Here is a 56,383-nt window from a genome sequence, read left to right as displayed (position 1 = left end):
CGTGGCAGCGGTGACCCCGGGTTCGGTCATGTTCACCCCGGCCTGGACCAGTTTGTCGATCAGGGGTGCCAGCTCGGCGAGTTCGGCCACGATGACCGGCGACTTCTCCGGGCCGATGCCGTCCACCTGCTGGATCGCCTCGGCGTCGGCGGCACGGATGGCGTCCATGGAGGCGAAGTGCCGGGCGATGCGGCGGCTCATCGAGCGGCCGGTGCCGCGCACGCCCAGCGCGCAGAACACGCGGCTCAGCGGCCGGGTCTTGGCCTGCTCCAGAGCGGCCAGCAGCTTGTCGGTGGAGACCTCGCCCATGCGCTCCAGGCCCAGGATCTGCTCGCGGGTCAGGAAGAACAGGTCGGCGAAGTCGGTGATGAGCCCGGCGTCGAGCAGCTGCTGGATGCGGGTGTCGGCCAGGGTTTCGATGTCGAGCTGGTCGCGCCCGGCGGCGTACTGGATGGAGGCGATCGCGCGGCAGGCGCGGCCCCGGACGCAGCGCCAGCGCTCCTGGCTGGCGTCGATGGCGTCGCCGCAGGACGGGCAGACGTCGGGGATGGCGATGGGCGTCTCGTCGCCGGTGCGCAGATGGACCACCGGGGCCTCCACGCGCGGGATGACGTCGCCCGCCTTGTAGACGACGACCGAGTCGCCGAGCATCAGGCCGCGCCGGGCGATGTCGGCGGCGTTGTGGAGGGTGGCGTAGGTGACGATCGAGCCGTCCAGCTCGACCGGCTCCAGCACGGCGCGGGGCGCGATGATGCCGGTGCGGCCGGTGTTCCACTCCACGGCCAGCAGCTTGGTGATCTTCTCGGTGGCGGGCAGCTTGTAGGCCGTCGCCCAGCGGGGCGCGCGGGAGCTGAACCCGGCGTCGGCCTGGTCGGCGGCCAGGTCGCACTTGACCACGATGCCGTCGATGCCGAACGGCAGCTCGGGCCGGGCCGCGGCGATCTGGCCGACCCGCTCCTGGACCTCCTCGACGGTGTGGGCCACGATGCCCGCGACCGCGGTGACCGCCGTGGTCTGCACGCCCTGACCGGCCACCCATTCCATGACCTGGCTGTGGGGCAGCTCGCGCAGCCGCGTGGCCAGCTCGGTGGTGTCGTCGGGGGTGGGCAGCGCGGCGTAGCCGAAGAAGGTCAGCTCGCAGACGTAGGGGCGGTCCTGGGCGCGCAGGGTGCCCGCGGCGGCGCTGCGCGGGTTGGCGAAGGTGGTGCCGTCGTGCGCCTGGCGCTTGGCGCACGCCTGCTCGAACTGGGCGGCGGTCATCATGACCTCGCCGCGCAGCTCGACCGTCACCGGGTCGGTCAGCCTGGCGGGCAGGCCGACGATGGTGCCGATGGCGTGGCTGACGTCTTCGCCGGCCGTGCCGTCACCCCGGGTGATCAACTGCACCAGGCGGCCACGCCGGTAGCGGGCGGCGATGGCCAGGCCGTCGAGCTTGGGCTCCACGCTCCACTCCGTCACCGGGCGGCCGATGCGACGCTCCACCGAGGCGGCCCACTCGGCCAGTTGCTCGGGGCCGAAGACGTTGTCGAGGCTGAGCATGGGCACCAGGTGCGGGACGTCGCCGACCACCGCGCCGCCAGCGACCTTGCCCGTGGGCGAGTCGGGCAGCACCTCCCCGGGGTGGTCGTCCTCATAGGCGGCGATGCCGCGCACGAGCCGGTCGTAGGCGTCGTCGTCGAGCGTGGAGGTGCCGTCGGCGTAGTACGCGGCGGCGGCGTCGACCGCCAGCTGGACGGCTTCCGCGTAGGCGGCGTGGTCGGCCGGGACGGTCATGGGAGGTGCGTCGCTCATAGGGTCATCATGCCTGGTGCCACTGACATTTCCCGGCCGTCAGACCCGGCGCTCGACGTGCAGGAGGTACTCCTTCCTGTGCAGTGGATTGTGGTCGGTCCTGGCCCGCTCGGGCGGCGTGCCGGTGACCGGCTGATAGCGGGCGAACGCGCTCTCCAGCACGCCCTCGCCACGGGTCAGCGCCGGCAGGAGCTGCTGCAGCTCGTGCACCGCGGCCGCGGGGATCTCTCCCTCGATCACGCCGTCCGCCTGCGTCCTGGGTACGGCTCGCAGCCGCGCCAGCAGGGGCAGGACCGGCCCGAGCGCGTCGGGCGGGATCTCCAGCCAGAAGCGGTGCAACGGCTCGCACACCCGGGTCCCGGCCTGGGCCAGCGCGCTCATCAGCACCAGCGGCGTCAGGTAGCGGAAGTCGTAGCCCGTGCTCGACATGCTCTTGTCGAAGATCGCGTGGGCGTGGCTCTGCCGCGGCGAGTATCCCGAATGCGTCATCGTGACCACGCAGTCGACGACCTGCCACCCGCGCAGCCCCTGCCGCAGCGTCTCGTGCACGGTGTCCTCGACCGCCTTGAAGAACGCGTACGGCATGGCCCCCAGCGAGACCCCGAGCCGGAACTCCACCCCGCTGTCCTCGGGCGCCGGATCCACCCGCAGCCCGACCGTGGCCAGGAACGGGTTGGGATCCTTGCCGTTGAACTCGACCGCCCGCCCGGTGCCGATCGGGCGTTCCACGTGGATGGTGGTGGTCTCCTCGAAGGTGACCTCCAGCCCGAAGTCGCCGGCCAGGGTGGCCTGAATGACCTCCTTCTGCACCTCGCCGTAGAGCGAGAGGTAGATCTCCTGGCGCAGGTCGTCCTGGCGCAGGTTGATCAGCGGATCCTGCTCGGCGAGCTGCGCCAGCGCCGCGCGGAGCGCGCCCTTGGCGGACGGGCGGGCCGGGACCACGACCGTCTCCAGCGTGGGCGGGGCGAAGTGGCGCCCGTTCGCGCCGGGGTCGTCGGGGCCGATACGGTCGCCGATCTTGAACCCGTCCAGGCCCCACAGCTTCCCGATCTGCCCGGCGCGCACCTCCTTCGCCGGTACGGCGGCGCCGCTGTCGAACACGCGCACGGCGGTGACCTTCTGCTCGGCGAGCTTGTCCCGGGTGCGGACGGTCCCGGAGAACAGGCGGGCATAGGCGATCTTCTCCCCGGCCGGCCCGCGTTCGACCTTGAACACGGTGCCGGAGACCGGGGCGTCGGCCGCGCCTGTAGCCGGTGGGAGCAGTTCGCGGATGCCGTCGGCCAGCTCGGGGACGCCGGCGCCGGTAATGGCCGAGCCGAAGAAGACCGGGTGCACGAGCGCCCGGCCGGTCTGCCCGGCCAGCTCGCGGCGGAGCCGGGACTCCGGGATCCGGTCGGCCACGTAGGCGGCCAGCAGGTCGTCGTCGTTGTCGGCCAGCACGTCGGCGCCGCCGTACACACGCTGGACGCTCGCCCTCGGGGTGCCGAGGTCGCGGACGGTGGCCAGCGGGATCGCGGCGGGGGTGAGGCGGGCGGCGATCTGGGCCAGGACGCCGTCGTAGGTGGCGCCGCGGCGGTCGATCTTGTTGACGAACAGGAGCGTGGGGATGCGCAGGCGCTGGAGGGTGCGCATGAGCACGCGGGTCTGGGCCTGCACGCCCTCGACGGCCGAGATGACCAGGACGGCGCCGTCGAGCACGCTGAGGACGCGTTCCACCTCGGCGATGAAGTCGGGGTGGCCCGGGGTGTCGATCAGGTTGACGGTGGTGTCGCCGATCGCGAAGGAGACGACGGCGGACTTGATCGTGATGCCGCGGCGTCGTTCGAGCTCGAGCGAGTCGGTCTGGGTGTTGCCGTCGTCGACGCTGCCGATTTCGTCGATGACCCCGGCGGCGTGGAGGAGCCGCTCGGTGAGGCTGGTCTTACCGGCGTCTACATGCGCCAAGATCCCCAAGTTCAGCATTCTCACGTAGCGTCATGTCCCTAGAAGAGGTGATTTTTACCTTTTGCGGAAACATGAACGCTCGGCGCATTTCGGGGCTCCTTTGGTTGGCGGCCGTCCACGAGTAGAGCAGACGGCCGCCCGGGGGCTCAACGCAATTAACCGCCCGCCCGCATGCCGTCCAGGGCCTTGGCCAGGTCACGCGCGGACAGCCAGAGCTTGTACATGATCGCCACCTCGAACACCAGCAGCATCCCCGCCGCCGCGAGCGTGACCGGCGCCACCAGGCCCAGGAGCGGACCCACGATGAACACCGCCATCTGGAACTCGATGCCGCTCACCAGATGCGTGCGCACCCGGTGCTCGCGCAGCCAGTCGCGGACGGCCACCAGGAGAAGTGGGTCCGGAATCCGCGCTGCAGGTCGACCAGTTCCTCCGGCTCCAGGTCGTGCTCCTCCCCGGCCGCCTCGTCGATCTGCCGCCGCATCTGGCGGCGGACTTTGGCCACCTGGAAGGCATCGACGTATCGCAACATGTCCAGAAAAACCACGACGATGCCGAGAATGAGGAAGAAGTCGTGACCGGTCAGCCGGTACTGCCCCCACATGAGCGCGACCGCGCAGGCCAGCACCCGGATCCGGTCGAAGACGTAGTCCAGCCAGCCGCCGAAGACCGTTCCCGTGCCCTTCAGCCGGGCGATCTTGCCGTCCACGCAGTCCAGGACGAAGCTCAGGTGATACAGCACCGCCCCCGCCACCAGCTCGCCCATCAGGAAACAGGCGGCCGACCCCAGCCCGAGCACGAACGCCGCCCAGGTCACCTGGTTCGGCGTGATCGAGGTACGGCCGGCCGCCACCACCAGCCGCCCGGCCACCGGATCGACCAGGAACACCGTCCACCAGGCGTCACGCGGTTTGTACGTGAGCCGCTTGACCTCATCCAGCGTGAATGCCATCGCCTGCCCGCGCCCCCTCCAGGTCGGGTTCCTCATCCGTCCAGCCGATCTGCTGATAGGCGGTGAAGGTGCTCACCTCCACGCTCCGGCCGTCGGCCAGCCGCCCGACGCCCTTGGTCTCGTTCGCCAGCGGGAAGCCGCTGTCCGGATCGATCACGAACCGGCCGTTGCCCACCTGGCCCTCCGGCTTGTTGACCTGGTAACTGAGCCCCTGTCCGGTACGGCCCAGCGGATCGGTCACCTCGCCCTCCGCCGTCATGCCCGGCAGCGAGGCCATCACCTGATAGGCCGAGGCACGCACCTCCGCCGAGACCGGCAGCCCGGAAAGGATCTCCATGCAGCCCTTGCGCAGCCGCGAGACCCGTTCCCTGTCGCTCACGTCGCCGATCTTGTGCTCCAGATAGGAACGCAGCGCCGCCGCGCCCGCCGGGATGCGATCCACCTCCTCCCAGTTGACCGGCCCCTTCGGCGGGCCGCCGACCCTGGCGCCCGCCGCCGACTGCACGGTCTCGCCCGCGCCGATGAAGCCCATGCCCGTCACGTCGGCCGGGTAGCGCCAGCTCACCGGCTCACCCGCCATCTGCCAGGCCAGCTTGTCCGCCTCCGCCGCCGGACGGGCGCCGAGATACTGGTTGAACGACCAGCCTCGCTTGTCCGGCGACCTGCTCAGCCAGGTCTCGCTGGCCGAGTCGCGGCGCAGCACGTACCCGCGATCCGGGCTGACGATCAACTTGCCGGTGACCGTACGCGCGCGCCAGTAGTCACCCGCCGACGGCGTGCGCGCCATCGCGGTCGCGGCGGCCAGCAGGATCTGCCGGGCGGTCGGCGCGTTGGAGGCGGTCGCGGCCGGATCCGGGGAGAGCACCAGGGAGCCCGAGGGCGTGAGAACCGCGACCCCGAGCGCCGTGGCCAGCGTGGCGGCCACCAGCCCGTAGCGGAACGGCGCCGTCCAGCCACCCGGACGGTGCTTGCGAGGCGGCCTGCCCCAGGCGGCCGCCAGCAGGCGGGCCCGGCCCCCGTCGGTGACCTCACGGCTCGGGCCCGGCGTGGAGAGCAGATCGCGCACCGCGGTCAGATCATCATCCATCGGACCCTCCGATCATGGGATTGCTCCCGCCCAGCGCCGCGCGCAGCTTCTTGCGGGCCCGGTTGAGGCGGGATCCGACTGTGCCGAAAGGGATGTCGAGCACCTGGGCGACCTCCTCATAGCTGAGATCGGCCAGCGCGATCAGCAGCAGGACGTCGCGGTCGCCCTCGGACAGCCGCTCCAGAGCCGACGCGAGCCGCCCCTGTGCGCTCGCGGCGGTCACGCGCGCCGTCACCCTGTCCTCGTGGCCGTGATCGGCCCGGTCGTCGACGGGAGTCCGCTGGAAGGCGGCTAACCTGCGCGTCTCGCTGCGGCGATGCTGCGCCACCAGGTTGGTGGCGATGCCGTACAACCAGGGACGCACGGCGCCGCGGCCGGGATCGAACGTGCGCCGCTTCCTGAAGGCGACGAGGAACGTCTCGGCGGCGAGGTCGTCGGCGGCCTGGGTGCCGAGGCGGCCGGCGAGATAGCGGTGGATCTCGTCGAAGTACCGGTCGTAGAGCACCGCGAACACGTCCGGGAGCCGCAGCGACTGCTCGACGAGTGTCGCGTCGCCGACGGTCACGGGCACGTCCGGGGGAGCGGCCATTCGCATGGTGTCCCTTCTGTGGGTTACACCTGTTTATCCGCCGCTGCCCCGGATCGCCTTCACGCTTTTTTCTCCGGTGGTTTATGAGTGCCGGGCGGCGTTGGCGTGGATCGCGTCCCGGATGTACGCCGTCAGGCCCTCGGCCAGCGGCTCGTAGTTGGCCGAGAACCGCGGGTCGGCCACGTACATGTCACCCAGCCCGCGGTGAATCTCGAAGCTGCAGTCATAACACCACCGCGTGATGTGCTGCCGATGCTCCTCCGCCAGATCCATGGCACGCACGCCGTCAGCGGGGGCGCCCTCGCGGAACGCCGCCGCCAGCGCCTCCGCCACCGCCTTGCCCTCTTCGGCGAAGCGCACCCAGTCGGCCTTCGTCATCCCGGCCATACGCTGGTTGGCCTGCTTGAACGCCTCGGTGCCGCCCCAGCGCTCCTCCGCCTCCTCCGCGTGGTCCTCGGGCCGGAAATCCCCGAACACCTCGAACCTCTCCTCGGGCGTCAGATTGATGCCCATCGTCCGTGCCTCCATCTCCTTCTCGATCGCGACCGTCATCATCCTGAGCCGGTCGATCCGCTGGATGAGCATCTGGTGCTGACGGCGCAGATGCGTCATCGCGTCCGCCCCCGGCTCATCGAGGATCACCGCGATCTCCTCCAGGGGAAAGCCGAGCTCGCGGTAGAACAGGACCTGCTGGAGCCGGTCCATGTCGGCCTCGGTGTACCGCCGATAGCCGGCCGACGTCCGCTCACCCGGGCAGAGCAGCCCGATCTCGTCATAGTGGTGCAACGTCCGCACCGTGACTCCGGCGAACCTCGCCACCTGACCAACCGAGTAGCTCATGCCTGCAGTTTGCGGCCTCCCGTTACGTGAGGGTCAAACGTCGTCGCCGTCGCGCAGGGAATGGATCATGCTCCGCAGGATCCGGAACGCCTGCGACTGCTCGGTCTCCGTCATGCCGGCCAGCATTCTGACCTCGACGGACCGGACCGCCACGGTCGCCTTCGCCAGGCTCCGCCGGCCGCGCGGCGTGAGCCGCGTGGGCAGCGCCTTCCCGACGGGCGCCGTCGCTGGCCTGGTCACGTAGCCGTCTCGTTCCAGGGCCTGGAGCAGCACGTTCATCGTCTGCCTGGTCACGAACGCGCCGCGCGCGAGCTCGGAGTTCGACAGACCCGGCCGTTGAGCCAGCAGCTCGAGGCAGGAGTAGTGCGTCACGCTCATCCCGAGTGGCCGCAGCACCTCCTCCATGGCTACGCGCAGGGCGCTCGACGCCTCTTTCAGCAGGTAGCCCAGTGACGTGTCCAGGTCGACGCCGTTTTGACTCATGTCAGAAGTCTGACATACATTGACCTGTGTCAGAAAGCTGACACGAAGATAAGGAGCATCACCATGCCCGCCACCGGCCCCGACTTCATCTCGCTCCAGGTGCGCGACCTCACCGCTTCGCAGGCGTTCTACGAGCAGTACCTCGGCCTCGTCCGCTCACAGGCCGGCCCCCCGCACGCCGTCGTCTTCGAGACGAAGCCGATCGCGTTCGCACTCCGCGACGTCATTCCCGGCACCGACCTCGCATCCGTCGCTCAGCCCGGCCTCGGTGTCGCGATCTGGCTCCACGCCACCGACGTCCAGGCCATCCACGACGCCCTGGTCGCCGACGGTCACACCATCGTCTCCGCACCGATCGACGGCCCCTTCGGCCGGACCTTCGCCTTCGCCGACCCCGACGGCTACCACGTCACTCTCCACGACCGCGCCTGACAGGCCGAGACCGCCGCCGCTCCGCTGTTGTGACGTGCGCCTTTCACCGCGACTCGAAGCCATGTCAGAGCCATGTCAGGCTCGTGTAGGCCCGCGGGGCCACAGTTCTCGGCATGGAAACAGCAGCACACCCCCCGGCCGGCACCCGAGGCTTCGTCGCGAAGCTCCTCGCCGACCGTCACTCCGTCCCGCTCTCCCTCGCCCTGCACCTGGTGCCCGGCGCGGTCATCGTCGCCGTGTACGCGTTCGTCGCCGCCCCCTTCACCCGGGCGATCAACTACCCGAGCTTCCTGGCCTGGGCCATCGCCCTCGCGCTCGTGCTCTTCCCCCTCCAGTTCTTCCTGCTGTGGCTGGGCAAGAAGCAGACCGGCCGGTACACGATGAAGGGCGTCGTCCACTACCGCGCCAAGCCGCTCTCACGCGGCAGGGTCTTCTGGCTCGGGGCCGCGTGCCTGGTGTGGATGACCGTGGTCTCGCTCTCGCTGACCCCGCTGGACAACCTCGTCTACGACTGGTTCTTCACCTGGGTGAACTACCAGGGCGCCGGCCCCGAAGGCACCGCCTACCTCCAGGGCTACCCGCACGAGCTCGTGCTCACCACGCTGCTCATCTGCGCCCCGTTCACCGGCTTCACCCTGCCCCTGCTCGAGGAGTACTACTTCCGCGGCTTCCTGCTGCCCCGCCTTCCGCAGCTCGGCAAGTGGGCCCCGTTCTTCAACACCTTCTTCTTCTCCGTGTACCACTTCTGGGCTCCGTGGACGGTCCTGTCGAAGCTCGTCTTCCTCTACCCGGGCGTCTGGCTCGCCTGGAAGAAGCAGGACATCCGCCTCTCGATCGCCATGCACCCCGGCTCGGCGCTGCTGATGACCGTGGTCGGCGTCATCGCCCTCGCCACCGGCGCCTACTCGATGTGACCTCACCCCGGCATCAACCGGCGCTGCGGTACAGGTCCCGCCTCTCACCCAGCCGCTCGAGACCGGCCGACTGGTAGGTGGCCACGGCGCCGACGTTGAAGCTCGGGGTGCACACGACCACGCTGGACGAGCCCATCTCCTGGAGCACGCGCGCCGCGGCGACCGTCACCGCCCGCCCGTAACCGTGACCACGATGGGCCGGGTGCACCCCCATCGGCTCGATCAGCCCCATCCTGCCTTCACCCGCCGACCACACCCCCACGGTCGCCACCGCCTCGCCCCGCTCATCGCGGACGGCCAGGCACCGCGCGTCGGCGAACGCCGGGCCCGAGGCCATCGCGTGCCAGCGCTCCTCGCTGAACGTCGACCCATCGAACGACGCCCGCTGGACCGAGGCCCACTCGTGCGCCCGTTCCGGCCCGATCACCTCGACGCGAACGCCGGGATCCGGCACAGGCACGCCGAGGTCACGCCGGAGGACCGTCCACGGCTCGCCGACCTCCCAGCCGCCCCTGAACAGCACGTCCTGAACCAGCGCGCCCACCGGCGCCTCGACATACACCTTGCCCCCGGGCAGCACACCACGCTCGTCCGCCGACACGTCCTCGGCCACCTGCTGCGCCAGCGCCTCGTCCCGCAACGCCTCCGGCGCGACCGCCAGCCGCAGCAGGTCCTCGCCATCCAGCAGCCCGACCGCCAGAACCTCCCCGGCCCGGCTCCAGGTCCGCGTGGCCTCCGCCGTCTTCTCCGCCCCGAACCGCCAGAACCACCCGACGTCCCCCGGGTGCAGTTGCACGGGCGCTTCGCCGTACTGCCACTCCCGCAACACCCGCAGCACGTCACCGAGCCCGTCGACCCCGGGCCTGCCCATCTCGATCGCCATCCCCCGATCACACACCGCCCCACCGCCCCACCGCACCCGAATTTCCGGCCGGCAGGCATCAAAGCCCGCTACCGGCCCGGCGCGCTCTGATACTCATCGGACCGCCCTGCGTCACCTGCTGAGTCCGGATCCGGCGATCGGAGCAGGTTCTCGAAAAGGGTGTCCACCAGGTCGCGGGGAATGCTCGCGCCGGTCAAGGCGCGGTAGACGAGCGGGCCGACGAGGGCGTCCATGGTGGCGTCGGGGTCGAGGACGGGTGAGATCTCGCCGGCGTCGACGGCGCGGGTGAGCATGTCGCGTTCGCGGTCACGGCGGGGGTCCAGGTAGCGCTCGTGAAGGGCGGCAGCCGTGCCGGGATCGTGTTGTGCCTGGGCGAGGAGTGCGAGCAGGACCTTGCCGGCGGGGTCTTGGGTGAGGAAGCGGGCGAAGCTGCGTAGGTAGCCGCGGAGGTCCTCCGCCGCGGACTGCTCCGCGGGGGCAGGAAGGCTCTTGGCGCTGTCGGCGATGAGCGTGTCGAGGAGGATCTCGACCTTCGACGGCCACCAGCGGTAGATCGTCTGCTTGGCCACCCCTGCGCGGCGCGCGATCGCCTCGATGGTCAGCGCGCCGAAGCCGTGCTCGGCGAGCAGATCGTCGGCGGCGTGGAGGACGGCCAGGCGGGCGGCCTCGTCGCGGCGGTTGCCGGAGCGCGCTCTGCGGGGCTGAGAGTTCGCGGTGGGCATGCAACACCGAGCCCGGCTACGAGCTCTACAAGGCCAGCAAGGCCGCGCTCAACCAGCTCATGCGCAGTTACGCCACCCGTCATGCCGGCGACGGGCAGACCAAGCTGCTCATCGACCCCGGCCACAACCGGACCCAGTTGGGTGGGCCCGATGCGCCCCTCAGCCCCCAGGAGAGTGTCCCGGCCGTCGTGGACGTCCTCGAAGCGCAGGCCGGCGCCCCCGGGCTGCGGTTCCTGGACCTGCACGGCGAGACCGTCCCCTGGTAGGGCCTACAGCTGCCGCAGCAGCCGCATGGCCGCCTCCTCGATGCGCGACAGGGCGTGGAGGAGGACTCCGGCCTGCTCGAGGTAGTCCACCTCCCCGGTCTCCCCGGCCTTCGCGATCAAGGAGGACACGTCCGTCCACAGGACCGCGGCCTCGCCGTACATCCTGTGACCCGCGCGGAGGTTCTCGTCGTCGATCAGCTCGGCGCACTCGCCCAGAAAGTCGCGATACAGGGTGCGGAAGAGCGCGCCGCCGGTGCCGCCCCTCTCCATGACGAGGGCGGCCTGCTGCAGGTCCTCGCGCGGGTCGGCGGTACGGCGCAGCCAGGCGGGCACCTGGTTGCCGGCCTTCTCGATGCCCCGGTGGCCCAGGTTCGCGATGGGGGCGGCGAGGAAGGCGTCGGCGCACTCCCTGATGGCGGGGATGAGCTGGTCCTGCCAGGTGAGCGGGTGGGCCGGCAGGGCGAGGGTGAAGGACCGGTTCCTGGCGGTCATCGGGCCGCGTTCGGCCCGTGCCAGGGCGAGGCTGGCCCGGCTGGTGCGTACCGCCCCTCCCTGCTGGTCGGTGTCCACCAGGTAGGCGTCGTTGTCGTCGTAGCCGTACATCGCGACGACATGACCGCCGAAGTGGACCTTGGAGGTGAAGTACTCCAGGTGGTAGCAGTCGAGCTGAAGCCCGACCGGGCGGCCGGCGTCGACGGCGGCGGCCGCGTTCTGCCACGCCTTGCGCTGCGACGTGGTCTCGGCGGCCGCCAGCGTCAGCCCCAGCCTGGCGGCCAGGTTCCTGGTGAGGTCGAACGGCTTGACCCGGCCCCCGAGGAACGGGAAGGGCATGCCCTTGCTGTCCCAATAGACGAAGGACAGGCCCGCGCCCAGCCCGAACAGCATCGGCTCGGACAGGTCAAGTCCCTCGTGCCGCAGCAGCACCCCCAGCGCCGTCGTCTCGCAGTGCTGCGTGCCGCGGGCCTCGATGTCCTTCACGATGGTCATGCGTCGCTCTCCTCATGCTCACGCGGCGAACGGTCCCCGACAGCATGAGGTCTCCCCCCGTGGGAGAGTCCAGCCACCGGGTCAGGGCTGGTAGCCGATGTGGTGCAGGAGGGTTCGCAGGCGGTGTTCGATCTGGGCGGCCGTCACCTCCTCCTGCTGCAGGAGGACGGCGGCGATCGCGCTGGCCAGGATGTCCTGGATGACGCCGGGGTCGGTGTCAGGGGGGAAGTGGCCGGCGGCGACGGCCTGCCGGGCGGTGGCGGTCAGGGCGTCCAGGCGCGGGCGGAGGTAACGCTTGGTGTAGGCGGCCACCAGGTGCGGGTAGTCCACCGAGGCGCCCACGACCCTGGCCATCAGGGCGCGGAAGCGGGGGCGGCTGAGGAGGTCGGCGATGTTGGCGACCAGTTCGTCGATCGAGTGGCCGGCCGGGTCCGCGTCCGTGTCGGGGTTGCGGGCGTGTTCCAGCGCGGCCATCAGCAGGTCCTCTTTGGCCTTCCAGCGACGGTAGACGGTCAGCTTCGCCACGCCTGCGCGCTGGGCGACCGCCTCGATGCTGGTGCCCGCCGCGCCGCGCTCGATGAGCAGGTCCAACGCCGCATTCATGATCGCTGCGTCGTTCTCCGGGTCGCGTGGGCGGCCGTGGCGTTCTGCGCGGGCCACAGCACCTGGTTCAGCCATGCCGTCAGTTTGTCGGGTGCCGGACGGCCACGCCAACCGATGTGCCCGTCGGGGCGGATCAGGATCACGTCGCGGGTGGCCGGGGGTTCCGCCGAGGTCAGGGCGATGACCAGTCCGGAGCCCAGTTGCGCGGCGGCCGCGTCGGCGTGCCGTACGGCGGTGTCCGGATCGGCGGCGAGCACCACCCAGCGCCCGAGGATCGCGGCGTGGAGCGTGGTGCGGCCGCCGTCTGGACGGCGGCAGGCCAGGTCGGGCATCCGGTCGCCGGGGCGCAGGCCGGGCAGCCATCGGTGCGATCCCGGCGCCAGCGGGCCGCCTCGGTAGGTGATGCCGAGCTGGGAGGCGGCCAGCCACAGCCGGCGCTGTACGGCGGGCAGCCGGAAGACCGGCAGGACGACCAGGTCGCGGACGAGTCGTTTCCAGGGCGTGTGCGGCAGCATGATGTCCACGGCGGTACTGGTGGCGCGCAGGACGTTGCGGGCCAGCGGGCGTCGTTCGCCTTCGTAGGTGTCGAGCAGTTCCTGCCCGGCGCGGCCGTGGGCGACCAGCACGAGCTTCCAGGCGAGGTTCTCGGCGTCGCCGAGTCCGGTGTTCTGTCCCTGGCCGCCGGTCGGGCTCTGGATGTGCGCCGCGTCGCCCGCCAGCAGGATCCGGCCGCGGCGGTAGGTGTCGGCGAGCCGGCGGTGGATCCGGAACTCCGAGGCCCACCGGACGTCGCCGACGGTGTCGAGGCCGATGCCGCTGCGCCGGGAGAACTCGTCCAGGACCCGTTCGGTGATCTCGCTGTCGGACAGCCGGTCGGGCAGGCCGGCGGGTGGCTCGGTGAAGACGCGCCATGTGTTGTCCGGCAGCGCGGTGACCGAGAGCATGTTCCCCGCCTCCATCCAGGTGGTGCTGCCGTTCCTGTCGAACGGCCACGAAGCCTGGACGTCGATCATCAGCAGGCGTTCGAGGAGTTTGCGGCCGGGGAAGCCGATTCCGGCGAGCTTGCGCGCCATGCTGTGCGCGCCGTCGCAGCCCACCAGCCACTGGGCCGCGATGTGCTCCTCGGCGCCGTCGGGGGTCCGGACGGTGGCCTTGACGCGGGTGGCGTCCTGCTGGACGGCCTCCAGCCGTTTGCCCCACTCGATGGTGCCGCCCACCTCGGCCAGCCGTACCCGCAGGGCGCCCTCGACCTCGGCCTGGGAGATGAGCAGTGTCTGTTTGGGCTGGTCGGCGACAGCCTGTCCAACGTGGAAGCGCAGGACGGTGCGTGGGCCCTCGTTGTAGGACATGTTGAGCGAGGTCTGGGAGCGCTCCGGGAGGTCGCCGAGCGCGCCGATGCGTTCCAGCACTTCCACGCCGCGCGGCTGCAGGCCGAGGGCGCGGGAGGTGGTGGCGGGGGCGGGGGCGGCGTCGATGACGCGGATGGGGACGTCGTGCAGGGCCAGGTGGATGGCCAGCGCGAGGCCGGTGGGCCCGGCGCCCGCGATGAGGACGGTGTCAGTCACTTAGTAAACGATACCGTACCGATTACTAAATGGAAGAGGGTCTGATGTTGGTCAAGGCGCAGCGGGGCGCATGGCGGGCGGGCGGGCGGCGCCCCAGGATGCTGGGGTCCATGACGACCTTGCGAAGGAGCACGATGCGCTACCTGGCCCTGATCCCCGCCGCCGCCCTGGCGGGGCTGTTCATGATCACCCCCGCCCACGCCGCGCCGGCGCCGCCCGACGAGCGCCAGACCCAGTCGATGCCCGGCGACCTGCTCTCCAGCCTGACCCGCGGGCTGCCGATCGGCGGGCTGCCGGTTAGCTGAGAACCCTCCAACGGGACCGGTGCGCCGGTCCCGTTGACAAGATTCCCAACCAATCGCATGCTTGCTCTCACGACGGCCCTGGCGCGAGGCCCCTGAACTCGTGGAGGGTTGTATCCCCATGTCCCAGCACCCCACCCGCCGCGCCCTCTTACGCGGCACCGCCGCCGCCACCGGCCTGGTGATCTTCGGCGCGACCGAAGGAGCGGCCGAAGCCCGGGCGGCGGTCACCCAGGAATACGACGTCATCGTCATCGGCGCGGGCGCCGCCGGCATGGTGGCCGCGCTGACCGCCGCGAAGCGGGGCCTGAGCACGCTGGTCGTGGAGAAGGCCGCCACGTTCGGCGGCTCGGCGGCCCGGTCGGGGGCGGGGATCTGGGTTCCCGGCAACGAGACGATCCTGGCCGCGGGCGTCCCCGACACCCCGGCCAAGGCCGCCGCGTACCTGTCCGCCGTCGTCTCCCCCAGCGGCGTCCCCGCGGCCAAGCAAACCGCCTTCCTCGCCGCCGGTCCCGCGATGATCTCCTTCGTCGTACGGCACAGCCCCCTGCGTTTCCGCTGGATGGAGGGGTACTCCGACTACTATCCCGAGCTCCCCGGCGGCCTGCCCAACGGCCGCTCCATCGAGCCTGACCTGTTCGACGGCAACCTCCTGGGCCCGGAACTGGCCAACCTGACCCCCGCCTACATCCCGGTCCCGGCCGGTGAGGTCATCTTCAGCGCCGACTACAAGTGGCTCAACCTGGCCCTGGTCAACGCCAAGGGCGCGGCCGTGGCGCTGGAGGGCGCGGCCCGGTGGGTGGCGGCCAAGGCGCGCGGCATCGAGCCGCTCACCATGGGCCAGGCGCTGGCCGGCGCCCTGAGAGTGGGCCTGGCGCAGGCCGGGGTGCCCGTCTGGCTGAACACCCCGCTGACCGACCTGCGGGTGGAGGCCGGTCGCGTCACCGGCGCCCTGGTCACCAGGAACGGCACGCAGACCCTGCTCAGAGCCAGGCGCGGCGTCATCCTGGCCTCGGGCGGGTTCGAGCACAACGGCGCCATGCGCACCCAGTACCAGGAGCAGCCCATCGGCACCGACTGGACCGTGGGCGCCGACTCCAACACCGGCGACGGCCACCGAGCCGGCCTCCAGGTGGGGGCCGCGGTCGAGTTCATGGACGACGCCTGGTGGGGCCCGGCCATCCCGCTGCCCGGCGAGCCGTACTTCTGCCTGGCCGAGCGCACGCTGCCCGGCAGCCTGATCGTCAACCAGGCGGGGCGGCGCTTCGTCAACGAGGCGGCGCCGTACAGCGACGTGGTGCACGTGATGTACGCGCAGGACGCGATCCCGGCGTGGCTGGTGATCGACCAGAACTACCGCAACCGGTACCTGTTCAAGGACATCCCGCCCACGCTGGACTTCCCCGGCTCCTGGTATCAGGCGGGCGCCGTGGTGAAGTCGTGGACGTGGAACGGGCTGGCGGCCAAGATGGGCGTGCCCGCCGCGGCGTTCAGCTCGACGTTGCTGCGGTTCAACACCTTCGCCTTCAACGGCCGTGACCTCGACTTCCGCCGCGGCGACAGCGCCTACGACCACTACTTCACCGATCCGGCCGTGGTGCCGAACTCCTGCCTGGCGCCGCTGCTGCTGCCGCCGTTCTACGCGTTGAAGATCGTCCCCGGCGACCTGGGGACCAAGGGCGGCCTGGCCACGGACGTCCACGCGCGGGTCCTGAGCACGAGCGGCGCGGTGATCCCCGGTCTGTACGCCGCGGGCAACGCCTCCTCCCCGCTCATGGGCCGCAGCTACGCCGGCGCCGGATCCACCCTGGGCCCGGCCATGACGTTCGGCCACATCGCCGCCAACCACGTGTAACGGCTTCACGCGGAAGAGGGTTGACAGCCCGCGCCGGCAGCCGCCACCTTGGCCCGGACGGATCTTGCGTGAAGGCGAGGCGGCGTTGGTTGTCAGCGGGCTTCTTCTCGGTGTTCTCCTCCTGGCCGCGGGCGCCGTATGGGCGCGCCGGAGCTACGTCGTGGTCACGGTCCAGGGCGAGAGCATGACGCCGACGCTGGCCGACGGCGACCGGGTCCTGGTGCGCAGGCGGCGGCCCGGGCAGGTGAGCCGGGGCGACGTGGTCGTGCTGGAACCACCGCGGGAGCCGGGGCGCTGGAACGTCAAACGGGTGGTCGCGCTGCCCGGCGACCCGGTGCCCGACGGCCTGCGCGAGACGGGCACGGTGCCGGACGGGGCGCTGGTCGTCCTGGGCGACAACCCCGGCGGCAGCGCCGACTCCCGCCAGCGCGGGTTCTTCCCGGCGGACCAGCTGCTCGGCGTCGCGCTGCGCCGGCTGGGCGGCCAGGCGTTATAGGTGAGGTTCCGGCTTCTCGGGCCGCTGCTGGTCGAGGTCGACGACGTACCGGTGCCGATCACGGCGCCGAAGCAGCGGACCGTGCTGGCGATGCTGCTGGCCCGGGCCGGGCACGTGGTGCCGGTCCGCGCGCTGGTGGCCGAGGTGTGGGACGAGCGGCCGCCCCACTCCGCCGTGGCGAACCTGCGCACCTACCTGATGCAGCTGCGTAAGCTCACCCGGACCGAGCTGGTCACCACCGAGGCCGGATACATGCTGCGGGTGGCGCCGGAGGAGTTCGACCTGGCCCGGTTCGAGGAGCTGTCCGCGCGCGGGCGGCAGGCGCTGGCCCGGCACGATCCGGCCGCCGCCCAGGACTCCTACGCCCGGGCGCTGGAGTTGTGGCGGGGCCCGGCGGCCGAGGACGTGCCGCTGGGACCGACGCTGCGCGAGGTGGTGGCCCGGCTCACCGGCCAGTACCTCAGCACGGTCGAGGAGCACACCGAGATCCTGCTCAAGATGGGCGCGCACCTGACCGTGCTCGGGCGCCTGCGCGAGCTGCTCGCCGCGCATCCCCTCAGGGAGCGCATGTACGGCCAGCTCATGGTGGCCCTGTACCGCGCGGGCGACGTGGCGGGGGCGCTGGAGGTGTTCGGTACGGCCCGGCGGGTGCTGTCGGAGGAGCTCGGCCTGGATCCCGGGCCCGAGCTGCGCCGGTTGCACCAGGCCGTCCTGTCGCGGGAGCGCGACATCGAGCCGGCGGCGCCCGAGGGGCGGACCCGGCCGCGCCAGCTGCCCAGGGAGCCGTCGGTCTTCGTCGGCCGGTCGGGCGAACTGGCCACGATGCTCGGCGCGCTGCGCGGCTGCGCCGTACCTCCGCTGGTGGCGCTGAACGGGCCCGGCGGGGTGGGCAAGTCCACGCTGGCGCTGCGGGTGGCGCACGCGGTGGCCGGGCAGTTCCCGGACGGTCAGCTCTATGTCGATCTGCAGGGGTCGAGCCCGGGGCTGGCGCCGTTGTGGCCCGCCGAGGTGCTCGGGCGGTTCCTGCGGGCGCTCGGGGTGAGCGAGGTGCCCGCGGCGCCGGCCGAGGCGGCCGCGGCCTACCAGTCGGCGCTGGCGGAGCGGCGGGTGCTGGTCGTGCTCGACAACGCCGTGGACGCGGCCCAGGTCGCGCCGCTGATCCCGGCGAGCGCCGGGTGCGCGACGCTGATCACCGCCCGGGCGGCGCCGACCACGCTGGACGCGGCGCACGTCGCCGTGGGGGTGCTGGACGAGGCGGAGTCGGTGCGGATGCTGGCGCTGCTGGCCGGTGAGGCGCGCATCGAGGCCGAGACGGACGCCTCCGCCGAGATCGCGCGGCTGTGCGGCTACCACCCGCTGGCCCTGCGCATCGCCGGGGCCCGCCTGGCCGCGCGGGCCTCCTGGTCGCTGCCGCGCTACGCCCAGCGGCTGCGCGCCCGGCGCCTGGACGAGCTGCAGGTGGCCGATCTGGCCGTCCGGTCCTGTTTCGCGACCGGCTACGAGGCGCTGAGCGCTGCCGCGGCGCGGGCGTTCCGGCTGTTCGGGGTGCTGGACGTGGCCGAGCTCGGGGTCGAGGCGGCCGTCGCGCTGCTCGGGGCCGAGCCGGAGGCGGGTGAGGCGGCGCTGGACGAGCTGGCCGAGGCCCGCCTGCTGGAGCCCGTCGGGGACAGCAGGTTCCGGATGCACGACCTGCTCAGGGTGTTCGCCGGTGAGCTGGCCGTACGCGATGATCCCCCCGACGAGCGGGAGCGGGCCGTACGGCGGGCGTTGGCGTGGTACCTCGGCATGTGCCGCAAGGTCCACTTGACCGTGGAGCCGCACCTTCACGCGGGAGAAGGCGCCTTCGACGATCCCGCGGAAGCGGTCGAGTGGTTCGAGACCGAGGCGCCCGCGCTGGTCGCGGCTGCCGCGCAGGCGGCGGCAGGTGAGCCCCGCTTCGTGATCGACCTGCTGCCGCTGGTCAAGGCGCTGGCGACGAAGACCGGCCGGTGGCGGGAGCTGGAGAGCATCGCCCGGCTGGCCGCCGAGGCGGCCGGGCGGCTGGGGGACGGGGCCGGGGAGGCTGCCGCGCTGACCACGCTCGGGGTCGTGGAGTGGCGGGCCGGCCGGATCGACGCGGCCCGCGCCTGCTTCGACCGCGCCCTCGGCCTGCGCCGCGAGCTCGGCGACCGGGAGGCGGAAGGGCTGGCGCTGCACACCCTGGGCTGGTTCGGCATGCGCACCGGCGACCTGGACGAGGCGTTCGAGCACATCGCCGCCGGGCTGAAGCTGCTGGAGGAGCACGGCTCGAGCCGGGTCGGCATGGTCCTGCATAACCTCGGCGAGGTCCTGCTGCGGCTCGGCCGCCGGGCGGAGGCGGCCGGCTGTTTCGAGCGCTGCCTGACGCTGCGCCGGGCCAACGGCGACCTGTTCGGCGAGAGCATCACGCTGGCCGCGCTCGGCCGCGCCTACACCTTGCTCGATCGCCGGGAGGAGGCGCTGGCGGCGTTCGCGACGGCGCTGGCCCGCTGCCGCGACACCGGCAACCGGGAGGACGAGTGGGAGGTGCTGCTCAGCCGCTCCGAGATCCACCTGCGCAACGGCGCGCGGGCCGCTGCGGCCGCCGACCTCGGCCGGGCGCTGGAGCTGACCGCGCGGCTCGGCGAGCAGTACGGCACCGCCGCAGCCACCCGTCAGCTGGCCCGGGCGCTCGGCGGCGAAGAGGAGGCCCGCCGGGCGGCGGCGTTGTTCGCGGCGCCGGGGCTGCGGCCCGATCCGGTGCTGGAGGCGCTGCTCACGGCCCGGTTGTAGGCCGGCTGTATGCGCCGCTGTATGACCCGGTCCTAGCGTTTCGGCTGCCCCCCAAACACTCATTAGGGAGTGACTCTTCATGAACCTCCTGGGACAGCTAGGCGACCGCCTGCTCGAGAAGTTCGTGCCGAAGGCCACCGCGCAGGCCGACAGCTCCTACTGGATGCACTGCTGGTGCTACGGCCAGACGCGCTACATGAAGCTCTGCCACATCGTCGGCGGCACGCACGGCTGCACGGTCGGCTGCGAGCCGCGCGGACGCTGCTGACCGGTCACCGATCGTGCCGTGTGGATCGCCGTCGCGTCGGCGATCCACACGGCATCGGGGAAACCATGCTCTACGTGACGATCGCCTGCCAGGCGCTGCTGGCCGGCGTCTTCGTGATCGCCGTCGCCGGCAAGGTGCGCGGGCGGGCGGCCTTCGGCGAGTACGTCGCCTCGATCGCCGCCCTCGGGTTCGTCCCGTGGGTGCGGCCCGCCGCCTATGCGCTGCTGGGGGCCGAGATCCTCGTGGCCGTCTCCCTGGCCACGCCCGCCGGCCTCGGCGCGGCGCTCCTGCTGCTGGCCGTCCTGACCACCGGCATCCTGCTCGGGCTGCGCCGGGGGCGGCGGGTGCCGTGCCGGTGCTTCGGCGCCACCGCCGCGCCGCTCGGCGTGACCCACGTGGTGCGCAACCTCGTCCTGGCGGGGGCCGCCGGTGCCGGGCTCGCCTCCGGCGCGTTCGCCGGGTCCGCCGCCGCCGACCCGGCGGGCGTGGCCGTCGCGCTGGTGGCCGCCGCCGCGGGCGTGCTGGTCGTGGTGCGCCTCGATGACCTGGTGAGCCTGTTCAAGTGAAGTGTCCCGATGAAGGTGTCCCCATGAAGGTGTCCCGATGTCTGTCCTGATCGCCGCCGTCGTGCTGGTCGGCGTGCTCCTCCTGTTCGATCTGGTGCTCACCTTCGCGGTGCTGCGCCGCCTCCGGGAACACACCGCCGAGCTGGCGCGGCTGTCCGGTGCGACGCCGCCGCCCTACGACCCCGCCGTCCTGGTCGGGCGCGCCCTGCCCGCCGACGGCACGGAATGGCCCGGCCTGGTGGCCTTCTTCCACGCCGACTGCGACGCCTGCCACGTGCACGCCCCCGCCTTCGCCGCCACGGCCCGCGGCCTGGACGCCATGGCGGTCGTCTGCGGGGACGGGCCCAAGCGCGACCGGCTGGCCGAGGCGTGTGACGGCCTGCCGTACGTCGTCACGGGCGAACGCGCCGCGGCGCTGGAGAAGGCGGTGGGGGTCGAGGCGTTCCCGACCTTCCTGCGGGTGGGCCCGGACGGCACCGTCGTCGCGGCGCACCTGGAGCTCACCGCGCCGGCGCCGGCGGGGTGAACGGGCTGCGCGGCACCGGCGCGGCGGCGGCGCTGTGCTGGCGCGCCGGCCCCGGCCTGGCAGGGATCTACCTGGCCGTCACCATAGTCAGCGGCCTGCTGCCGACGGGAACCGTGTGGTTGACCAAGGTTCTCGTCGATGAGCTGGCCGCCGGCCGTCCGGACCGGATCCTGCCTCCGGCCGGCGGCCTCATCTTCGTCGGACTGGCCGCGGGGGCGCTGCCCCACGTGACCGGCTACCTGCGGGCCGAGTCGGACCGGCGGATGGACCGGCTGCTGCAGGATCGGCTGTACACGGCGGTGAACGGGTTCCAGGGGCTGGCCCGGTTCGAGAACCCGGCCTTTCTCGACAAGCTGCGCATGGCCGCCCAGGCGTCCGGCGGCATGCTGGCGCCGGTCACCTCGGGGCTGTTCGACATCGTGCGCAACGTGATCACGCTGACCGGGCTCCTGGCCGCCCTGGCGCTGCTCAGCCCGGTCATGGCCGGGGTGGTGGCACTGGCCGCGCTGCCCGCGCTGATCGCCCGGATGTCGCTGGAGAAGCGGCGGCTGGCGCTGGTCACCGGGCAGTCGGCGGCGGTGCGGCGGCAGATCTTCTACTCCTCCCTGCTCACGGACGTGCGGGCGGCCAAGGAGGTGCGCCTGTTCGGCCTGGGCCGCTTCCTCAAGGACCGCATGCTCGGGGAGTTGTCCGGTGTGCACGCCGGTCAGCGGCGCCTGGACCGGCGGGAGGCGGTGACCCAGTCGCTGCTGGCCGCGCTGTCGGCCGCGGTGAGCGGCGCGGGCCTGCTCTGGGCCGCGTACGCCGCCCTGGACGGCCGGTTGAGCCTCGGCGGCGTGACCGCCTTCGCCGCAGCCGTGGCCGGGACGCAGCTCGCGCTCACCGAGGTGGTCGAGAACGTGGCCAACGCCCGCCGGGCCCTGTCGGTGTTCGCCTTCCATCGGGAGGTGACCGCGCTCCCCGGCGACCTGCCCGCTTCCTCGGCGGCGCCGCCCGCGCTGCGGCGCGGCATCGAGCTGCGCGACGTGTGGTTCCGCTACGACGACAGCCTCCCCTGGGTGCTGCGCGGGCTCACCCTGACGATCCCGTACGGCGCGGCCGTCGCCCTCGTCGGCCTCAACGGAGCCGGGAAGAGCACGCTGGTCAAGCTGCTGTGCCGCTTCTACGACCCGACCCGTGGCGCGATCCTGTGGGACGGCGTGGACCTGCGCGCCATCGACCCCGCCGCCCTGCGCGCCAGGATGGGCGTGCTGTTCCAGGACCACATGAGCTACGACCTGACCGCCGCCGAGAACGTCGCGGTCGGCGACCTGTCCGCGCTGGACGACCGGGCCCGTGTCCGTGCCGCAACCCGTCTGGCCGGCGCCGACGCCTTCGTCGAGGCCCTGCCCCACGGCTACGACACGCTGCTGAGCCGGATCTTCCTCGACGAGGACGAGCCGGGCGTCACCCTGTCCGGCGGCCAGTGGCAGCGCCTGGCGCTGGCCCGCGCGCTGGTCAGGGAGCGGCGTGACCTGCTGATCCTGGACGAGCCGAGCTCCGGCCTGGACCCGCGGGCGGAGGACGAGATCCATCGCCGCCTGGTCGAGCACCGGTCCGGGGCCACCAGCGTGCTGGTCTCCCACCGCCTCGGCTCGGTGCGCGCGGCCGACGTGATCGTGGTCCTGGACGGCGGCCGGATCGCCGAGCGGGGCACGCACGACGAGCTCATGGCCGCCGGGGGCGAGTACGCGCGGCTATTCGAGGTCCAGGCCAGGGGGTATCGGGAGTTCCCCGGAGCCGATCAGGTGCGTGAGGAGGCCGTCCAGTAGGGCGGAGGCGGGCGGGCAGGTCAGGCCGGCCTCGGCCAGTCGTCGTTCGGTGCGGGAGCAGTCGAAGTCGGGGCCCTTGGCCTGGCCGTACTCGGTGAAGGAGCGGGGGTAGGCGGCGACGGGGAGGGCTTCGCCCGCCGCCAGCCGTCTGCGTACCTCGGCCCGCCAGTCCGCGCCCGGGATGAGCCGGAGCGGGAAGCCGCGCTCCTGAAGGCCGGCGACGATGTGGCCCGAGGTGAGCGTGCGCGGGTTGTAGTAGTGGAAGTCGCCGGTGGCGCCGGTGCGGGCCAGGTGGGTGATCGCCGCGGCCACGTGGTTCACGGGCGTCATGTCCAGCCGCTCGCCGTCGGGGACGGCGCCCAGCGTGATGCAGGTGGCGAAGAACCGGCCGAGGAAGTCGCCGGGCGGGCAGGCGCCGGTGGCGGTGTCGCCGCTGATCCTGGCGGGCCGGTGGATGCTCACCGGCAGCCCGGCGGCGCGGGCGGCCGAGGCGAGCCGGTCGGCGGCCCACTTGCTCTGGTCGTATCCGGGGTGGAGCCGGTCGGGGTCGGGCAGCGGGTCGTCCTCGCGCACGACGCGCTCCCCCGGCGCCAGGTGCACGCCGAGCGTCGAGACCAGGTGCACGGGGGTCGCGCTCCGGGCGGCCAGGCGGATGATCTCCAGCGTGCCGCCGACGTTGGCCGGTCGCAGCCCCGCGTACGGCTTGGCGAAGTCCACCAGGCCGCCGCTGTGCACGATGACGTCGACGGCCAGGTGGCCGAGCCGGTCCGCGAGCCCTTCCGCCGCCAGGTCGCCCTGCTCGGGCACGATCCGGCCGGCCAGCTCGGGCCGCCAGAGGCCGTAGCGCTCCAGGTTGGCCTGAAGCCGGGCTTTGGGGTCGGACCCCCTGACCAGGCAGTGCACGCTGACTCCCGGCTCCGAGGCCAGCGCGGCCAGCAGGTAGGCGCCCAGGAACCCGGTGCCGCCGGTCAGCAGCACCCGCCGGGGCGGCGAGGCGGGGGCCGGCGCACCCGGGAACACCAGGTCGCCCGGCAGCACCGCGTCCGCCCGCACGTCGGGCCCGCTCACGGCGTGCCCGTCCAGCCGGGCGGCCAGCTCGGCCAGGTCGGCGGCGGCGAAGAAGACGTCGAGTCCGACCGCCAGCCCGGTCCTGGCGGCGATCCGGCCGACGGTCTTGGGCGTGAGCAGTGAGTGGCCGCCCAGGTCGAAGAAGTTGTCCCGGCGCCCGGCGGCCACGCCGAGCGTCTCCTCCCACACCGCGGCGATGGCCCGCTCGGTGGGCGTGCGCGGGCTCTCGTACGGCACCGCCTCGACCTCGGGCAGGGGCAGCGCCCGATAGTCGATCTTCCCGTGCGGCGTCATGGGCACCGCGTCGAGCATGACGAGGTCGTGCGGCACCATGCCGGCCGGGAGCTTGCCCGCCAGGAAGGTCCGCAGCTCGGCCCGGGTGAGCCCGTCACCGGTGAGGTAGGCGACCAGCCGCCCGCCCACCGCGGTGACCACGGCCTCCCGCACGCCTTCGCAGGCCAGGCAGGCCGCCTCGACCTCACCCGGCTCGACCCGCACCCCGTTGATCTTGAGTTGCCGGTCGTCGCGGCCCAGGAACTCCAGGTTGCCGTCGGCGCGGCGGACGGCCCGGTCCCCGGTGCGGTAGACCCTTTCGCCGCGGATGGTGACGAACCGCTCCGCGGTCAGCTCGGGCCGTCCCAGGTACCCCTCGGCCAGGCACGGCCCGCCCAGACACAGCTCACCGGGCACCCCGATGGGCGCCAGGCCGCCGTGCCGGTCCAGGACGTGGGCCCGCACGTGCGGCAGCGGCGTGCCGATCGGCAGATGGGTCCGCGGGCAGAGCTCCGAGCCGTCGACGGTCCGGTAGACGGTCGCGCAGACGGTGGCCTCGGTGGGCCCGTAGTGGTTGAAGAACGACAGGCGCCCGCCGGTGAGCCGGGCCCAGGTGCGCAGCCGGTCCACGGGCACGCTCTCGCCGCCGACCATCACCGTGGTCAGCGGGCCGGGATCGACCGTGTCCAGCCCGGCGAGGTCGTCCACCCACTGCCGCCACAGGGCGGTGGGCGCGTCCACCATCGTGATGCCGTGCCGGGCGCACAGGTCCAGCAGCTCGGGGCCGCTCAGCGCGAAGGGCGAGGGGTGCAGCACGAGGGCGGCGCCGCTGAGCAACGCCGGGTAGAGGTCGCCGGCCGAGGCGTCGAAGCTGAGCGGCGGCACCATGAGCACCCGCTGACCGGGGCCGAATCCGTGCAGGTCGATGAAGGCCCGCGCGAGCCGTACGACTGTGTCGTGCGCCACGACGACGCCCTTCGGCGCGCCCGTGGAGCCTGAGGTGTAGATCACATAGGCGGCGCCGCAGGACGGCTCGCCTTCCGGCGCGGGCAGGTCGCGCACCGTCGAGCCGATCTCCACGCGGGCGCCGCAGTCGGCCGTCAGCGCGGCCAGCCGTTCGGCCGGTTGATCGGGGTCGAGGGGCACGTAGGTTGCGCCCGCCTCGAGGACGCCGAGCAGCGCGACGATCGCCTCGGGGCTCGCCTTCAGGCACACGGCCACCCGCGCGCCGGGCCGTACGCCCCGGGCGCGCAGCTCGCCCGCCAGCTCGCGGGCCCGTACGCCCAGCTCCGCGTAGGTGAGGACGCCGTCGGGCGTGATCACCGCGGGCGCGTGCGGCGTACGGCGGGCCTGCTCGGCGATCAGCTCCTCCAGCCGCGGCGTCGGCCCGGCCGCGGGAGCGCCGGAGCCCAGCAGCATCGCGCGCTCCTCCGGGGACAGCATCTCCAGCTCGCTCAGCCGGGCCTCCGGCCGGGCGGCCATCTCCCTCAGCAGCCGCTCCAGGTGCGCGGCCAGCCGTTCGACGGTCTCGGCGGCGAAGCACTCCGTGCTGTAGGTGATCACCAGCTTGAGCCCCGCGGGGCCCACGACCACGTCCACGGCCAGGTCGAACGTGGCTCGTTCCGGTCCCGCCCCGACCATCTCGCCGGTCAGCTCGCCCAGCCGGAGCGGCTGTTCGCCGACGAGCCCGAGCATGAGCATGGTCTGGAAGACGGGCGTCCGTGCGGGGTCGCGGCCCACGCCGAGGTCGCCGACCACCTGCTCGAAGGGGACCGCGGCGTTGGAGAACGCGCGCAGCAGCCGCTTGCGCACCCGCTTCAGCAGCTCGCCGACGGTGGGGTCGCCGTCCAGCGCGGCGCGGACGGCCAGGGTGTTGATGAACAGCCCGAAGACGTCCTCGAACTCCTCCTGGTCCCGCCCGGCGACCGGCGTGCCGACGCAGAAGTCCTCCTGGCCGGTGTAGCGCATGAGCAGGGTCTGGTAGGCGGCCATCACCACCATGAACGGCGTGCAGCGCCGGGCCCTGGCCAGCTCGGTGACGGCGTCCCAGACCTCGATCGGCACGGTGTGGACGTGCTTCGCCCCCTGGGTGCCCCGCACGGCCGGTCGCGGCCGGTCGGCGGGCAGTTCCAGCGCGGGCACGCCCTCCAGCTCGGCCCGCCAGAACGCGCGCTGCTCCTCGTGCTCCTGCTCGCGCCGCGTCGCGGCATAGTCCCGGTACGGCGGAGCCGCGGGCACCGGCGGCGCCTCGTGCCCCGCGGCGAAGGCGGTGTAAAGCTCGTCAAGTTGCGGGAACATGACGCGTTCCACCGACCAGGCGTCCCCGATCAGGTGGTGCATGGTCATGACCAGGACGTGGTCGGCGGGCGCCACGCGCAGCAGGGCCGCCCGGAAGAGCGGGCCCCTGGCCACGTCGAAGGGCTCGTCGGCCCGGGCGGCGACCGCCGCGCCGAGTTCGGCCTCGGTGATGTCGGCGAGGTCCAGGTGGACCGGGGCGGCCGGCCGTACCTCGGCCACGGGGGTCTCGCCCACCTCGGGAAAGGCGGTGCGCAGCGACTCGTGCCGGGCGGCCAGTTCGGTGAGGGCGCGGGAGAGGGCGGCGGGGTCCAGCGTGCCGCGTAATCGGGCGGCGGCCAGCATGGTGTAGCTGGAGTCGCCGCCGGCCAGGCGGTCCAGGAACCACATCCGCTCTTGCGCGGGTGACAGGGTGGCGAACATCGTGGCCGTACTCCCTTGGCGGGTGCGTGCGTTCTGACCCCGGACCTGACAAATTTTCTTATAGGAAAGTTTCCTATTTGTTTGTTAGCGTGATGCTACACAGCTCCAGTGGACGCGGACAATGGACGGGCTCCGTTGAATCTGATCGTGCACTTCGATGGCCTGCCGGACCGGCAGGGTGCGCTGACCATGGGCCAAGCCAACATGGCGCGCTGCGTGCGCCGGGATCCTCCCGAGCACATGAACTTCCTGATGATCAAACGCGTGCCGCGGCGGATCGGCCTCGACCGGATCGCCGACGCCACACTCGCGCTGCTCTCCCGGCACGAGGGCCTGCGCACGACCTTCACCGGTGACCTCCAGCACGTGCACGGCAAGGGCGCGCTGGAGATCGTGGTCGTGCCCGGCTCCGGCGGGCCGCCGATGCGGGCCGCCGAGGAGGCGGGCGCCCGGCTCCGCGCCCCGCGCTTCGACCTCGAAGGCGAGTTCCCGCTGCGGATGGCGGTGATCCTCGCCGGGGACGAGCCGCGGCTGGCGGTCTTCGTGCTCCCGCACACCGTCGTGGACGCGATCAGCCTCGCCCACCTGCTGCGCGAGTGGGAGACGCTGCTGCACGGCCGGCCGCTGCCCGGTCCCGAGCCGACCCAGCCCATCGAACTGGCGGCCGGCGAACGCACCCCGGCCGCCGTCCGGCGCGCCGAGGCGGCCCTGGAACACTGGCGCAGCGGGCTGGCCAGATCGCCGCAGACGATGTTCCCCGTCGCCTTCGACACCGAGCACGCCATGGTCCCGCGCCTGCGCGTCCGCTCGGCCGCCGTGATGCCCGGCCTGGAACGTGCCGCCGCCAGGACCGGGGCCAGCCCCTCGATGATCGTGATGGCCGCGCTCGGCACCCTCGCCGGCCACCGTACGGCCCAGCCGACCTGCCTGCTGGCCTCCCTGTCGAGCAACCGCAGCCATCCCAGGCTGCGCACGCACATCGGCCCGCTCGCCCAGGACGCCCTGATCGTGACCGATCTGGCCGCCGCCACCTTCGACGAGCTCATCGCCCGCTTCCGGGTGGCCGCGCTCGCCGGGTACCAGCGCAGCCGGTTCGACTCGGAGGCGCTGTGGGAGGCGATCCACGCCATGGACGCCGAACGCGGCACCCGGTACGCCAGGGACTGCGTCTTCAACGACATGAGCGCCCAGGTGCCGCCCGACGACGACGAGGATCCGGCCGGCGACCCCGAGCTGACCTGGCTGCCCGAGGCCGCGCTGCCCGCCAACCTCTCGCTCTGGATCAACCGGCTCGACACCGTGCTCGACCTGACCCTGTGGGTCAACCCCGCGGCGCTGCCCAGGCACGAGGCCGAGGTGTTCGGCGCGGGGCTGGTCAGGCTGCTGACGGCGGCCGGGGAGCGGGTGGTGGACGTCGCCGAGATCGAGGCGGTCACCGGGGTGACGGCCATGCCGTACGGGCCGGACTGGGTGCGCTCCGGCCAGTCGTGGGTGCGGCCGGAGGCGGTGCGGCGCCTGGTCGAGGCCGCGGTGCCCGGCAGCCGGGCGAGCGTCACGCTCGACCGGGACGGCGCGTTCACCTGCCACCTCAGCACCGGCGCCGGCCTCACCCAAGGCCAGGTGCACCGGGCCTGTCTCGACCTGCTGGCCCACCACCCGGACGCGGTCGCGCCACGCCGCTACGTCGTCGGGCCCCAGGCGTGACGGGTGGCCGTGGCCGCCTTGCGGCCGAGCTTGCCCGCCTTCACCTGCACGGCGAGGCTGTCGAGGATGACCCGCGCGCTGAGCAGGGCGGTCTGCTCGGCCCAGTCGTAGGGCGGTGAGCACTCCACCACCTCGATTCCGGCCAGGCCGGGCTCGGAGACCAGGCGGACCAGGTTCAGCGCCTCGCGGGGCAGCAGTCCGCCCGGCTCCGGCCAGCCGGTGCCGGGGACGAACCCGGCGTCGATGACGTCGATGTCGAAGGACAGGTAGACCGCCTCGGCGTTCTGCCAGGCGATCTCCAGGGCGGTCTCGGCGACCCGCTCCACGCCGACGCGCTCGACGTCGCCCACGGTGATCACGGTCGTGCCGCGTTCCCGGCCCACCTGGACCCCGGGCCGGGGCGCCTGCCAGCCGCCGATGCCGACCTGGACGAGGTTGGTGGCCGGGGCGTTCTTGATGTTGGTGGCGTGGAACCAGGGCGTGGTGTGCATCCGCTCGTCGAGATCGGTCTCCTGGGTGTCGACGTGCCGGTCGAAGTGGATGATGCCCACGTTCCCCTCCCGGTGCGGGGCCAGGCCGCGGATCGTGGGGAAGCCGATGGAGTGGTCGCCGCCCAGCACCACCGGCAGCACGCCCTGCCGCACGACGTGGCTCATCGCCTGGCTGATCTGGTCGAACGACTTCTCCAGGTTGCCGGGGATGGTGAACACGTCCCCGATGTCCACCATGTTGAGCTGCTCGCGCAGGTCGACGCCGAGCTCGTAGCTGTAGGTGCCGAACAGGTTCGTGGAGCGCCTGATGCCCTGCGGGCCGAAGCGGGTCCCGGGCCGGTAGGTCGCCCCGGAGTCCAGGGGAACGCCGAAGATGGCCACCTCGGCGTCCCCGACCTCATGCACATCCTCTAAGTACGGACATTTCAGGAAAGTGCCGCGCTCGCCGGCGAAGTGGGGAAGCTCCCCTCGGGCGAACGTGGAGATCGTCCGGTCCTTGATCGTCGGCGCCCCGGGCAGCCCATGGGCCAGCGCCCGCTCGATCTCCTCGTCCCGCCGTGCCGTCGGAAGCTCCGCCTCGGCCCACTGGGCCCATGCGCCTTCTTGATTTACGTTGGTCATGCCTTCGGAGTCTTCGCGCCCAACGATCGGCTGTCCAGCAATGATCATCACAGGTGTCGCGCTCGCCATCCTCGCCATGATCGTCGTCGGCCTGGTGGTCTCCCGCCGGATCGCCGGTGACAGCAGGAACTTCCTCGTGGCCGGCCGTACGCTGGCCCTGCCCATCGTCGCGGCCACGCTCATGGGCCAGGCCGTCGACACCAACGCCACCCTCGGCGCCACCGACCAGGCCGCCGCCCTCGGCTTCTGGGCCGGCGCCACCCTCCCCCTCGGCCTCGCCCTGTGCCTGCTGCTGACCGGCTTCTTCTTCGCCCGGCCCATGAACCGCATGGGCCTGACCACCCTGCCCGACTTCTTCCGCCTGCGGTACGGCAGAGCCGTCGAGGTCGCCGCTTCCCTCCTGATGATCGCCGCCTTCGCCATCCTGGTCGCCGGGAACCTGGTGGCGGGCGGCTTCCTGTTCGAGCGCTTCCTCGGCACGCCGTACGGCGTGGGCATCCTCGTCATCGTCGCCGCGGTGCTGACCTACACGCTGGCCGGCGGCATCCTCAGCGACGCCTACAGCTCAATCGTGCAGATGCTGGTCACCGCGTCCGCGTCCATCGCCCTGCTGATCTGGGTCGCCGCCACCTCCGGCCTCGGCCTGGACAAGCCCGGCACGGGACCGTTCGACCTCGGCCAGTTATCCGACCCGGCGCAGGGCGCGGTCGTCAACTGGGCCACGCTGGTCGCCCTCGGCGTCGGCGACATCGTGGCCATCGACTTCATGCAGCGCATCTTCGCCGCCCGCTCCCCCGACGTCGCCCGGCGCGCCTGCTTCCTCGCCGCCGCCGGCACCGCCGTGGTCGGGGTGCCGTTCGCCCTGGTCGCCGTGGCCACCGGCAGCGGCCTGCTGGAACTGCTCGACGAGGCGGCCCCGGCCGGGCTGAGCGTGCTCGTGCTGGCCGGGATCGTCAGCGCCTCGCTGTCCACGGCCGACGGCGCGATCCTGGGCACCGCGGCGGTAGCCGTACGCAACGTGGGCGGGACCCGCCGCGTGCACGAGCCGGGGCGGACCGACCCGCTCCTGCGCGCCACGCGCTGGGCCATGCTGCCGGTGGTCGGCGGCGCGGTGCTGCTGGCGCTCCGGGTGCCGCAGACCGGCGTCCTGCTCACGCTGGCCTTCGACCTCATGCTCGCCTGCCTGGCCGTGCCGTTCGTCCTCGGGATGTTCTGGCGGCGCGGCTCCTCCGGCGCCGCGCTCGCCGCCCTGTCGGTCGGGCTGGTGGTGCGCCTGACGTTGTTCGCCCTGACGCCCACCATGTACGCGGTCGACAACACGCTGCTGTACATCCCCAACACGCTGATCGGGGCGAGCTTCGACGGCTGGCCGACCTTCATCGCCGCGGCCGCCTCCCTGCTCGCCTACGCGGTCGTCGCGCTCGTCGGCGCCCCGGCCGGAGTCCGGGGCGCCGACCTGCGCGGTGAGGAGGCACGGGTCTAGGCGGGCACGCCCATGACCTCGCGCAGCACGCGCATGACGTTGTCGCCGAGCACCTTGTTGATGTCCTGCACGCTGAAGCCCCGGCGCACCATGACCTCGGTGATCTTGGGCAGGTCGGCGGGCCGCTCGATCTCGGCCGGGGCGAACGTCCCCGCGAAGCCCGGCACCCGCTGCCAGCCGCCGAACGCCTGCATGAAGTAGTCCTCGATGAAGTCCGGGCCCAGGCCGACGTGGTCGATGCCGGCCACCCCCGCCATGTGCTCGATGTGGTCCACGACCCGCTCGGCGCTGGGGTCGGCCGGGTCGATGAACATGGGGATGGCCGCCGCCACGCTGATCACGCCGCCCCTCTCGGCGATGGCCTTGAGCTGGGCGTCGGCCAGGTTCCGGTGGATCTCCGTGAGGGACAGACACGCCGAGTGCGTGGCCAGGAAGGGCCGGGAGATCACGTTCAGCACCGCGTCCACGCCCGCCCGGCCCAGGTGGCTGATGTCGAAGACGACGCCCAGCCGCTCCATCTCCTGCAGCACCTCCACGCCCTGCGGGGTCAGCGCGCTGTTCGAGCTGTCGTCGAAGCCGCTGCCGTCGGCGAGGAAGGTACGCCCGTAGTGGGCCAGCGAGACGACCCGGACTCCGGTCCGCTCCATGGTCCTGATGAGCATCGGATCCTGGCCGATGGCGTGGGCGCCCTCCAGGGCGATGATGAGGGCGATCTTGCCGGCGGCCACCGCGGCGTCCACGTCGGCCCCGGTCAGGCAGATGGCCACCTCCTCGGCGTGCTCGTCGGCCAGTTCGTGCATGCGCTCGATCAGCAGCAGCGTACGGCGCAGCGCGCCCTCCGACTGGAACTGCTCCTCCAGGCAGATCGGCAGCACTTGCACGTCCACGCCCCCGGCGCGGAGCTGGGGCAGCCAGTACTCGGCGAAGTGCCGCCGGTCTCCCCGGCGGTCGTGATGATCCACGAGCAGGATCAGATCGTTGTGGGTGTCGACGACAGTGGCTTCTTTGTGCAGGGTCAGCGCGTCCATGTCGGCCAGGTTAAAGAGACACCTTCTCCAAGAGTCTCCAGCAGGTGTCGCAGACCTCGGCGCGGAATTCCGACCCACGTCCATCCCTCCTGGTCAGGCCCGCCAACCACAATCGAAGCTGATCGCATGATCGTCTACGGGAGGAGACCTGATGAGTGGGGTACCGGCGCGGCCCGCGACGCCGAATCCGGCGCACGTCTCGGCCACCGGCCGCAAGGGCATGATCTCGACCTCGCACCCGGCGGCCTCCGCCGCCGGGCAGGCCGTGCTGCGCAAGGGGGGCAGCGCGATCGACGCCTACATCGCCGCGGCGGCGGTGCAGACCGTGGTGGAGCCGACCATGACCACGCTGGCCGGCGGCCTGGCGGTGACGGTCTACGACCCGCAGACCCGGCAGAGCGGCCTGGTGGCCGGCATGGTCGGCCTCCCGGCGGGCGAGCCCGGCAACCTGGATGCGAAGGGACACCTGTCCGGCCGCACCGTACCGGTCCCCGGCTGGGTGCGCGGCGCTCACGCGGCCTGGAAGAGGTGGGGCCGCCTGTCCTGGGCCGAGTTGTTCGCCGACGCGATCGTGGCGGCCCGCGAGGGCTTCGTTGCCGACCAGTTGCTGTGGGGCTGGACGTTCGAGTACCGCATGGCCGCCGGCCGCTACCAAGAGGGCCGCGACACCTGGTTCCCCGGCGGCTACCAGTTCCGCGTGGGCGAGGTGCTGCGCCAGCCCGCGCTGGCCGGCACTCTCGAGCAGCTCGCCGAGCAGGGCCCGGACTATTTCTACGAGGGCGACTTCGCCAAGAAGTACGTGGACACGGCCCGGCGCCACGGCGGCCGGATCACGCTCGACGACCTGGCCGCCTCCGCCGCCATCGAGATGCCGGCGCTGCCGTCGCTGCCGACGGCGGGCGGCTACGAGATCCACACGGTCGGCGCGCTGTACGGAGTGCTGCTGAGCCTGTCGTCGCTGATCGAGACGGACGACCTGTACACGCGGATGCGCATCATGCAGGAGGCGTGGGCCTACGGCCTGGACGAGATCCCCGACTTCTTCAGCGACCCGACGGTCTCGATCGAGGAGACCCTCGCCGCCGTCTCACCGGAGGCGGCCGAGAAGCTGGTCCCCCGGGTGCTCCACGGCAAGCCCCGGCCGTTCGACGCGATGAGCATGGGCACCAACGCCATCGTCGTCGTGGACGAGCAGGGCCAGATCGCGCACGGCACGCACTCCTCCAGTTCCCCGGCCTTCGGCATCGGGCTGTTGACCGACGGTGTGATCATGCCGCGGCCGGCCACGCTTTTCGCCGCCGCGCTGATGAAGGTGCCGGTCGGGTGGGGCACCTCGCTGCTGGCGATCCGCGACGGCAAGCCGGCGTGGGTGGCAGGGTCGCCGGCCATCTCCGCGGTGGAGAACGTCTTCCAGAACTCGGTGAACGTCCTGCACCGCGGCATGACCCCGGCGGAGTCGGTCAACCAGCCGATGTTCGGCGCCTCCATCGCCCCCAGCACGCTCCCGATGGTCGAGGCGAGCTTCGGCGACACCGTCCTGGACGACCTGGAACGGCGTGGCATCGGCATCACCCGCGTCTCCCCGTGGGAACTGGAGATGGGCAGCTGCCAGGGCATCGCCATCGGCGAGGACGGAACCCTGCACGGCGTGGCCGACCCGCGCCGCATCGGCCAGGCACTCGGCCACTGATCCGGTCTCCAGCAGGTGTCGCATACCGCGGCGCGGAATTCCGACCCACGTCCATCCCTCCTCATCAGGCCGCCTACCAGAATCGAAGCCAATCGCCTATCTGAGGAGACCTGATGAGTGGAGTACCGGCGCGGCCCGCGAGACCGAATCCGGAGCACGTCTCGGCCACCGGCCGCAAGGGCATGATCTCGACGTCGCATCCAGCGGCCTCCGCCGCCGGGCATGCCGTGCTGCGCAAGGGGGGCAGCGCGGTCGACGCCTACATCGCGGCAGCGGCGGTCCAGGCCGTGGTCGAACCGACCATGACCACGATGGCCGGCGGTCTGCACGTGGTGGCCTACGACCCGCAGACCCGGCAGAGCGGCCTGGCAGTCGGCATGACCACCCTCCCGGCGGCCGAGCCCGGCAACCTGGATGCGAAGGGACACTTGACGGGCCGCACGGTGCCGGTGCCCGGCTGGGTGCGCGGCGCTCATGCCGCGTGGAAGAGGTGGGGCCGCCTGTCCTGGGCGGAGCTGTTCACCGACGCGATCGTGGCGGCCCGCGAGGGCTTCGTTGCCGACCAGTTGCTGTGGGCCTGGACGCTTGAGTACCGCACGGCCGCCGGCCGCTACCCGGAGGGCCGCGAGGTCTGGTACCCGGACGGCCGCATGTTCTGCGTGGGCGACCTCCTGCGCCAGCCCGCGCTGGCCGGCACTCTCGAGCAGCTCGCCGAGCAGGGCCCGGACTATTTCTACGAGGGCGACTTCGCCAAGAAGTACGTGGACACGGCCCGGCGCCACGGCGGCCGGATCACGCTCGACGACCTGGCCGCCGCGTCCGCCATCGAAATCCCGGCGCTGCCGTCGCTGCCGACCGCGGGCGGCTACGAACTGCACGCGATCGGGTCGCTGTACGGGGTGCTGCTCAGCCTGTCGGCGCTGATCGAGACCGACGACCTGTACACGCGGATGCGCATCATGCAGGAGGCGTGGGCCTACGGCCTGGACGAGATCCCCGACTTCTTCACCGACCCGACCGTCCCGATGGAGGAGACCTACAAGGCGGTCTCGCCGGAGGCGGCCGAGAAGCTGGTCCCCCGGGTGCTCCACGGCAAGCCCCGGCCCTTCAACTCGATCAGCGTGGGCACCAACGCCATCGTCGTCGTGGACGAGCGGGGCCAGATCGCGCACGGCACACACTCCTCCACCTCGCCCGCCTTCGGCATCGGGCTGATGACCGACGGTGTGATCATGCCGCGGCCGACCACGCTGTTCCGCGCCGCGCTGATGAAGATGCCGGTCGGCTGGGGCACCTCGCTGCTGGCGATCCGCGACGGCAAGCCGGCCTGGGTGGCGGGCTCGCCGGGCATCTCCGCGCTGGAGAACGTCTTCCAGAACTCGGTGAACGTCCTGCACCGCGGCATGACCCCCGCCGAGTCGCTCGAGCAGCCGATGTTCGGCGCCGCCGTCGCCCCCAGCACGTTCTCGATGGTCGAGACGAGCTTCGGCGACACCGTCCTGGACGACCTGGAACGGCGTCGCGTCGAGTTCACCCGCGTCTCCCCGTGGGAAATGGCGATGGGCAGCTGCCAGGGCATCGCCATCGGCGAGGACGGAACCCTGCACGGCGTGGCCGACCCGCGCCGCAACGGCCAGGCACTCGGCTACTGATCTGATACCAGGGAGAAGACGTCATGGTGCTCTCACGACCGTTCCGGCCGGTCGCCGGCGATGTGGCGGCCACCGGCCGCAAGGGCATGATCTCGACCTCGCACCCGGCGGCGACCCAGGCCGGGCTGGCGGCACTGCGCAGAGGCGGCAGCGCCGTGGACGCCTACCTGGCGGCCGCGGCCGTGCAGACCGTCGTCGAACCGGTGATGACGACGCTCGCGGGCACCATGATGATCGCCGTCTTCGACCCGGTCACGCACCGCAGCCACGCCATCGGCCACCTGGGCTCGATCCCGGAGGCCGAGGACGGCGACCTCGACGCCGCCGCGCGCCTGTCGGGCCGCACGGTGGTGGCACCGGGCTGGGTCCGCGCCGCGCACACGGCGTGGACCCGGTGGGGCCGCCTGCCGTGGGCGGAGCTGTTCGCCGAGGCGCTGGCCGCGGCCCGCCACGGCTTCGTGGTCGACCAGATGCTCTGGGGATGGGCCTTCGAGTACCGCACGGCGGCGGCCCGCTACCCGGAGGGGCGCGAGATCTGGTACCCGGACGGCTACATGTTCGGCGTGGGCGACGTCCTGCGCCAGCCCGCGCTGGCCCGCACCATCGAACAGCTCGCCGAGCAGGGCCCCGACTACTTCTACGAAGGCGACTTCGCCAAGAAGTACGTGGAGACGGCCCAGCGGCACGGCGGTCGGCTGACCCTCGACGACATGGCCGCCAGCCAGGTGATCGAGACGCCGCTGGAGCCGCTGGAGCTGCTGGGCGGCTACGAGCTGCACACCAGCGGCTCGCTGTTCGCCCTGCTGCTCAACCTCTCGGCGCTGGCCGCGACCGACGACCTCTACACCAGGATGCGCATCATCGAGGAGGCATGGCACCACGGCCTGGCCGACGTGGAGAAGGGCTACCGCATCCGCGAACCCGGCGAGATGGCCGACGCCGTCTCACCCGAGACGGCCGCCCGCCTGCTGCCCCAGGTTCTCAACGGCGAGCCGCGGCCCTACGAGGCGATGAACCTCGGCACCAACGCCATTGTCGTCGTCGACGAGGACGGCGTGGTCGCCCACGGCACCCACTCGGCCACCTCGACCCCGTTCGGCGTCGGGCTGACGGTGGACGGGGTGATCGTGCCCCGGCCGATGTTCATGTGCGCCGACCCGGTCGTGCCGGTCCCCGACGGCTGGTCGACGTCGCTGCTGGCCGTACGGAACGGGCAGCCGGTCTTCGCGGCGAGCTCACCGAGCATCTCGGCGCTGCAGAACGTCTACCAGAACACCGACAACGTGCTCTATCGCGGCGTCTCCGCCGCGGACTCGGTCCGGCGGCCGCTGTTCGGCTCGGCGCAGTATCCGAGCCGGATGCCGATGGTCGAGTCGACGTTCGGCGAGGACGTCATCGCCGAGGTGGAACGGCGCGGCCTCGGCGTCACCCGCGTCTCGCCGTGGGAGCCCGAGATGGGCAGCTGCCAGGCCGTCCACTTCGGCGCCGACGGCACCCTGTACGGCGTCGCCGACCCCCGAAGGCTCGGCCGAGCCGCCGGATACTGAGTCTCACCGAAAGGAAGCCCGTGACGACCAGAGACGACGACGCGCCGGGACCCGCCAGCCCGCGGGTCAGGGTCCGGCGCAAGGCCGACCGGGGATCCTACGATCCGGCCCTGGTCCGGGCCATCCTCGACGAGGCGCTGATGTGCCGGATCGCCTTCGTCGACGATGGCCAGCCGTACGTGCTGCCGACCTTGCACACCCGCATCGACGACCTGCTGTACTTCCACGGCTCCCAGCGCAACCGGATGCTGGAGCGCATGCTCGGCAGGCCGATCTGCGTCGAGGCCACCGTCGTCACCTCACTGGTGCTGGGCCGGTCGGTGATGGAGAACTCGATGAACTACCGCTCGGTGGTCGTCCTGGGCACCGCACACGAGATCACCGAGCGGCAGGAGAAGCTGGAGGCGATGCACGCGCTGGTCGAGCGCATCGCGCCCGGCCGCATCCCCGAGCTGCGCCCGCTGACCGACGCCGAGCTGAACAGCACACGGGTGCTGGCGGTGCCCCTGGAGGAATGCTCGGCCAAGGCGCGCACCGGACCGCCCATGGACCGGGCCGGCGACTACGACCTGGACGTGTGGGCCGGCGAGATCCCGCTCAGCGTGATCACGGGCGCCCCCGTCCCCGACCCCCAGTTGAAACCCGGCATCGAACCCCGGGAAGCATTGCTGTCATGGAGGCGTGATGGGATCTGAGGACCGCGTTTACGGCACTTTCGACTTCGGGCTGTCGGCGGAGCAGGAGGAGCGGGCGCGGCGGCTGCACCGCGACAGCATCGTCATCGACCTGCTCTTCCAGGGGCCGTGCTCGCCCGACGTGTGGACGGACGAGCTCATCGCCGAGATCGACGCGATCGGCTCCACCAACCTGTATGTCGTCTACACCTTCCTGATGGACAAGGCCATCTCCGGGAAGTACCCGGAGTACAAGGAGTTGATGGACGCCTCCGGCGTCACCGCCCCCGCCACCGGCTGCGTGCTCAAGGACAAGGAGTCCGTGCTGGCCGCCGCCCATCAGGCCGCCCGCGCGCTGAACGCCTTCCCCTGGATGCGCCGCGCCCGCACCGCGGGCGACATCAGAGCCGCGCACGCCGCCGGAAGCCAGGCGGTCTGGGGGCTGTCGCAGACGAACCTGCTGGCCCCCGGCGACCTCGGCCTCATCGAGGTCGCCCACGACCTCGGCGTGCTCAACACCGTCGACCTCGCCTACAACAGCATGAACTACGTCGGCGCGGGGTGCACCGAGCGCTACGACCCCGGGCTGAGCCACTTCGGACTGCAGTTCGTGAAGCGCTGCAACGACGTCGGCGTGATCGTCGACACCGCGCACTCCGGCCGGCAGACCACCCTGGACGCCTGCGCCACCTCCCGGTACCCGGTCGTCGCCACCCACACCTCGGCCGACGCCGTCTTCGCCCACGACCGGGCCAAGAGCGACGAGGAACTGCGCGCGATCGCCGGCACCGGCGGCGTGATCGGCGTCTACGTGGTGCCGTTCTTCCTGGCCTCGCCCGACGACCCCAACCCGACCATCGAGCTGTTCCTCGACCACGTCGACTACATCAGCGACCTGGTCGGCTGGGAGCACGTGGCGATGGGGACCGACTGGCCCATGCCGCTACCGAACCACGTGATGGAGGCGGTCTTCTCCGGCAGGCTCGACGAGTTCGGCTTCCGGCCCGAGCACGGCATCGACAACATCACCAGGACGCTGGAGGGCTTCCGCGACTACCGCGACCTGGTCAACCTCACCCGCGGCCTGGTCTCGCGCGGGTACAACGACGACCAGGTCCGCGGCATCATCGGGGAGAACTTCCTGCGGGTCTTCGAGACGGTCAACGGCTGACGTCCACGCCGCCCCGCAGCAGGATGGTGAACCCGTCGAGCCGGGCCTCGAATGCCTCGCCGTACGGGCTGAAGTGACGCAAGGTCTCGCCGGCGGCCAGTTCGCCGTCGGCGAGCGCGAGCACCAGCCTCGCGCAGGTGCCGGTCCCGCACGGGCCCCGGTTGACGATCTCCTCGCCCCACACGACCGCGCTGCGCGTGCGGCCGTCCACCACCGGCTCGGTCAGCAGCAGCAGGCCGGCCGCCGCACCCGCCGCGCGGAGCAGCGCGCCGCCCGGACCGGCCAGCTCGTCCGGGCGATCGAGGTCCAGCTCCGCCTCGGCGGCGGGCAGCGCGATGAACGTGTTGCCCGCCACACTCACGATCCGCACCGTGTACGGCCGGCCGCCGACGCCCAGCACATGGGTGCTCGGCGGCTGCGCCGCGGTCGGCATGCGCAGCGTGATCGTGCCGTCGCCCCGGTCCGTGGCGCGGATCAGCCCGCCCAGCGTGTCGAAGACGACCGTGGCCCCGTCACCCGGGCTGCGCACCATCCCGGCGAACATCGACGCCTCACCGCACCCGCCCAGCGGGCCGTCGGCGGCCACGAACAGCAGCCCGTCGTCGGCGTCCGGCCGCGGCGGCCGGGTCACCACGGCCACGATCGCGCCGGGATCGCCGCCCCGGCGGACGAAGAAGTCGGCGCGCACCTCCTCCAGCGCGGGGCCGAGTGCCGCTCGCACCCCTGCCATCGAGTCCGCCCCGTGCGCGAGCGAGGTGAGGTCGGCGCAGGCGACGGGCTGACCGGACGAAGAGCCATGAGCCAGGAAGGTGTGGGTCATGCCGCCCATCGTGCGTTCGACGTGCGCGGCCCGGGATGCGACCGGCGTCGAAGGCTTCTCCCCTGATATCCGCACAGGTGAGGATGAAGCCGTGGGCCGGTCGGCATAGCGTGCGGAGATGACGCCGCGATCGCCCTTGCCTGTCAGCGCGAATTCGGGATATAGGCTCACTGCTGTGACCAGCGAGTTGCAGCGCCTTGTCGACGGTTTGGGCCGTCGGCTGCAACGCAACGTCACCGTGGACGACTGGCGGCTGCGGCAGCTCGCGTTCTCCTCCCACGAGTACGGCGCGGTCGACCGGCTGCGCGAGCAGTCCATCTTCCGCCGTGACGTCCCGGACGGCGCCGCCGAGTGGACCTTCGGCTCCGGGGCGCGCACCGCCGAGGGCCCCTTCCGGCCGCCGGTGAACCCCGCGATCGGCGCCACGATCCAGCGCCTGTGCGTGCCGATCCGCCAGGAGGGCGCCCTGCTGGGGTTCCTGTGGATCCTCGAGGGCGACGAGCCGCTGACGCAGGAGGAGATCGAGAGCGTGCTGGCGACGCTCGACACGATCGCCGTCATGATCCAGCGCGACCAGCTCGCCCAGGAGCTGTACCGCAGCCGGGCCAGGGAGCTCGTGCGCGACCTGGTCGTCGCCGACGACGTCCGGCTGCGGGAGCACGCCGCGGAAGAGCTGATCGACGCCGACCTCTTCGTGCCCGGCGAACCCGTCGTGGCCATGGTCATCGGCGTCCACAGCGACGAGCAGGCGCTCACCGACGTGGAACGCTCGACGCTCGAAGGCTGGCTCGAACGCGTCAGCGGCCGGCTGAGCGACCGGCGCCACATCAGCCTGGTGCGCCGCGACCACGGCCTGCTCCTGCTCTCCGACAAGGACCCGCTGGTCAGCGGCGAGGCCAAACGCCACCTCGCCGAGGAGGTCCTCGACTACCTCGAACGCGACCTGACGGGCATCGAGGCCGCCGCCGGCATCGGCGAGCCGGTGACCGAGCTGTCGTCCTTCTTCCAGTCGTACGGCCAGGCCAGGCGGGCCGCCCGCGTCACCCGGCTGGTGGACGGCTTCGGCCGGGTCGCCTCCTTCGACCGGCTCGGCGTCTACGGGCTGCTGGTCCGCATCCCGCCCGCCGAGCTCACCCCGCAGGCTCTGCCATCCGGCATCAGATGCCTGCTCGAGGCCGGCGCAAAGGGCGAGCAGCTCGCCGACACGCTCGAAGCCTTCCTCGACCACGCCGGCGACGTCCAGACCGCCGCCGACAAGCTGTTCATCCACCGGACCACGCTCTACTACCGCCTGCAGCGCATCGAGGAGTTCACCGGCGCGCGGCTGACCAACGGCGAGGACCGGCTCGCCCTTCACCTCGGCCTGAAGATCGCCCGTCTCATGGGACTGCGCAGCAACCTCTGACCATCTGCCGAATTCCGCGGGCCGATGTTGCGACTGCTGTCGTTAGGACGGCGGCCTCCCCTGTACAAAACTGAGCCGCACCAGCTCAGACGGGGGACGCCAGCCGATTGGACCCACCTATGCGCACACCGCTCACCGTCGCCATCGCCGCCGCATTGGTCACCGGCTGTGGCGCCGCCGCTTCACCCGCTGCCCCGCGCAGCACCGACTATCTCAAGGACGGCACCTTCGTCTACGCCCTGCCGGACGATCCGGGCATCCTCGACCCTTACCGCAACATCATGCCGATCGGCGAGATGGGCTCCCTCACCTACGACTCCCTCGTCAACCTCACCCCCGAAGGCAAGGTCGTCTCCGGCCTGGCCGAGACCTGGAAGTCCGACGCCACGACCTCCGCCTTCACCCTCAAGCAGGGCATCACCTGCTCGGACGGCTCCGCGCTCACCGCCTCGACCGTCGCCAGAGCCCTCACCTTCCTGAAGGACCCCAAGAACCAGACGGTGCTGTACGGCCTGCTCGTGCCCACCACCCCCTTCACGGTGAAGGCCGACGACGCCAAGCGCACCGTCACGGTGACCATGAAGACGCCCACCGCGCTCGTGCTCGAGACGCTCGGCCGCGTGCCCATCGTCTGCGACAAGGGCCTGGACGACCCCAAACTCCTGGCTGCGGGCTCCGTCGGCAGCGGGCCCTACATGCTCAGCGAACTCGTGCGCGGCGACCACTACACCTTCACCCGCCGCCCCGGCTACACCTGGGGCCCCGACGGCGCCGGAACCGACGCCCCCGGCATGCCCGCCAAGATCGTGGTCAAGATCGTGCCGAACCCGACGACCCGCGCCAACCTGCTGCTGTCCGGCCAGATCCACATGGGCGAGGTCAGCACCGCCGACCGCCCGCGCCTCGTCTCCCGCAACCTGGAACGTTACGAGATCCCCGCCATCCTCGGCGAGCTCTGGTTCAACCAGCGCGACGGCCGCCCCGGCTCCGACCCGCTCGTCCGCCGCGCCCTGACCGCCGCCCTCGACCTCGACGAACTCGTCAGCGTCGCCACCGCGGGCACCGGCAAACGCGCCACCAGCATGATCGCCAACTCCGCCCAGCCGTGCGCCGCCGACACCGTGACCGGCCAGCTCCCCGCCACCGACCCCGCCCAGGCCGCCGCCCTCCTGGACCAGGCCGGCTGGGCCAAGGGCGCCGACGGCACCCGCGCCAAAAACGGCAAGAAACTGCAGGTGGACCTCCACTACAGCCCCTCAGAAGGCCCCGGCACCGTCGCCGCCACCGAACTCGTCGCCAAACGCTGGCAGGCGATCGGCGCCACCGTGAAACTCACCGCCGACGACGTCAGCGCCGCCTCCAGAGCCATGTTCGAAACCGGCGACTTCGACGTCTACTGGGCCGGGTTCGCCTTCGGCCTGCCCGTCCACATCGTCCCCTGGGCCGCCGGCCCCGTCCCGCCCAAGGGCCAGAACATCACCGGCATCGACAACCCCGCGTTCACCGAACTCGCCGCCCAGGCCGCCGCCACCACCGGCGCCGCCGGCTGCGCCCTCTGGAACCAGGCGGAACAAGCGCTCTTCAAGACCGCGGACGTCGTCCCCATCGCCCGAGCCGACCGGGCCTTCTTCTTCCACAAATCCCGCGCCCAGACCGAAGGCTGGCTCCAGCAGCCCATCCCGACCAGCATCAGGATGCTCAAATGACGTGGGCGTCCTTCGCCCTGCGCAGGACCCGCAGGTTCGCCGCCTCCCTGTGGGTCCTCGTCACCGCCTCATTCCTGATGATCCACCTCATCCCCGGCGACCCCGTCCGCGGCGCCCTCGGCCTGACCGCCCCCGTCGAACTCGTCAACGCGCGCCGCGCCGCCCTCGGACTCGACGACCCCCTCTGGTCGCAGTACCTCGGCTTCCTGCGCGGCCTCGTCACCGGCGACCTCGGCACCTCGATGATCAGCAACCTGCCCGTCGCCCAGACCATCGGCGAACGCCTGCCGGAAACGGCCAAACTCGCCCTGCCCGCCTTCGCCGTCGTCCTCCTCGTCGCCATCCCCCTCGGCCTCGTCATGGCCGTCCTGACCCGGGGCGGGCGACGCCGGGGCGGCGAACTGGCCTTCACCTCCACCAGCGTCTTCCTGGCCGCCATCCCCGAGTTCCTCCTGGCCGTCGGGCTCGTGTACGGCTTCGCCGTACAGCTGGCGTGGTTTCCCGTGGCCGGACGGGACGGCCTGAGCTCCTACGTCCTGCCGGTGCTGGCCCTGTCGATCGCGCCTGCCGCCATCCTGGCCAGGATCGTGCGAGTCGAGCTGCTGTCCGTGCTCGGGCATGACTACATCCGTACGGCACGGGCCAAACGGCTGACCGCGCGGCTCGTGTACACGCGGCACGCGCTGCCCAACGCGCTCACCGCCACCCTGACGCTCGCCGGGCTCACGCTCACCTCGATGGTGGTCGGGACCGTGCTGGTGGAGAACGTCTTCGCGTGGCCCGGGATGGGGTCGACGATCGTGGCGTCGATCCTGCAGAAGGACTATCCGATGGTGCAGGGGATCGTCCTCGTGTACGGGGCCATGGTGCTCCTGGTGAACCTGCTGGTCGACGTGCTGCTGGCGGTGCTCGACCCACGATCGCTGATCAAGGAGGGCTAGTGGCATTCACGTGGGGTGGTAAGTGGGCGGCCGCCGTCCGGACGCCGGTCGGGGCATGCTCCGCCGTACTCCTGCTGCTCGTGGCCGCGCTGGCGGTGCTCGCGCCCGTCCTGTGGGGCGAGGCCGCCGAATTCACCGACACCAAGGCCATCCTGCAGGACCCGTCATCGGCGCACCTGCTGGGCACCGACCGCCTGGGGCGCGACATCCTCCTGCGCATCCTGGTCGCCACCCGCCTGTCGGTCTCGCTGGCGCTGGCCGCCACCGCGATCGGCCTGGTCGTGGGAGTCGTGCTCGGCCTGGCCCCCTCCGTGCTCCCCCGGCGGGCCGGGCGCATGGTCACCGCCGCCGTCAACATCGCCGTCGCCTTCCCCGCCCTGCTGCTCGCGCTGTTCCTGGCGGTGATCTTCGGCGTCGGGATGACGGGCGCGGTGCTCGCCATCGGCCTGGCCGGAGCCCCCTCCTTCGCCCGCCTCACCCACACGCTCGCCGCCTCGGTCTCCGGCCGGGACTACGTCGCCGCCGCCAAGGTCGCCGGGGTGGGCAGGATCAGGCTGATGACCCGGCACATCCTGCCCAACATCGCCGAACCCCTGATCATCAACGCCACCATCGGCGCCGGCGCCTCCCTGCTGGCCTTCGCCGGGCTCTCGTTCCTCGGCATCGGCATCCAGGCGCCCGCCTACGACTGGGGCCGCCTGCTGGGCGAAGGGCTCGACCGCATCTACACCAACCCCCTGGCCGCCCTGGCTCCCGGCGCCGCCGTCGTGCTCATCGGGCTGGCGTTCAACCTCTTCGGCGAGACGGCCGCCGCCGTACTCGGCCTGCGCGCCCCCCGCACCCGCTACGCCGCGCGGGGTGATGCGACGAACGTAACCCCTTCGGCGGAAGACGACCTCCTCGTGGTCGAGGACCTCGAGGTCTCCTTCCCCGGCGTCACCCCCGTGCGCGGCGTCAGCTTCAGCGTCCGCTCCGGCGAGGCCGTCGGCATCGTCGGCGAATCGGGCTCCGGCAAAAGCCTCACCGCGCTGGCCGCCGCCGCGCTCATCGAGCCGCCCGGCCACGTCCGCGCCGGCCGCCTCGACTTCCTGGGCACCGCCGTCCTCGCCACCCGCCCCGCCGACCTGCGCAAACTCCTCGGCACCAACCTCTCCATGGTCTTCCAGGACCCCATGACCTCCTTCAACCCGACCCGCCGCATCGGCCGCCAGCTCGCGGAGGTGGCCGAGGTCCACCAGGGCGCCTCCCGCCGGGACGCCATGGCCCGCGCCGTCGACCGCCTGCGCGCCGTCCACGTCACCGACCCCGAACGCCGCGTCCACCAGTACCCCCACGAGTTCTCCGGCGGCATGCGCCAGCGCGCGATGATCGGCATGGGCCTGATGGCACAACCCCGCCTGGTCATCGCCGACGAACCCACGACCGCCCTGGACGTGCGCGTCCAGCGCGAGGTGCTGCGCCTCCTGTCCCGCATCCGCGAGGACGGCGCCGCCGTACTCCTCATCAGCCACGACATCACCGTCATCAAGCAGACGTGCAGCCGCCTGCTGGTCATGTACGCCGGCCAGATCGTCGAAGACCTCCCCGTGGCAGCGCGCCCCCGCCACCCCTACACCCGCTCGCTCCTGGCCGCCGTCCCCGACCTGAAAACGGACCGCAACCTGCCCCTGGCCACCATCCCCGGCCGTCCGCCCGACCCCAGCGAGTTCCCGGCCGGCTGCGCCTTCGCCCCCCGCTGCGCCCTGGCAGAGGACCGCTGCTCCACCGAAGCCCCACCCCTGACCTCACTGGCCCCCACCCACCGAGTCGCCTGCTGGCACCCCGAGGCCGCCTCATGAGCGATCTGCACTTCGACGCCGTCACCATCGAGTACGGCCCCGCCCGCGCAGTGGACGCGGTCACGCTGACCGTCCCTTCAGGCACCACACTCGGCCTGGTAGGCGAATCCGGCTCCGGCAAATCCACCCTGGCCCGCGCCGCCGTGGGCCTGTCCCCCATCGCCGCCGGCCGCGTCCTGCTGGACGGCATCGACGTCAAACACCTGCCCCGCCGCCCGCGCCCCCTCCAAATGGTCTTCCAGGACCCCTACTCCGCCCTGAACCCCCGCATGACCATCGGCGAGTCCATAGCCGAACCCATGCCCCGCCCCACGCCCGTCGCCGACCTGATGACCCTCGTCCACCTCGACCCCAGCCTGGCCACCAGACTCCCCGGCCAGCTGTCCGGCGGCCAACGCCAACGCGTCGCCCTCGCCCGCGCCCTCGCCGCCCGCCCCCGGGTCATCATCGCCGACGAGATCACCTCGGCGCTGGACGTGTCGGTGCAGGGGGCCCTGCTCAACACCATCCGAGACCTGCAGAGCGAGATGGACCTCACCATGCTGTTCATCTCCCACAACCTGGCCGTGGTCCGCTACGTCAGCGACACGATCGCCGTCATGTACCAGGGCACCATCGTGGAATCCGGCCCCACCTCCGAAATCATCACCAACCCCACCCACCCCTACACCCGCGACCTCCTGGACGCCTCCGCCCTGGGCTGAGTAGAGCGCGAGAGTCTTTCAGATCAGAGATCTTGGGCAAGAGTCCGCTGGGCAACACCAACGTGCCATCCTGCAATACGGTGGGCCACCGTCCGCTGGTAGCGCTCCTGCAGCAGCCCGGACAACACCGTCACAACCGCGACAGCAACGGCCGCACCTCCGATGACCCACCTGGAATGCGGCCATCACCGCCGAAGCTGCACCCGCCGCTGACAAGAGGATCGCGGTGAGAAGTATTCGGCCCTCCTGCCACCGGCCACTGCTCATGTTCACCCCTCTCATGCCGGCGCTCGGAGGGTGACACACCAGGCCCACGACGGAAAGTCGATCCAGGCCGTTGGCAGGAGGACATCACCATCGGGCGGGCGCGAAGCACTAACCGCACCAGAGTCGGCAAGACAGGGCGTACTCCAGCCACCGACTACTCCCTGCCAAGCCTGCCGGCCGAAGGGACCAAGTCGGTCGCCTCACTGCACGACGGCACCTGCGACCTGTCCCATCCCGGGTCACCGTCCGCGACCGCGGTCATGCTCCGACGTACGACTGACACCGTGGAATGGCTGGTCCTGGCAGACTCGGTGCTCGCCCTGGACACGGGGAGCCCATGGCCATCTGCGACGACCGCGAAGCCCAGATCGGCGCCTCCCACCGGGCCCAGATGGACGCTCTTCTATCTGGCACCCCGGAGCACACCCAAGCCCACCGCCGCTACGTGGAGACCTTGCGCTCCTACCGCAATCGCGACGGAGGCTTCTGGGTGACGGCCACCGATGGGTAACGGCCACCGATCCCCAGGCCGCAGGCCAAGCCCTCACTGGCAGCATGCCACCTGACAAGGTCCACGCGGCGGCGCTCCTCAGCGACGGCGCATCCCACCCGGTCGCCCGCTTCGCCATCACCACCTGGCGCCAAACCCTCGACCTCCTCGCCGGCCAAGGCCCCCAAGCCCTGCTCCAGCAGGTCCGAGACGCCGAACGCGCCGACCCTGGACGCAAACGCTGGCCACGTGGCAAGGCATACGACGACGCCACGGCGACGTACTGCCCCTTGTCGGGAATGGGTCTCAAGATTCGTGCCAGCCGGCCTTTTCGGTATGCCCCTCCCCCGTAGGAACGGTGGGCGCAAGCGATACAAAGACAACGCGCGGAGCGAAGCGGAGCACCTTTGACCAGGGCGGGATCCAACTGCCCAACCACTTAGCCGGGCAACGGGCGGAGCAGAAAAGGGCGTCCGACCGGAGGGAGGCCCTTCAGGGGTCGAGCTTCAGCTCGACTGGAGAAACAGCCTTGCCCCCCACGCGCGAAGCGCGCATGAGGGGCAAGACCATGCCTTGCGGAGGCTCGGGGATTTGAACCCCGGATGGGCGGTAAACCCAAACCGCATTAGCAGCTCGGGTCCTGTGTGTCTGAACCTGCGCCAGCTCGGCGAACGCTGAGTCTTGGACTGCATGGAACGCCGGTGAACGGACCCGGATTGCAACTAGCGCTGCAACTAGAACGCTTCGTTCATCACGCCGCCGGCATCGCCGGTCTCTGATCCCCAGTGCGGACGCACACGCCCGTTCCACCTGATCATCCCGTCTGCCGTCGACCCGTCCACGGGGGAAGCGGGCCAGGGCCATGGCGGGCGGGATGATCAGATTTCCACCCCGGTCACCTACGAACCGTTCGCTCGGCAAGGCGATCATCCCGGAGCCGGAGCACCCCGCCGGAGGCATGGTTTACGTCGGTGGGCGATGGGAACTGGTGCCCAGTCTGCTGACCTGCAAGGACTTCCGGCGCACATGGCTTGCCAGGACCACACGCGCATATCGCTCGACTGAAGCACGGTGCCAGTATTCGCGCATCCGTCCGCCTCGATGCTCGCTGGGCCGGGGCTGAGGAACGAAGTCCCGGACCTTCGATCGCCCCCGCCGCTTACAACGGCCAACCACAAAGGGCGATCGCTAGAGCTGTATCTGTCAGAGCGTTTCGTGAGAACGTAGCGGCGATGAATGCGATTACCTTAAGTGCCGCCTTCATTACTGAATGTGATCACAGCTAGATCAAAGCCCAGGCTGAGTATCGGTTTGATAACGACTAGTGATTCATTTTTGCAAGAAATGCGTGATCCAAGCTACGCACCATTGAGGATAAATGCTGATAATACACCCAATTTGACAGGAAGTTCATCGGGAGCGCCGAGGTAATTGCTAACGATAAGTCCCACTTTGGCATGGTTGCGGGAGCAGCCAAACGAAATATTCGGGCGAACGCACGCGTCGCCCTGCGGCCCGTTAGAGTTATCGCCATTCAAATCGCGCTAGTGCGACGTTCACGAGAGCTCGGAGGAATCATGGCGATGACAAGCGCGGACCGCAACGCTCTGCTTTCACGATGGATTAAACCGTCAAGCGATTCAGAGCAAGAGCGGCAGGAGCGGGCCGTACGGATGATCAAGAATGCAGTGGAAGAGCATTCACCCTTCAGTGGCATCAGTATCAGCATCTATGCGAAGGGTTCGTACGCGAACAATACTAATGTCAAGCGCGACAGTGATGTTGACGTCGTCGTCGAATGCAATGAGTGCTTCTACTATGACTTCGCGCCGGAGATGACATCAGCTGATGTCGGATATGCCAAGCAGTATGTTCGCCCCTACGAGGGCCCCTGGCACTCAGACCTATGGCGTAAGGAGGTTGTCGCAGCTCTAACCAATAAGTTTGGCGACTCCGGAGTCGATACATCCGGAAACATTGCGATCAATATCGCAGAGGTGGTTGGCAGTCGGCCAAACGCGGACGTTGTTCCCAGCTACCCGCATAGGCGCTTCAAGGACGCTGCTCTAACGACCTGGGCCCTCGGTAGTCATGTGGTGGGGCGCGACTCATCTGACGTCGTGAACTGGCCGAACCAGCAACTAGAGAATGGACGTGCAAAGAACACGCGCACTGGCGGCAGATACAAGAACATGGTTAGAGCGCTCAAGAACGTTGAGAACGTTCTTGCTGAAGCCGATCTCCTCGACGACCTGCCCTCGTATTTGATGGAGTGTCTTGTTTACAACGTGGCAGACGACTCTCTCAAGAACGGTAGCCTCGATGATGCCTTCCAGCAAGTGCTGCTTGACCTGGCCGTTCCCCTTGTGGCTGCGGATGGGGCGAATGACTGGGTAGAGCCTAACGAGATCAAGAAGCTCTTCGGCGATCATCAGAAGTGGGCTGCACGGGATGCTCATGACCTTATCTTCGCTTCCCTAAGGTTCATGGGATATATAAGCTGAGGTAGTGCCATCACATGCTCAGTTCGCGCGATGGGGCGCAACGGCCCTCTCGATCGCTTACGCGATCGCGCTCTACGCGACCGGTGTGCACCCACAGACCGGCGTGGGCAAGGCAATTGGCTACGTGCCCACAGTAATTGGCTTGGCTGTTGTTGTCTTCGATAAATGGCTATGGCGATTTCCTTGGTTGCATCGCCTAGTGGGGCGTCCACGATTAGACGGTATGTGGAAGGCAAGCCTGCAACCAACTCCCGAGAGTCACATACCGGCCGGAGGAAATAGGGGGCCAATTAATGCCTACGTCATGGTTGAGCAGACCTATTGGTCGATCTGTGTAACCCTAATGACTCTAGAGAGCACCTCGCATTCCAGGGGTGCGGTGTTTAGCAAGGTGACCGATGGAGATCGGCATTGTCTGAGCTTCGTGTATGGAAATCGGCCGCGACAAGAGCACGCGCTCCGGAGTCCACCGCATATTGGTGCAGTCGAATGGAGTGTAAGCGGGAAGTCCCCTCGAGAGATGTTCGGGCACTACTGGACGGACCGTCTTACTACTGGGGACATGTGGTTGCAGTTTGTTGATCGAAATAGCGATCATGAATCATTTCGCGCTGCTCACAGTGCCTATCTTCAGTCGCGGAAGCGGCTGCCTTCGTCTTGATCTGCATGAGAAATCGTGGGCGAGAACAAAGTCCCGGCTTACGATCGACCGCGATACCTGCCATACCAGGGTAGCTGTGAAGACCGCCACGCCTGCGGTAGTAATCGTGGCATTATGCGGTCCGAGTGGCGGGTGCGCGCGAGAACGGCCCCCAGGCCGCACGCGCAGCGTGCGGCCGCCACTCGGACCGCGTGGCGGCGAGGAGCGCCGTCCTTGATCCATATAAGAGGGATTCGGCAGTGGTCCGCATAGCTGGGTGGTAGAACGCTGGGTGTGGAGGATCGTCGGGATCGGCTTCGGGCGCTTGGGGAGTTCGTACGGCGTCGGCGCAAAGAAGCTGGGCTGACCGGTAAGGATCTTGCCCTACGGGCTCAGATCGCTCAGCCGACGATTTCGCGGATCGAGACCGGACAGCTCCTTCCGACCCCTGAGACCGTTGATCGGCTAGTTGAAGCGCTCGACCTGGCTGCTGCATCTCGTGCCGAGTTGGACGCCCTTGTCCTCAGGCTGCGCGATGAGATCTCCCGGTTGAAGGGTGGGCTGGCTGGTCGGGAGTCGGCGAACATGGCGCGGGTCCGATCCGCCGGCCGTGTGGTGGCGTTTCAGGCGGGCATGATCCCGGCTCTCCTGCAAACGGGCGAATATGCCCGGCTCTGCCTGGCGTTCGGCAGCGACGTGGACGAGACGGATGCGGCCAAGGCTGCGGCTGTGCGAGTGGAAGCCCAAGCGGTGATCTTCGACCCCGGCCGAGAGTTCTCCTTCGTGCTCACAGAAGGTGCCGTTCGCACCTGGCCAGGTACTCCATCGTTGATGCTGGCCCAACTAGATCGCCTGGCCCAGGTGGCGACACTGCCCAACCTGCGCCTCGGCATCGTGCCATGGACGGTGCCGGCGCCTGGCCTGCCGTTGCACGGCTTCACGATCTATGACGAGTCGCTGAGCGTGGTGGAGAGCCTGACCGGTGATCTCACCATGAGCGAGCCGGATGAGTTGGCTAGCCACCTGGGGGCCTTCGAGGCTTTCGCTGCGGTCGCCGTGTACGGCGATGCCCTGCGGGAGCTGCTTGGCTCCATCGCCGCAGACTTCCGCAAGCTGGTTCCGCGATTCGAGAAGTGACGCATTTATGCGTCGAATACCTTGAGTGATAGCGAAGAACGCTCATACCCTGGCCGCATGGATGTATAGACCCCTAGACATCGGAGTCGTCCATGCCGCCCTTCTCGCGCTACTTCCTGGGCTCCGCCCCATCGGTCACCGAAGCCCGCCGGTTCGTCACGACCCTGCTCCTGGGCTCGCCACTGGCCAAGACCGCCGAACTCATCGTGAGTGAGCTGGCCACCAACGCCATCCACCACACCGCCAGCGGCCGATTCGGCGGACGCTTCGTCGTCACCGTCCAGGCCCAACCCAAACGAGTCTGGCTCGCCGTCGTCGATGAAGGCAGCCCCAGCACGCCTAAGTGCTTCCGCCCCTACCCAGAAGGAGAGGGTGGCCGTGGCCTGCTCCTGGTCTCGGAACTCTCGGCTGACTGGGGCATCTGGGGCGATGAGAACGGCCGCACCGTCTGGGCATCTCTGATCGCAGGTCAGGAGACGTCATGGACCTGAACCACTGCCTCGCCCCTCATCCGACTCCACCCCGCGAAGACTGCCTCCGCGTCACCTGGCTAGAGCCGAGAGGCGACGACCGATGCCGAGTGATCGCCTGGACTTGCGACTGCCGACGCCTCTACTTCGAGCTGTGCGCCTCCGGCGGTCTGACCTTCGTCCGACGCACCGTGCGCGAGACAGAATGGATCGTCACCGCCGAGACCCATCGCGGCCCGCTGCTGGAGACTGAGAAGATCTGGACAGCGCTCCTCCATGGCCTTGCCCGGTGAGTCCTCGCGGCATCCCCAATCGCCGGTCCGCTATCCGTGCGGTCAGCTCTGTGACCGGCGAAGCTGTGCAAATCGTACTGTCCAGGGGGATAGACGTCATTCCGTCTAGGGGCCTAGACTCACCGCAGGCAAGTAGTGGGGGGACCGTGCCATCCAACGACGTTGAGCGCATCGCCGCGATAGCAGACCCGTTCCAGCTTCTCAGGGTGGCGACGGAACGTCTCAATGCCGCGCAACTGGAAGTGACGGAGCTGTCCAGGCTCCGCCGACGAGTGATCCAGGACCTCCACGCCCAAGGACTCTCGTATGCCCAGATCGCCAAGGAGGCCGGATTGACACGCGGCCGTATCCATCAGATCCGCCACACGGGACCGGCCCCCGAGGGCGCGTTCCTCGGCAAGGGCACCATCACCCTGGCGACCCCTCTCAAGCGGGAGGCCACCAACGCCCGCCCCGTGGTCGCCATGGAAGACGTCACGGCCGCCAAGCGCCTGGAGGACCTGGCCCGTGGCTTCGGTCTCGCCATGGAGCTGGAGCACGTCCCGTTGGGCGGCGACATCGACCTCAACCGCCCCAACCTCATCGTCATCTGCGGCCCGAAGCTCTCACCCGTCATGGGGGCGCTTTACGAGTCCGATCCGATCTTCGAGTGGGTCAAGGATGACGTGTGGACGCTGCGCGACAGCCGTACCGGCACGACCTACCGCTCGGGCTCGGACAGCGACCCCGAACAGCCCATCGACTACGCCTACCTCGGCCGACTCCCCCGCCCGGACGGCAAGGGCACCGTCTTGGTCTTCACCGGCATCCACCCGCAGGGCACCCTCGGCGTGGTCCAGCTCCTCCAGACCGAGATCGCAGCCCTCTGGGGGCAGGTCGCAGACAAGTCCTTCTCCACGGTGATCAGCGCCGAATACGACCCCGAAACCGGGGAACCCGTGAAGGCAGAGCTTGCCAGCCCGCTCTACCTACACGAGGAGACATAGACCGGTGCGGGTCACCTTCGCCACCGAAGCCGCCCCAGGACGCCCGAACGAAGACTTCGTCGGCGCGACCCCGGAAGCTGCGGTTCTCCTCGATGGCGCGGGCACCCCGCCCGGCTCCGACGCCGGCTGCTCCCACGGCGTCGCCTGGTACTCCCGCACGCTCGGCTCGACTCTCCTCGCCGCGATGACGCAAAGCGCCGGCACCCTGGCCCAACTGCTAGGCGAGGGCATCAAGACGGTTGCGTCGATGCACGACGGGACGTGCGACTTGTCCCATCCAGGCTCTCCGTCGGCGACGGTCGTCATGCTCAGGCAGGCAAACCAAGCCGTGGAATGGCTCGTCCTGGCCGACTCGGTACTCGTCCTCGACACCGGCCCACAGCCCATGGTCATCTGCGACGACCGCGAAGCCCAAGTCGGCGCCCTCCACCGCGCCGAGATGGACGCGCTCCCCTCCGGCACCCCCGAACACACCGCTGCGCATCGCCGCTACGTCGAGACCTTGCGCTCCTACCGCAACCGCGACGGCGGCTTCTGGGTAGCGGCTGCCGACCCACACGCCGCAGACCAGGCCCTCACCGGAAGCCTCCCGGCTGACAAGGTCCACGCGGCGGCACTCCTCAGCGACGGTGCATCCCGCCCGGTCGACCGCTTCGCCCTGGCCACCTGGCGCCAGACCCTCGACATGCTCGCCCATGATGGGCCGAACGCCTTGATCAGACAGGTTCGAGAGGCCGAGCGCTCCGATCCGCAAGGAGCGCGTTGGCCGCGCGGCAAGGCTTTCGACGACGCGACTGCGGCCTACTGCATCCCCTGAATCGTTCCGTTCGAACGATTTCGAAAGCCCGGTGTTTACCCCCCTAGACAGTCGGGCATGATGGAGCTATCTTTCTTGTACAGCCCCCTAGACACCTCGCTTTCGCGGAACGGCCGCAACTGTCTAGAGGGGTAGACGGAGGAGGTGAGGCCACCATGGCACTTCAAGGACCCATCCCGGTCACGTTCAGCATGGTCTTCCCACACGGTTGCTACATTGTGGGCGAAGTCGAGCCCGTCAAGGACTTCGACGCCTCGACCAGCGGCCGGTTCGTCCAGGCTCGCGACAAGCAGACCCGCGAGCTGGTCTGGCAGGTCTCGGTGATGGACGCCGACCCCACGGTCAAGGCCACGCAGAAGACCGTGTCGGTCAAAATCCTCAGCCCGGTCCAGCCGGTTCCCCCGCCCCCGATGCCGGGGCTGCCGTTCACGCCGGTTGAGTTCGACCACGTCACCGCCACGCCGTACGTGAACGGGAGCGGCCGACTGGCGTACTCGATCAAGGTCCGCGAGATGCACGCCCCCCGCACCGCGCACAAGCCGGTCGCCAAGGACGCGGCATGAGCAGGCGGCAGGCTCACCCGACGAGCGTGATCACTCTCAACACCCGTGATGGCGCGACCGCCCAGAACCATGTCTACCCGCTACGAACCCCGGTCCTCGGGCTGGCCTTCGGTCTGGTCCAGGTCCAGATCACCACGTCTTCCCCCGCCCGCGTCACGGTCGCCGACGTCGAGTTCGCCCGCCAGCTCGCCGCCCAGACCCACGACTTCGCCCGAGCCGTCGAACGCGCCTACCGCAGAGGAGTAGCAGCATGACCGACCACGCCCCGTACACCTACATCAGCGTGGCCCTCACACCGAAAGAGGACCCGTTTGTCGCCGTCTCGTTCCACGACGCCGAGATGTGGATCCGCGCGACGGTGCTCGCCGACCGCCAGCCGCTGCTCCACATGTCGTGCGGCAAGGCGAGCGTCTCCGTCTCGACCACCGGCGCCGGTCCCGTCAGTGACGCCGACGTGACGACCGCCCGCACCCTCTTCGAGGCCGCGTCTCGGTACCTCGCCGACTGCGAGCGCCTGCACGCCGAGCAGGCCACCGCGGCTGCCTGATGTACGGCGGGGCCGCTGGAAGCGGCAACTTCCGGCGGCCCCTTGATCTCCCCTACACGCGAATGTCTGGAAGGACTCCACTCTAATGTTCAAGAAGATGCCCGGCGAAGAGCCGCATCGCATCGTCTCCACGACCCCGGACACGGCCGTCGTCTTCCAACCGGCCGTCGTCAAAACCCCCGCGATCATCACCTTCATCGTCTTCGGCTGGCGTGCTCTCTCCAGCCTCATCCGCACGACGTGGCGTCACCCCATCGCGGTCCTCACCGTCGTCGTGCCTGCCGTGCTGTGGTTCCTGTACGGCTGGCGCACCGCCGTACTGCTCGTCACCCCGATCCCGGTAGGACTGCTCACCTGGAGCCTGATCGACCGATCCACGTTCGCCCACTGGATCGGCTGGCGGCTGCTGGCCTGGTGGCGCCTGATCTGGATTTACCGCCGCCACTGGCAACCGGTGATGATCGTCTCTGGTCTTGGCAGGCACATCCGCGGCCGCGACTACCTGCCCCGGCTCGGCAAGGTCACCTGTACCTCATGGGCCGACCTGGTCACCGTTCACATGCTCAACGGGCAGGCCGTCAAGGACTGGGCCGACCGTACCGACAACCTCGCCCAGGGCTTCGGCGCAAGCACGTGCCGAGTGTCCACGATCAAAGGCGGACGCCTGCTGCTCACGTTCCCCCGGCACGATCCATTGGTTGATCCGCTGCCCGCCGTACCCATCCCCGAAGAACCCACGGTCGGTCCGATCGAGGTCGGCAGACAGGAGGACGGGCGGCCCTGGTTCCTCAAGGTCCACAGCACTCACGTCTTGATCTCCGGCGCAACCGGGGCCGGCAAGGGCTCGATCCTGTGGTCCACGATCCGTGGCTTACTCCCGGCCATGCGAGCCGGGCTCGTCGAACTGTGGGCGCTCGACCCGAAGCTGATGGAGCTGTCCTACGGCCGCGAGATCTTCAACGGCCGCTACGCTGCCGACCCCGCCGAGTGCGCTGACCTGCTCGATGAGGCGGTCAACCGTATGCAGAAGCGCGCGACCCGCTATGCCGGTCAACGGCGCTCCCACGTCCCGACCGTGGCTGACCCCTTCGTCCTGGTGCTCGTCGACGAGGTGGCGTTCCTGACCGCTTACCAGGCGGACAAAGACCTCAAGCGGCGTATCTCCGCCGCTCTGGCCACCCTCACGACCCAAGGCCGCGCGGTCGGATTCGGCGTCATGGCCGCCCTCCAGGACCCGCGCAAAGAGGTCATGAACGTTCGCAACCTCTTCCCCGACAAGATCGCCCTGCGCCTCGACGAGTCCGAACAGGTGGACATGGTCTTGGGCGACGGTGCCCGCGACCGTGGCGCCCTGGCCGACCAGATCTCCCCGAACCCCGAGCTGGGCGCCGGTATCGGCTACGTCCGCCTGGAGACCAGCCCCGACCCGATCCGCGTCCGCGCTGCATTCGTCTCCGACGCCG

The 56,383-nt window shown here is 70.5% G+C and carries 52 protein-coding genes (2 of these 52 running past the window's edge); 35 read left to right on the top strand and 17 right to left on the bottom strand.

What is annotated here, in order from left to right; translation table 11 throughout:
- From ligA to FVE25_RS20170, 8 genes are all read right to left on the bottom strand, one after another.
- Positions 1-1,791: the 5' portion of an NAD-dependent DNA ligase LigA gene (ligA, locus tag FVE25_RS20200; RefSeq protein ID WP_157248565.1), read on the bottom strand. The gene continues 267 nt to the left of window position 1, outside the view; the window shows 1,791 of its 2,058 coding nt (coding positions 1-1,791); the start codon lies at positions 1,789-1,791; the stop codon falls past the left edge of the window.
- 39 nt (positions 1,792-1,830) lie between these two features.
- Positions 1,831-3,753, bottom strand: coding sequence for an elongation factor G (locus FVE25_RS20195; protein WP_219825577.1), 1,923 nt, complete (start codon positions 3,751-3,753; stop codon positions 1,831-1,833).
- A 137-nt stretch (positions 3,754-3,890) separates the two neighbouring features.
- Positions 3,891-4,121 carry a hypothetical protein gene (locus tag FVE25_RS56840; protein WP_343046150.1) on the bottom strand — a complete coding sequence of 77 codons (231 nt, stop codon included), beginning with the start codon at positions 4,119-4,121 and terminating at the stop codon, positions 3,891-3,893.
- Positions 4,070-4,687, bottom strand: a complete 618-nt coding sequence (locus FVE25_RS20190) for a CDP-alcohol phosphatidyltransferase family protein (protein ID WP_343046149.1) — start codon at positions 4,685-4,687, stop codon at positions 4,070-4,072. The genes FVE25_RS56840 and FVE25_RS20190 overlap by 52 nt, the downstream gene beginning before the upstream one ends.
- Complete coding sequence (locus FVE25_RS20185) at positions 4,668-5,774, bottom strand: CU044_5270 family protein (RefSeq protein ID WP_157248563.1); 1,107 nt, start codon at positions 5,772-5,774, stop codon at positions 4,668-4,670. Before FVE25_RS20185 ends, FVE25_RS20190 begins: the two co-directional genes overlap by 20 nt.
- A complete protein-coding gene (locus tag FVE25_RS20180) occupies positions 5,767-6,363 on the bottom strand; it encodes an RNA polymerase sigma factor (RefSeq protein WP_157248562.1) in 597 nt (198 codons plus the stop codon). Before FVE25_RS20180 ends, FVE25_RS20185 begins: the two co-directional genes overlap by 8 nt.
- 81 nt (positions 6,364-6,444) lie before the next feature.
- On the bottom strand, positions 6,445-7,203 hold the full coding sequence (locus FVE25_RS20175) for a MerR family transcriptional regulator (protein ID WP_157248561.1): 759 nt from the start codon (positions 7,201-7,203) through the stop codon (positions 6,445-6,447).
- A gap of 33 nt (positions 7,204-7,236) precedes the next feature.
- Positions 7,237-7,686, bottom strand: coding sequence for a MarR family winged helix-turn-helix transcriptional regulator (locus FVE25_RS20170; RefSeq protein ID WP_157248560.1), 450 nt, complete (start codon positions 7,684-7,686; stop codon positions 7,237-7,239).
- A gap of 63 nt (positions 7,687-7,749) precedes the next feature.
- Here FVE25_RS20170 and FVE25_RS20165 point away from each other — a divergent pair, with 63 nt between their 5' ends.
- Together FVE25_RS20165 and FVE25_RS20160 are read left to right on the top strand one after the other, a co-directional pair.
- The gene (locus FVE25_RS20165; RefSeq protein WP_157248559.1) at positions 7,750-8,118 is read left to right on the top strand and encodes a VOC family protein; all 369 of its coding nucleotides are present in this window, start codon (positions 7,750-7,752) and stop codon (positions 8,116-8,118) included.
- 113 nt (positions 8,119-8,231) lie between these two features.
- Positions 8,232-9,032 (top strand): CPBP family intramembrane glutamic endopeptidase, encoded by an 801-nt coding sequence (locus FVE25_RS20160; protein WP_157248558.1) that lies wholly within the window; start codon positions 8,232-8,234, stop codon positions 9,030-9,032.
- Between the two features lie 13 nt (positions 9,033-9,045).
- Here the strand turns inward: FVE25_RS20160 and FVE25_RS20155 are convergent, their stop codons facing one another.
- Together FVE25_RS20155 and FVE25_RS20150 are read right to left on the bottom strand one after the other, a co-directional pair.
- Positions 9,046-9,915 (bottom strand): GNAT family N-acetyltransferase, encoded by an 870-nt coding sequence (locus FVE25_RS20155; RefSeq protein ID WP_157248557.1) that lies wholly within the window; start codon positions 9,913-9,915, stop codon positions 9,046-9,048.
- 68 nt (positions 9,916-9,983) lie between these two features.
- Positions 9,984-10,637 carry a TetR/AcrR family transcriptional regulator gene (locus FVE25_RS20150; protein ID WP_157248556.1) on the bottom strand — a complete coding sequence of 218 codons (654 nt, stop codon included), beginning with the start codon at positions 10,635-10,637 and terminating at the stop codon, positions 9,984-9,986.
- A gap of 59 nt (positions 10,638-10,696) precedes the next feature.
- Between FVE25_RS20150 and FVE25_RS20145 the strand changes: the two genes are divergently transcribed.
- On the top strand, positions 10,697-10,903 hold the full coding sequence (locus FVE25_RS20145) for a Rossmann-fold NAD(P)-binding domain-containing protein (RefSeq protein ID WP_219825576.1): 207 nt from the start codon (positions 10,697-10,699) through the stop codon (positions 10,901-10,903).
- Positions 10,904-10,906: 3 nt separating this feature from the next.
- Here the strand turns inward: FVE25_RS20145 and FVE25_RS20140 are convergent, their stop codons facing one another.
- The 3 genes from FVE25_RS20140 to FVE25_RS20130 all read right to left on the bottom strand — a co-directional run bounded on the left by FVE25_RS20140 (position 10,907) and on the right by FVE25_RS20130 (position 14,058).
- Entirely contained in the window at positions 10,907-11,890 is a 984-nt protein-coding gene (locus FVE25_RS20140) for a BtrH N-terminal domain-containing protein (protein WP_157248555.1), read from the bottom strand.
- 81 nt (positions 11,891-11,971) lie between these two features.
- Positions 11,972-12,493 carry a TetR/AcrR family transcriptional regulator gene (locus tag FVE25_RS20135; protein WP_181019647.1) on the bottom strand — a complete coding sequence of 174 codons (522 nt, stop codon included), beginning with the start codon at positions 12,491-12,493 and terminating at the stop codon, positions 11,972-11,974.
- Positions 12,490-14,058, bottom strand: a complete 1,569-nt coding sequence (locus FVE25_RS20130; RefSeq protein WP_157248553.1) for an FAD-dependent monooxygenase — start codon at positions 14,056-14,058, stop codon at positions 12,490-12,492. Before FVE25_RS20130 ends, FVE25_RS20135 begins: the two co-directional genes overlap by 4 nt.
- Positions 14,059-14,168: 110 nt before the next feature.
- Here FVE25_RS20130 and FVE25_RS20125 point away from each other — a divergent pair, with 110 nt between their 5' ends.
- The 8 genes from FVE25_RS20125 (at position 14,169) to FVE25_RS20090 (ending at position 22,672) form a co-directional block, all read left to right on the top strand.
- Positions 14,169-14,363 (top strand): hypothetical protein, encoded by a 195-nt coding sequence (locus FVE25_RS20125; protein WP_157248552.1) that lies wholly within the window; start codon positions 14,169-14,171, stop codon positions 14,361-14,363.
- 118 nt (positions 14,364-14,481) lie between these two features.
- Positions 14,482-16,215, top strand: a complete 1,734-nt coding sequence (kstD, locus tag FVE25_RS20120; RefSeq protein ID WP_157248551.1) for a 3-oxosteroid 1-dehydrogenase — start codon at positions 14,482-14,484, stop codon at positions 16,213-16,215.
- A gap of 64 nt (positions 16,216-16,279) precedes the next feature.
- Positions 16,280-16,711 (top strand): signal peptidase I, encoded by a 432-nt coding sequence (gene lepB, locus FVE25_RS20115; RefSeq protein WP_219825575.1) that lies wholly within the window; start codon positions 16,280-16,282, stop codon positions 16,709-16,711.
- Positions 16,712-19,501, top strand: a complete 2,790-nt coding sequence (locus tag FVE25_RS20110; protein ID WP_157248550.1) for an AfsR/SARP family transcriptional regulator — start codon at positions 16,712-16,714, stop codon at positions 19,499-19,501.
- 79 nt (positions 19,502-19,580) lie between these two features.
- Positions 19,581-19,769 carry a hypothetical protein gene (locus FVE25_RS20105; protein ID WP_157248549.1) on the top strand — a complete coding sequence of 63 codons (189 nt, stop codon included), beginning with the start codon at positions 19,581-19,583 and terminating at the stop codon, positions 19,767-19,769.
- Between the two features lie 65 nt (positions 19,770-19,834).
- Positions 19,835-20,335, top strand: coding sequence for a MauE/DoxX family redox-associated membrane protein (locus tag FVE25_RS20100; RefSeq protein ID WP_157248548.1), 501 nt, complete (start codon positions 19,835-19,837; stop codon positions 20,333-20,335).
- A 37-nt stretch (positions 20,336-20,372) separates the two neighbouring features.
- The gene (locus tag FVE25_RS20095; RefSeq protein WP_157248547.1) at positions 20,373-20,861 is read left to right on the top strand and encodes a TlpA family protein disulfide reductase; all 489 of its coding nucleotides are present in this window, start codon (positions 20,373-20,375) and stop codon (positions 20,859-20,861) included.
- Positions 20,858-22,672 (top strand): ABC transporter ATP-binding protein, encoded by a 1,815-nt coding sequence (locus FVE25_RS20090; RefSeq protein WP_157248546.1) that lies wholly within the window; start codon positions 20,858-20,860, stop codon positions 22,670-22,672. Before FVE25_RS20095 ends, FVE25_RS20090 begins: the two co-directional genes overlap by 4 nt.
- Here FVE25_RS20090 and FVE25_RS20085 read toward each other — a convergent pair.
- Positions 22,598-26,731, bottom strand: coding sequence for a non-ribosomal peptide synthetase (locus FVE25_RS20085; protein ID WP_157248545.1), 4,134 nt, complete (start codon positions 26,729-26,731; stop codon positions 22,598-22,600). The two genes, FVE25_RS20090 and FVE25_RS20085, sit on opposite strands and share 75 nt — an antisense overlap.
- Positions 26,732-26,878: 147 nt before the next feature.
- Between FVE25_RS20085 and FVE25_RS20080 the strand changes: the two genes are divergently transcribed.
- Positions 26,879-28,435 carry a condensation domain-containing protein gene (locus FVE25_RS20080; protein WP_157248544.1) on the top strand — a complete coding sequence of 519 codons (1,557 nt, stop codon included), beginning with the start codon at positions 26,879-26,881 and terminating at the stop codon, positions 28,433-28,435.
- Here FVE25_RS20080 and FVE25_RS20075 read toward each other — a convergent pair.
- Positions 28,411-29,547 carry an agmatinase family protein gene (locus tag FVE25_RS20075; RefSeq protein WP_157248543.1) on the bottom strand — a complete coding sequence of 379 codons (1,137 nt, stop codon included), beginning with the start codon at positions 29,545-29,547 and terminating at the stop codon, positions 28,411-28,413. The genes FVE25_RS20080 and FVE25_RS20075 overlap by 25 nt on opposite strands.
- A 40-nt stretch (positions 29,548-29,587) precedes the next feature.
- Between FVE25_RS20075 and FVE25_RS20070 the strand changes: the two genes are divergently transcribed.
- Entirely contained in the window at positions 29,588-31,030 is a 1,443-nt protein-coding gene (locus FVE25_RS20070) for a high affinity choline transporter 1 (RefSeq protein ID WP_157248542.1), read from the top strand.
- Here the strand turns inward: FVE25_RS20070 and FVE25_RS20065 are convergent.
- Positions 31,027-32,058, bottom strand: coding sequence for a dipeptidase (locus tag FVE25_RS20065; RefSeq protein ID WP_157248541.1), 1,032 nt, complete (start codon positions 32,056-32,058; stop codon positions 31,027-31,029). The two genes, FVE25_RS20070 and FVE25_RS20065, sit on opposite strands and share 4 nt — an antisense overlap.
- Positions 32,059-32,209: 151 nt before the next feature.
- On the opposite strand from FVE25_RS20065, the gene FVE25_RS20060 reads away from it, so the two are divergent.
- From FVE25_RS20060 to FVE25_RS20040, 5 genes are all read left to right on the top strand, one after another.
- Complete coding sequence (locus FVE25_RS20060) at positions 32,210-33,748, top strand: gamma-glutamyltransferase (protein WP_157248540.1); 1,539 nt, start codon at positions 32,210-32,212, stop codon at positions 33,746-33,748.
- 113 nt (positions 33,749-33,861) lie between these two features.
- The gene (locus FVE25_RS20055) at positions 33,862-35,400 is read left to right on the top strand and encodes a gamma-glutamyltransferase (protein WP_157248539.1); all 1,539 of its coding nucleotides are present in this window, start codon (positions 33,862-33,864) and stop codon (positions 35,398-35,400) included.
- A gap of 23 nt (positions 35,401-35,423) precedes the next feature.
- Positions 35,424-36,947, top strand: a complete 1,524-nt coding sequence (locus FVE25_RS20050) for a gamma-glutamyltransferase (RefSeq protein ID WP_157248538.1) — start codon at positions 35,424-35,426, stop codon at positions 36,945-36,947.
- A gap of 20 nt (positions 36,948-36,967) precedes the next feature.
- Complete coding sequence (locus FVE25_RS20045) at positions 36,968-37,642, top strand: pyridoxamine 5'-phosphate oxidase family protein (RefSeq protein WP_157248537.1); 675 nt, start codon at positions 36,968-36,970, stop codon at positions 37,640-37,642.
- Positions 37,632-38,792: a dipeptidase gene (locus tag FVE25_RS20040; protein WP_157248536.1), complete on the top strand. Its 1,161-nt coding sequence runs from the start codon at positions 37,632-37,634 to the stop codon at positions 38,790-38,792. The genes FVE25_RS20045 and FVE25_RS20040 overlap by 11 nt, the downstream gene beginning before the upstream one ends.
- Here FVE25_RS20040 and FVE25_RS20035 read toward each other — a convergent pair.
- Complete coding sequence (locus FVE25_RS20035; RefSeq protein ID WP_157248535.1) at positions 38,782-39,612, bottom strand: proline racemase family protein; 831 nt, start codon at positions 39,610-39,612, stop codon at positions 38,782-38,784. The two genes, FVE25_RS20040 and FVE25_RS20035, sit on opposite strands and share 11 nt — an antisense overlap.
- Positions 39,613-39,787: 175 nt before the next feature.
- On the opposite strand from FVE25_RS20035, the gene FVE25_RS20030 reads away from it, so the two are divergent.
- The 17 genes from FVE25_RS20030 to FVE25_RS19955 form a co-directional block, all read left to right on the top strand.
- On the top strand, positions 39,788-41,017 hold the full coding sequence (locus FVE25_RS20030) for a PucR family transcriptional regulator (protein WP_157248534.1): 1,230 nt from the start codon (positions 39,788-39,790) through the stop codon (positions 41,015-41,017).
- Positions 41,018-41,136: 119 nt separating this feature from the next.
- Entirely contained in the window at positions 41,137-42,723 is a 1,587-nt protein-coding gene (locus FVE25_RS20025; protein WP_157248533.1) for an ABC transporter substrate-binding protein, read from the top strand.
- A complete protein-coding gene (locus tag FVE25_RS20020) occupies positions 42,720-43,664 on the top strand; it encodes an ABC transporter permease (RefSeq protein WP_157248532.1) in 945 nt (314 codons plus the stop codon). The genes FVE25_RS20025 and FVE25_RS20020 overlap by 4 nt, the downstream gene beginning before the upstream one ends.
- On the top strand, positions 43,664-45,502 hold the full coding sequence (locus tag FVE25_RS20015) for a dipeptide/oligopeptide/nickel ABC transporter permease/ATP-binding protein (RefSeq protein ID WP_157248531.1): 1,839 nt from the start codon (positions 43,664-43,666) through the stop codon (positions 45,500-45,502). Before FVE25_RS20020 ends, FVE25_RS20015 begins: the two co-directional genes overlap by 1 nt.
- A complete protein-coding gene (locus tag FVE25_RS20010; protein WP_157248530.1) occupies positions 45,499-46,206 on the top strand; it encodes an ATP-binding cassette domain-containing protein in 708 nt (235 codons plus the stop codon). Before FVE25_RS20015 ends, FVE25_RS20010 begins: the two co-directional genes overlap by 4 nt.
- Before the next feature lie 604 nt (positions 46,207-46,810).
- Positions 46,811-46,984 carry a hypothetical protein gene (locus FVE25_RS20005; protein WP_157248529.1) on the top strand — a complete coding sequence of 58 codons (174 nt, stop codon included), beginning with the start codon at positions 46,811-46,813 and terminating at the stop codon, positions 46,982-46,984.
- A 1,652-nt stretch (positions 46,985-48,636) separates the two neighbouring features.
- The gene (locus tag FVE25_RS20000) at positions 48,637-49,467 is read left to right on the top strand and encodes a nucleotidyltransferase-like protein (RefSeq protein ID WP_181019645.1); all 831 of its coding nucleotides are present in this window, start codon (positions 48,637-48,639) and stop codon (positions 49,465-49,467) included.
- 4 nt (positions 49,468-49,471) lie between these two features.
- Positions 49,472-50,128: a Cap15 family cyclic dinucleotide receptor domain-containing protein gene (locus FVE25_RS57040; RefSeq protein ID WP_181019644.1), complete on the top strand. Its 657-nt coding sequence runs from the start codon at positions 49,472-49,474 to the stop codon at positions 50,126-50,128.
- A 273-nt stretch (positions 50,129-50,401) separates the two neighbouring features.
- Positions 50,402-51,244 (top strand): helix-turn-helix domain-containing protein, encoded by an 843-nt coding sequence (locus FVE25_RS19995; RefSeq protein WP_157248527.1) that lies wholly within the window; start codon positions 50,402-50,404, stop codon positions 51,242-51,244.
- Between the two features lie 92 nt (positions 51,245-51,336).
- A complete protein-coding gene (locus FVE25_RS19990; RefSeq protein WP_157248526.1) occupies positions 51,337-51,735 on the top strand; it encodes an ATP-binding protein in 399 nt (132 codons plus the stop codon).
- Positions 51,726-52,007, top strand: a complete 282-nt coding sequence (locus FVE25_RS19985) for a hypothetical protein (protein WP_157248525.1) — start codon at positions 51,726-51,728, stop codon at positions 52,005-52,007. The genes FVE25_RS19990 and FVE25_RS19985 overlap by 10 nt, the downstream gene beginning before the upstream one ends.
- 206 nt (positions 52,008-52,213) lie before the next feature.
- Positions 52,214-52,993, top strand: coding sequence for a sigma factor-like helix-turn-helix DNA-binding protein (locus FVE25_RS19980; RefSeq protein ID WP_246267217.1), 780 nt, complete (start codon positions 52,214-52,216; stop codon positions 52,991-52,993).
- 4 nt (positions 52,994-52,997) lie between these two features.
- Positions 52,998-53,810, top strand: coding sequence for a protein phosphatase 2C domain-containing protein (locus FVE25_RS19975; RefSeq protein ID WP_157248523.1), 813 nt, complete (start codon positions 52,998-53,000; stop codon positions 53,808-53,810).
- Positions 53,811-53,965: 155 nt separating this feature from the next.
- Positions 53,966-54,373, top strand: a complete 408-nt coding sequence (locus tag FVE25_RS19970; protein WP_157248522.1) for a plasmid replication, integration and excision activator — start codon at positions 53,966-53,968, stop codon at positions 54,371-54,373.
- Complete coding sequence (locus tag FVE25_RS19965) at positions 54,370-54,627, top strand: hypothetical protein (RefSeq protein WP_157248521.1); 258 nt, start codon at positions 54,370-54,372, stop codon at positions 54,625-54,627. The genes FVE25_RS19970 and FVE25_RS19965 overlap by 4 nt, the downstream gene beginning before the upstream one ends.
- Positions 54,624-54,920, top strand: a complete 297-nt coding sequence (locus FVE25_RS19960) for a hypothetical protein (RefSeq protein WP_157248520.1) — start codon at positions 54,624-54,626, stop codon at positions 54,918-54,920. The genes FVE25_RS19965 and FVE25_RS19960 overlap by 4 nt, the downstream gene beginning before the upstream one ends.
- An 85-nt stretch (positions 54,921-55,005) precedes the next feature.
- Positions 55,006-56,383, top strand: partial view of an FtsK/SpoIIIE domain-containing protein gene (locus FVE25_RS19955; RefSeq protein WP_157248519.1) — the 5' portion only. 32 nt of this gene lie beyond the right edge of the window; the window shows 1,378 of its 1,410 coding nt (coding positions 1-1,378); it begins with the start codon at positions 55,006-55,008; the stop codon falls past the right edge of the window.

It is taken from the genome of Nonomuraea typhae (assembly GCF_009760925.1).
GTDB classification, from domain to species: domain Bacteria; phylum Actinomycetota; class Actinomycetes; order Streptosporangiales; family Streptosporangiaceae; genus Nonomuraea; species Nonomuraea typhae.
The sequence above is the reverse complement of the archived record's forward strand: the minus strand, read 5'-3'. Positions and strand labels throughout refer to the sequence as shown.

Bases quoted from the DNA above. Each gene is read 5' to 3' on its own strand.
- FVE25_RS20195 (WP_219825577.1), bottom strand. From the start codon at position 3,753: ATGCTGAACTTGGGGATCTTGGCGCATGTAGACGCCGGTAAGACCAGC.
- FVE25_RS20190 (WP_343046149.1), bottom strand. From the start codon at position 4,687: ATGGCATTCACGCTGGATGAGGTCAAGCGGCTCACGTACAAACCGCGT.
- FVE25_RS20185 (WP_157248563.1), bottom strand. From the start codon at position 5,774: ATGGATGATGATCTGACCGCGGTGCGCGATCTGCTCTCCACGCCGGGC.
- FVE25_RS20180 (WP_157248562.1), bottom strand. From the start codon at position 6,363: ATGGCCGCTCCCCCGGACGTGCCCGTGACCGTCGGCGACGCGACACTC.
- FVE25_RS20175 (WP_157248561.1), bottom strand. From the start codon at position 7,203: ATGAGCTACTCGGTTGGTCAGGTGGCGAGGTTCGCCGGAGTCACGGTG.
- FVE25_RS20170 (WP_157248560.1), bottom strand. From the start codon at position 7,686: ATGAGTCAAAACGGCGTCGACCTGGACACGTCACTGGGCTACCTGCTG.
- FVE25_RS20165 (WP_157248559.1), top strand. From the start codon at position 7,750: ATGCCCGCCACCGGCCCCGACTTCATCTCGCTCCAGGTGCGCGACCTC.
- FVE25_RS20160 (WP_157248558.1), top strand. From the start codon at position 8,232: ATGGAAACAGCAGCACACCCCCCGGCCGGCACCCGAGGCTTCGTCGCG.
- FVE25_RS20155 (WP_157248557.1), bottom strand. From the start codon at position 9,915: ATGGCGATCGAGATGGGCAGGCCCGGGGTCGACGGGCTCGGTGACGTG.
- FVE25_RS20150 (WP_157248556.1), bottom strand. From the start codon at position 10,637: ATGCCCACCGCGAACTCTCAGCCCCGCAGAGCGCGCTCCGGCAACCGC.
- FVE25_RS20145 (WP_219825576.1), top strand. From the start codon at position 10,697: ATGCGCAGTTACGCCACCCGTCATGCCGGCGACGGGCAGACCAAGCTG.
- FVE25_RS20140 (WP_157248555.1), bottom strand. From the start codon at position 11,890: ATGACCATCGTGAAGGACATCGAGGCCCGCGGCACGCAGCACTGCGAG.
- FVE25_RS20135 (WP_181019647.1), bottom strand. From the start codon at position 12,493: ATGAATGCGGCGTTGGACCTGCTCATCGAGCGCGGCGCGGCGGGCACC.
- FVE25_RS20125 (WP_157248552.1), top strand. From the start codon at position 14,169: ATGACGACCTTGCGAAGGAGCACGATGCGCTACCTGGCCCTGATCCCC.
- kstD (WP_157248551.1), top strand. From the start codon at position 14,482: ATGTCCCAGCACCCCACCCGCCGCGCCCTCTTACGCGGCACCGCCGCC.
- FVE25_RS20105 (WP_157248549.1), top strand. From the start codon at position 19,581: ATGAACCTCCTGGGACAGCTAGGCGACCGCCTGCTCGAGAAGTTCGTG.
- FVE25_RS20100 (WP_157248548.1), top strand. From the start codon at position 19,835: ATGCTCTACGTGACGATCGCCTGCCAGGCGCTGCTGGCCGGCGTCTTC.
- FVE25_RS20095 (WP_157248547.1), top strand. From the start codon at position 20,373: ATGTCTGTCCTGATCGCCGCCGTCGTGCTGGTCGGCGTGCTCCTCCTG.
- FVE25_RS20085 (WP_157248545.1), bottom strand. From the start codon at position 26,731: ATGTTCGCCACCCTGTCACCCGCGCAAGAGCGGATGTGGTTCCTGGAC.
- FVE25_RS20075 (WP_157248543.1), bottom strand. From the start codon at position 29,547: ATGACCAACGTAAATCAAGAAGGCGCATGGGCCCAGTGGGCCGAGGCG.
- FVE25_RS20070 (WP_157248542.1), top strand. From the start codon at position 29,588: ATGATCATCACAGGTGTCGCGCTCGCCATCCTCGCCATGATCGTCGTC.
- FVE25_RS20065 (WP_157248541.1), bottom strand. From the start codon at position 32,058: ATGGACGCGCTGACCCTGCACAAAGAAGCCACTGTCGTCGACACCCAC.
- FVE25_RS20060 (WP_157248540.1), top strand. From the start codon at position 32,210: ATGAGTGGGGTACCGGCGCGGCCCGCGACGCCGAATCCGGCGCACGTC.
- FVE25_RS20055 (WP_157248539.1), top strand. From the start codon at position 33,862: ATGAGTGGAGTACCGGCGCGGCCCGCGAGACCGAATCCGGAGCACGTC.
- FVE25_RS20050 (WP_157248538.1), top strand. From the start codon at position 35,424: ATGGTGCTCTCACGACCGTTCCGGCCGGTCGCCGGCGATGTGGCGGCC.
- FVE25_RS20040 (WP_157248536.1), top strand. From the start codon at position 37,632: ATGGGATCTGAGGACCGCGTTTACGGCACTTTCGACTTCGGGCTGTCG.
- FVE25_RS20035 (WP_157248535.1), bottom strand. From the start codon at position 39,612: ATGACCCACACCTTCCTGGCTCATGGCTCTTCGTCCGGTCAGCCCGTC.
- FVE25_RS20025 (WP_157248533.1), top strand. From the start codon at position 41,137: ATGCGCACACCGCTCACCGTCGCCATCGCCGCCGCATTGGTCACCGGC.
- FVE25_RS20020 (WP_157248532.1), top strand. From the start codon at position 42,720: ATGACGTGGGCGTCCTTCGCCCTGCGCAGGACCCGCAGGTTCGCCGCC.
- FVE25_RS20010 (WP_157248530.1), top strand. From the start codon at position 45,499: ATGAGCGATCTGCACTTCGACGCCGTCACCATCGAGTACGGCCCCGCC.
- FVE25_RS20005 (WP_157248529.1), top strand. From the start codon at position 46,811: ATGGCCATCTGCGACGACCGCGAAGCCCAGATCGGCGCCTCCCACCGG.
- FVE25_RS20000 (WP_181019645.1), top strand. From the start codon at position 48,637: ATGATCAAGAATGCAGTGGAAGAGCATTCACCCTTCAGTGGCATCAGT.
- FVE25_RS19990 (WP_157248526.1), top strand. From the start codon at position 51,337: ATGCCGCCCTTCTCGCGCTACTTCCTGGGCTCCGCCCCATCGGTCACC.
- FVE25_RS19985 (WP_157248525.1), top strand. From the start codon at position 51,726: ATGGACCTGAACCACTGCCTCGCCCCTCATCCGACTCCACCCCGCGAA.
- FVE25_RS19970 (WP_157248522.1), top strand. From the start codon at position 53,966: ATGGCACTTCAAGGACCCATCCCGGTCACGTTCAGCATGGTCTTCCCA.
- FVE25_RS19965 (WP_157248521.1), top strand. From the start codon at position 54,370: ATGAGCAGGCGGCAGGCTCACCCGACGAGCGTGATCACTCTCAACACC.
- FVE25_RS19960 (WP_157248520.1), top strand. From the start codon at position 54,624: ATGACCGACCACGCCCCGTACACCTACATCAGCGTGGCCCTCACACCG.